This is a genomic window from Stappia sp., assembly GCF_048261845.1.
In the GTDB taxonomy this organism is placed as follows: Bacteria; Pseudomonadota; Alphaproteobacteria; order Rhizobiales; family Stappiaceae; genus Stappia.
In genome coordinates this window covers 223,191-274,736 of sequence record NZ_JBLXFR010000001.1, presented here as the reverse complement: position 1 = coordinate 274,736, position 51,546 = coordinate 223,191, and the positions used below count along the sequence as shown (strand labels likewise).

Sequence of the window (51,546 nt, the reverse complement as noted above, 5' to 3'; positions counted from 1 at the left end):
GGCGCTGTCGCGCGCGCAATCCGCGAGCGAGACGACCGAGACTGCACGGGCCGCGCTCGTGGCCGGCCTGCCCGAAGCCTTGCGCGATGCCGACCTGCCGGCCCTTGCCGGACGCCTTGCGGAACGCGATACGCTTGGCCGCGCCCTTGCCGAGGGCCTCGCGCTCTTCGACGAGACGGCGGAAGGCGAGGCGCGCGCGGATGTTGCCGCCGAACTGGAGGGCTTCGATCCGGAAGCGGCCCGCGCCGAGCTTGCCCTGCTCGACAGCGAGGGCGAGAGCCGCACGGGTGCGCTGAAGGAGGCGCATGGCCGCGCCCAGCAGGCGCTTGCCGACCGCCGGGCGGCGGAGGCCGGGGAGGGGGCGGAGAGCGCCGCCTTCGAGCGCCTGTCCGCCGAGGCCGAGCTGGTCGAGCTCGGCCGCCAGTGGTTCGTCACCCGCCTTGCCTCGCTGCTGCTGTCAGGCGCGCTGGAGCATCACCGCGCCCGTCAGGGAGACCCGTTGCTCGCGAGCGCCGGGCAGCTCTTCGGCTCGCTGACGCAGGGCGCCTTCGGGGGGGTGCTGCGCGAGTTCGGCGAAGACGACCGGCCACGGCTTCTTGCCCGTCGCGCCACCGGCGAGACGGTTGGTCTTGACGGCCTCAGTGAAGGCACCCGCGACCAGCTCTATCTCGCCCTGCGTCTTGCCTTCCTCGCCGACTATTCGGCGCGGGCGGAGACCGCGCCCTTCATCGGCGACGATCTCTTCCAGAGCTTCGACGATGCCCGCACCGCCGCCGGCCTGCGCACGCTCGCCGGCCAGTCGGAGGTGATCCAGCCGATCCTCTTCACCCATCATGCGAGCGTCGTCGACATCGCCCGCCGCGAGCTCGGCGACCGGCTCGACCTGCTGGAATTCTGAAGGACCGCCCGATGCCGGAGCCCCGCCATGCGTAGCGAGACATTGCGCAACGAGACGGTCGACACGCTGATCCTCGGCGCGGGGGCGGCCGGCATGATGTGCGCGATCCATGCCGCCGCGCGCGGCGACCGCGTGCTTGTCGTCGACCATGCGAAGGCGCCGGGCGAGAAGATCCGCATTTCCGGCGGCGGGCGCTGCAATTTCACCAATACCGGCGCGACGGCGCGCAATTTTATCTCCGCCAACCCGCATTTCGCCAAGTCTGCGCTTGGCCGCTACACGCCGCGCGACTTCATCGCCATGGTCGACCGGCACGGGATCCCCTGGCACGAGAAGACCCTCGGCCAGCTCTTTTGCGACAATTCCGCCAAGGACATCATCGCCATGCTGGTCGGCGAGATGCGCAAGGCCGGCGCCGAATTGCGCCTCGGCACGGTGCTGGAGAGCATTGCGCGCAAGGAAGACGGTTTCGCGGTGACGCTTGGCGGCGAGGGGGCGGCAAGCGTCGCCTGCCGCCGGTTCGTCGTCGCCTGCGGCGGCAAGTCGATCCCCAAGATGGGCGCCACCGGCCTCGGCTACCGGATCGCCGAACAGTTCGGCCTCGCGGTGACCGAGACCCGCGCCGGCCTCGTGCCGCTCACCTTCGGCGAGGACGTTCTGGCCGGCTTCCGCGAGATTGCCGGCGTCGCCGCCGACGCGCGTGTTTCCTGCGGCAAGACCTCTTTCGACGAGGCGCTGCTCTTCACCCATCGCGGCCTGTCGGGGCCGGCCATCCTGCAGATCTCCTCCTATTGGCGCGAGCGCCAGCCGGTGCGCGTCGCCTTCCTTCCCGGCCGCGACCTGCTTGCCGAGTTGAAGGCCTCGAAGCGGGAAAACGGCCGCCGCACCATCGTCAACGCGCTGGGCGAGATCCTGCCGAAGCGGCTCGCCGCCCATCTCGCCGCGCTTCACGGCTGGTCGGGAACCATGGGCGAGGCGAGCGATCGGCGGCTTTCCGCCATTGCCGCCGTCCTGCAGGGTTGGGACCTCTTCCCCATCGGCACGGAAGGTTACCGCACGGCCGAGGTGACACTGGGCGGCGTCGACACCGCTGGCCTCGATTCAAGGACGATGGAAGCGAAATCGGTGGCCGGCCTCTATTTCATCGGCGAGGTCGTCGATGTCACCGGCTGGCTCGGCGGCTACAATTTCCAGTGGGCCTGGTCGTCCGGCTGGGCTGCCGGCACCGCCATTGCCGAAAGGACGGGGAGATGAGCGGGCAGGAGGCAAGCGGAACGGAACCCTGCATCTGGCTGGTGCAGGGATCTACCGCGCTGGAGAACATGCGTGGTTGGCGGTCCCGTGAAACATTTGAAAATGGCGGAAGAACGCCGGAGCCGATCCTGAAAGCGATGCGGCAGACCGGTGTCGGCTGGTTCCTGCCGCAGGAGAGCTTTCCCACGGACAATTATCCGCTCCCGAACAGCCATCCGTCGGCGCACGAAGAACGCGTGCCGCAGATCTTTTCCAACGGCTTCATTTTCCTGACAGGCGAAAGCGCCGAGGTGGTGCGGAGCTTCGACATGGGCAAGGGCACGCTCTATCCGGTGCGCCTGTGGCATCCGGACGGCAAGACGCCCCTGCCGGGCGCGTTCTTCTATCTCAGCCAGGGCAACAAGAAGGACGCCCTCCTGCTGGAGAAGAGCGTGAACCTGCGGCAACAACCTGGTACAGGTCGCTGGCACGTATCGATGGCACGTCCCCAAAAGCCCCTGGCTGTTTTCTCAAGAGCCGCGCTCGAAGGCCCAGATCTTTGGTGGGACGAGTGCATTGCCAGCGATTTCTTCATCAGCGACCGTTTGAAGCGCGCCCTCGATCAGCGACGCCTGTCGAAGGACTGGCACCTCGTTCGTTGTCCGGTCGTGACGGCCTGAGGACGAGGTGGCGGCACAGCCCCGACTGCGCCAGGTGTTGCAGGAGCGCGGGCATCGCCACCTACACCCCTCTCCCCCCTTGAGGGGGAGATGTCCCCGGCAGGGGACAGAGGGGGGGGGGCGGTGCCGGCCAATCCCGCCGCATGGTGCTGGTTGCAGGCCTTGCCACTCTCCCGGCCATCGCCCCTCCGTTCTGCCACTGACACGCCGGCCCCTGCCTCCCCCGACAGGCTTTCGATGCCACTTTGGCGGCAGGCATCCGGGCGGTCACTTCCCCTCCGCCGTCATCCCGGCCAAGCGTCAGCGCAGAGCCGGGACCCATTGGCAACCCCGGCGGATGCGACAGTCCTCGGCGGTCGCGGCAGGCGCAGGCCCCTTCGCCATCGGTCGGGAACGCGGCTGCCGCCGGCAGCAGGCCGGACCGGCAGGCGAGCGCCGCGACCCCATCGCCGCCGCTCTGGAAATGAATGGATCCCGGCTCTCCGGCTTCGCCTGCGGCCGGGATGACGGCCTGAGGACGAGGTGACGGCCGAGCGCCGTCGGTAGGAGCGAACTGGCGCTCCGAGGACAGGATAGTGATCGAGTGTCGGTCGCGCCGCAATCTGTACGGAATGACAGGGATGCGGACATCTCCGCAGGCGCCCCTCTCCCCCTTTGAGGGGGAGATGTCCCCGGCAGGGGACAGAGGGGGCGGCACCGGCCAATCCCGCCGGCATGGTGCTGGTTGCCGGCCTTGCCACTCTCCGCCGTCATCCCTCCGTTCTGCCACTGACACGCCGGCCCCTGCCTCCCCCTCCGCTGTCATCCCGGACCTGATCCGGGCGCCATTGGCAACCCCGGCGGCTGTGGTGATCCCAGCCGTTGGCGGCAGGCGCTGAGTTCTTCTCCTCCACCACCCGGGACTTGCCGTTTTCGCCCCGCCCGTCCGCATCCGCCCTATGCCTGTCACGGGGTCCCGGGACGTGCCCTTGAATTACGTGAGCAATCACGTATATAGACTGCAATAATCGCGTATCAGGAAAGGATGCGATCATGAATACCCTTGTGTTCTCGCTGCTTGATATCGCCGGACTGATCGAGAAGCGGTTCGACCGGCCCCTTGCCGGTGCGCGCGGCGTCAGCTTCCGCGAGTACCGCCTGCTGAAGAGCCTTTCGGAGTTTCCGCAAGGGCGTGCCATGCGGGTGGAGCTTGCCCAGGCGGTCGGGCTGACGCCCTCGGCCGTGACCCGCGCGCTGAAGCCGCTGGAGAAGATCGGTTACGTCACCACCGAAAAAGGCGAGCGCGATGCCCGCCAGAGTCTCGCCTGCCTGACCGGGGCGGGCGAGGTGCTGGTATCGGATGCCGATGCCATCGTCAGTGACGTGGTCGCGGGCCTGCCGGCCACCTCGATCAGCGAGGCCCAGTTGGCCGAGCTCCATCGCGGTCTCGCCGGTCCGCCGGCAAGCCGCGCCCGGCCCTTTGCCGTGGCGCAGTCCTAGGGCCCTGATCGATCCCCGCGCTTACCTGAAAAGCGCGGGGGACTTGTCCGGCGCCGCCGTTGCTGGTCCTCGCGCCGCCCGCTCGCGTATAAACCGGAACGAGACACCCGCCACCAACCTGCCTGCCGGTTCCCATGCCCCTTGCCGTTGTCCATCATCCTGCCTATTGCGCCGAGATCCCGGCGGATCACCGGTTCCCGATGAACAAGTTCCGCCGCCTTGCCGAGGTGCTGGTGGAGGAGGGGATTGTCGCTGCCGGCTCCTATCGCCAGCCGGCTCCCGCCCCGGCCGAATGGGTCTCGCGCGCCCATGAGCGCGCCTATGTCGACCAGGTTTTCGCCGCCGCCGTGCCGTCGGGGATCGCGCGCGAGATCGGCCTGCCGATGAGCGAGGCGGTCGGCTTCAGGGCGCGCTGCGCCCCGGCCGGCACGGTGCTGACGGCCATGCTGGCGCTGGAGAACGGCATCGCCTGCAACACGGCGGGCGGCAGCCATCATGCCCGCCGCGCCCATGGTGCGGGCTTTTGCGTCTTCAACGATGTCGCCGTTGCGATCCGTGTGTTGATGGCCGATGGCGCGATCCGCCGGGCGATGGTGGTCGACCTCGATGTGCACCAGGGCGACGGCACGGCCGAAATCCTCGCCGGCACGCCCTCGGTCTTCACGCTCTCCATGCATGCAAGGCGCAACTATCCGGTGCGCAAGGTGGCATCGACCCTCGACATCGCGCTGGAGGACGGGCTTGGCGATGCCGCCTATCTGGACGAACTCCGCCGCGCGCTGCCGCAGGCGCTGCAATCGTTCCGCCCCGACATCGTCTTCTACAATGCAGGCGTCGACCCGCATGGCGACGACAGGCTCGGCCGTCTGGCCTTGTCGGACGAAGGACTGGAGGCGCGCGAACGCTTCGTCATTGCCACGGTGCGGCGCGCCGGCATTCCGCTCGCGGGCGTGATCGGCGGCGGCTATCTGGAGGATATCAACCGGTTGGCGCGCCGCCACGCGATCCTGCATCGGGTGGCGGCGGAATTCGCCTGACGGCGGGCCGTCAGTCCCTGCGCCCCAGGCTCATCAGGCGGATGACGATCCACACCGGCACCACGACCACGGCGCCGAGCACGAAATAGCCGCCGAGCTGGCCGAGCGCCTCGAAGCCAAGGTTCCACAGCCGGCGGACGAAATGCACCATTCCGTCGAAGACGTCGAGCGGATGCAGGTCGAGCGCCGACAGCAGCACGCCGACGACGAAGGACAGCACCAGGAGCTTGAGGATCACGCGGCCGGGCGTGTCTCCCAGAAAGCGGCTGAGCGGGCGGTTGGTCATCGGCGGTTCCTGACGTGTCGCTGCTTCGGGTCCCGGCTGTCCGCCCGGTCGGTCATCCCGAAGATGTAGGCGGGCGGCCCCTTGCGATCAAACCGAAAATGCGGTGACCGGCCGGTGCGGGGGCGGTTTCGGTGCATTGACACGGATCCTTGGGAAAAACGTCAAGATGATGCCACAATGGAGCGGGAAAGCTCGCCTGCGTCCGGATGACGGCACGGGGCGTGTCCTGCCCGGCAACGGGCACCGGTCCGGGAGGCGGCGGACCGCGTCGCGCAGCGCCTGCAAGGCGATTGCCCCTGCGCAGGACCACGGGAACGGAGCCGGCCCGCGAACGACCGCGACAGACGGGGCGGCGGGCCAAACCAAGGACAGTTCAGCCATGATCACGATTGCCCGCAACCCCCTTGCATGCCTGGCCGCCGCCATCGCCCTTGCGTTTTCCGCCTCGACCGGCAGCGCCGGCGCGCAGCAGGGTCCCTCTATCACGGGAACCTGGCGCATCGCGGCGCTTGCGGCACCGGGCGGCGCGCTGGTCGATCTCGACGGCGCGCTTGCCGGCCGCACCGAGGTCACCGTCGACCGGCACGGATTGTGGCTCGCCTCGGCCGGCTGCAACCGCCTGCGCGGCACGCTGGAGCAGGACGGACAGGCGCTTGCCGTCTCCCACAAGGTGATGGCCACCAAGATGGCCTGCCAGGGCCCCGCCGGCGACCTGGAACGCCGCTTCATGCATTTCTTCCCCGCCGCCGTCAGGGTCGACGGCATGCCCGACCGGGTGCTTTTGCGCGATCAGTCCGGCGCCGCCGTGGTCCTGCTCGTCGGCAAATAGGGCGGGCCGGACGCCGCTTGCGGCCCGGTTCCCACGAAAAAGGGCGGCCACCGGCCGCCCTTTTCATCCGCGCAGGTCCGGGCCTCGTTCCGCCTCAGGCCGCCTCCCGCTCCTCGCCCTTGTCCGGGGCAAAACGCTCGTAGAAGCGTTCGTCGGTCTTGGCCATCTCCTTCAGCAGCCGGTTGGCCTTGAAACGCGGGCCCCACTTGCGGGTGAACTTGCGGCACAGGTCCGCGAAGGCCGCCGTGCCCATTCCGTCGATATAGGAGATCGTGCCGCCGGTGAACGGCGCGAAGCCGAAGCCGAGGATCGAGCCGACATCGGCCTCGCGCACATCCGTCAGGCATTTCTCCTCGAAGATCCGCGCCGTCTCCAGCGCCTGCATGACCAGGAAGCGCTGCTTCAGTTCCTCGACATTGAAGGCCTCGGCCGGCTTCGGCTTGCCGACGACGTCCGGAATGCCCGGCCACAGCTTCTTCTCCCGGCCCTCGTAGTCGTAGAAGCCCTTGCCGTTCTTGCGCCCGAACCGCTCGCGCTTCACCACCATCTCTTCCAGGATGTTGTCGAGCGGCCCCTCGACATATTTCACGCCGAGGTCCTTGCGTGTCGCCGAGACGATCTTCCAGGCAAGGTCGAGCGCCACCTCGTCGCCCAGCGACAGCGGGCCGACCGGCATGCCGGCCATCCGCCCGCAATTCTCGATCATCGCCGCCGGCACCCCGTCGGCAAGCATCATCAGCCCCTCGCGGATATAGGTCATGACGACGCGCGAGGTGTAGAAGCCGCGTGAATCGTTGACCACGATCGGCGTCTTCCTGATCGCCTTGATGTAGTCGAGCGCCATCGCCAGCGCCTTGTCGCCGGTCTTCTTGCCGACGATCACCTCGACCAGCATCATCTTGTCGACGGGCGAGAAGAAGTGGATGCCGATGAAGTTCTTCGGCCGCTTCGAGGCTTCCGCCAGCGAGGTGATCGGCAGCGTCGAGGTGTTGGAGGCGTAGATCGCCCGCGACTTCAGGACGGCCTCGGCCTTCTCCGTGACGACACGCTTGATCTCGCGGTCCTCGAACACGGCCTCGATGACGAGGTCGCAATCGGCGAGCGCCTCGTAGTCGGGGGTCGCCGTGATGTGGGAAAGCAGCGCCTCCCGGTCGGCTTCGGTGGCCCGTCCGCGCTTCATCGCCTTGGAGACCAGCGCGTCGGAATGCGCCTTGCCCTTGTCGGCCGCCTCCTGGTCGCGGTCGATCAGCACCACGTCGATGCCGGCCTTGGCGGTGACATAGGCAATGCCTGCGCCCATGAAACCCGCGCCGATAATGCCGACCTTGCGGATGCGGTTCGCCTTGACGTCCGCCGGCCGCCGCGCGCCCTTGTTGAGCTCCTGCATGGAGACGAAAAGCGAGCGGATCATGCTCGCCGCCTCCGGCGTCTGCAGCACATGGGCAAAATGCCGGCTTTCCACCGTCAGCGCCTGGTCCATCGGCATCAAGAGGCCCTCATAGACCGACTGCATGATGCCGCGCGCGCCCGGATAATTGTCATGCGTCTCGCGCCGGTAGATGGCGTTGGCCGCCGGCCAGAACTGGAAGCCGGCCGGCGAGTAGACCGGCCCGTTCGGCAGCTTGAAGCCCTTCTTGTCCCAGGGCTTGACCGGATCGACACCGGCCTTGAGCAGCTTGACGGCCGCCGCCACCAGCTTCTTTCCCGGCGCGATCTCGTCGACGAGCTTCATCGCCAGCGCCTGCTTGGCGTTCAGCGTCTTGCCCTGCAGCAGGAACTGCATGCCCTGCTGTCCGTCGGCCATGCGCATCACCCGCTGGGTGCCGCCGGCGCCCGGGAAGAGACCCACCTTGACCTCGGGAAGCGCCATCTTGAAGACGTCTTCCTCGGCGGCGATCCGTGCATGGCAGGCCAGCGCCAGTTCGGTCGCGCCGCCCATGCAGGTGCCGTTCAGCGCGGCGACGAAAGGCTTGCCGCAGGTTTCCAGCTTGCGGAAGATCTGCGACAGCCGCCGCGATCCGTCGAACAGGAGCTTTGCCGCGCCCTCCGGGTCCTTCGCCCGCTTGGCGTGGAAGTCGCGCAGCAGGCCCTCCAGCATGGTGAGGTCCGCGCCGCCGGAAAAGGCCGCCTTGCCGGAGGTGATCACCGCGCCCTTCAGCGTTGCGTCGCCGGCAACCGTGTCGATGATCGCGTCCAACTCGTCCATCACCGAAATGTCGATGACGTTCATGCTTTTGCCCGGCATGTCCCAGACGATGTGGGCAATACCGGCATCGATGGTCAGGGAGAAATTGCTGTAAGCCATGTCGGCCTCCTGAGGTCAGTAGGGCGTGCCGTCCTTGCGGTGGAAATGGTGGCCGGTCTCGTCCCGCCGATAGCTGAGATCGTCGTCCGGATAATGCGCCTGTTCGCGCGGCGCCCGCGTTCCGACCTCCAGATAGACGACGTCCGCATCCGAGCGGTTGGCGATCTGGTGGGCAATGCGCTCGCCCGCCTTGAACCCGGCGGCCTCGCCTGCGGCAAGCCGCGTCTCCGTCTCGTCCTCGATGAGCGTTGCTTCGCCCTCGAGGATGAAGACGAACTCGTCCTCGTTCTCGTGCCAGTGCTTCAGCGCCGAAACCGCGCCCGGCGCCAGCCGTGTCAGGTTGACGCCGAACTGGGTGAGCCCGGCGGCATTGCCGAGTGCCTGTTTGGAGCGGCCTTGCATCAGGGTTGCAAAGGCGGCCGGGTAGATGCTGCTCGTGCGCGGCGCGATGGCGGCAATGTCGATCTTCGGCATGCGTTATCCTTCCGGTTCCAGGTTCCGGTCCTAGACGCGCTCGATGATGGTCGCGGTGCCCATGCCGGCACCGATGCACAGCGTCACCAGGGCGATGTTGAGGTCGCGCCGCTCCAGTTCGTCGAGCACCGTGCCGAGGATCATCGCGCCGGTCGCGCCGAGCGGATGGCCCATGGCGATGGCGCCGCCATTGACGTTGACCACGTCCGGGTCGAGGTCGAATGCCTGCCGGTAGCGCAGGACGACGGACGCGAACGCCTCGTTGATTTCGAACAGGTCGATGTCCTTCAGCGACATTTTCGCGTTCGCCAGCAGTTTCTCGGTGACGTCGACGGGCCCGGTCAGCATCAGGGCCGGCTCGGACCCGATATTGGCGAAGGCCCGGATCTTCGCCCGCGGCGTCAGCCCGGCGCTGCGCCCGGCCTTTCGGCTGCCGATCAGCACGGCCGCCGCGCCGTCGACGATGCCGGACGAATTGCCGGCGTGATGCACGTGCCGGATCGTCTCCAGTTCCGGATGCGCCTGGATCGCCACCGCGTCGAAGCCGCCCATCTGCCCCATCATCTCGAACGAGGCGTTGAGCGCGGCGAGCGACTGCATGTCCGTCTCGGGCCGCATGTGCTCGTCGCGGTCGAGAATGGTCAGCCCGTTGACGTCGCGCACCGGGACCACCGACTTGCCGAAATAGCCCTTCTTCCAGGCGGTGTCGGCGCGCTTCTGGCTCTCCACCGCATAGGCATCGACATCGTCGCGGCTGAAGCCGTACTTGCTGGCGATCAGGTCGGCGGAGACGCCCTGCGGCATGAAATAGGAGGGCAGGGCGACCTGCGGATCGACCGGCCAGGCGCCGCCCGAGGCGCCGATGCCGATGCGGCTCATCGATTCCGCGCCGCCCGCGACCACCAGGGAGTGCTGACCGCTCATCACCTGGGCGGCGGCGAAATTCACCGCGTCGAGGCCCGAGGCACAGAACCGGTTGAGCTGCACGCCGGGCACCGAATTGTCGTAGCCCGCGGCAAACACCGCTGCCCGGGCGATATCGCCGCCCGCTTCGCCGACCGGATCGACGCAGCCGAGCACCACGTCGTCGACCTGGCTGGTGTCCAGGTCGTTGCGCTGCTGCAGCGCCTTCAGCGGTTCGGCCGCCAGTCGCACCGCCGGCACCTCGTAGAGCGCGCCGTCCTTCTTGCCGCGTCCGCGCGGGGTGCGCACATGGTCGAAAATCAATGCGTCGGCCATTGGAGCCTCCTTGGCTTGTCGTCTCGTTGCCGTTCGCCGGCGGCAGGCCGCCAGACACGCTGGCAGACGCGCTGCCAGACGCGCTGCATGGCGCGCCTCACAGGCTGCGGGCGATCAGGACCTTCATGATCTCGTTGGTTCCGGCATAGATCCGCTGGACGCGGGCATCCGCGTAAAGACGGGAAATCGGGTACTCGTTCATGTAGCCATAACCGCCGAAGAACTGCAGGCATTGGTCCATCACCTTGGACTGCAGGTCGGTGGTCCAGTATTTCGCCATCGAGGCGGTGGTGCTGTCGAGCTCGCCGGCGACGTGGCGGGCAATGCACTCGTTGACGAAGACCTGGCCGATGGTCGCCTCGGTCTTCAGCTCCGCCAGCTTGAACTGGGTGTTCTGGAAATCGAGGATGCGCTTGCCGAAGGCCTGACGCTCCTTGACGTAGTCGAGCGTCAGGGCAAGGCCGCGTTCGATCGCGGCCATCGCCTGCACGGCGACGACCAGGCGCTCCTGCGGCAGCTGCTCCATCAACTGGTAGAAACCGCGCCCCTCCTCGGCGCCGATCAGCGCGTCGGCGGGAACCCTGACATCGTCGAAGAACAGCTCCGACGTGTCGTTGCCCTTGAAACCCAGCTTGTCGAGATTGCGGCCGCGCCGGAAACCCTCGACCTTGTCCGTCTCCACGGCGAAGAGCGAAGTGCCCTTCGACCCGGCCGAGGGGTCGGTCTTGGCGACGACGATGATCAGGTTGGCGAGCTGGCCATTGGTGATGAACGTCTTGGCACCGGAGATCCGGTAGTGATTGCCGTCGCGCACCGCCGTCGTGCGGATCGCCTGCAGGTCGGAGCCGGTGCCCGGTTCCGTCATCGCGATGGCAGCGATCAGGTCTCCCGACGCCAACCCCGGCAACCAGCGCTGCCGCTGCTCGTCCGAGCCGTAATGCAGGATGTAGGGCACGGCGATCGCCGAGTGCAGGGCAATGCCGAAATGGTCGAAGCCGGCGAGGCCGAGCCTGCGGATGATCACCGCCTCATGGGCAAAATTGCCGCCTGCCGCGCCGTATTCCTCAGGCATGCCGGCGCACAGGAAACCGCCGGCCCCGGTTTTGGCCCAGGCCTCGCGGGTAACGCAGCCGGCCTCCACCCAGTTCTCGTAGTTCGGGGCGACCTCGCGCTCCAGGAAACGCGCGAAGGCGTCGTCGAGAAGCCCGAGCTCCTCGGTCATCCATGACGGTGTGGCGGCGATGCTTGCAGTCAATCCGGTGTCCCTCCCTTGGCGCCGGAGGCCGCCGGGCGGCGGCCTTGGTCTGTGCGTAGTCATGTCCGGCGGCGGCAGGTCGCCGCCCGCCGGCGATCGTGGGGTCAGAACGCGTCCGCGTCGAGGCCCATCATCGTGTCGGCGCCGGCCGAGATGCGGGAAAGGCGCAGGCCCGTCTCCGGCATGTGCCGCTCCATGAAGTAGCGGGCCAGCGTCAGCTTGGTTTCGTGGAAGCGGTCGTCGCCGCTTGAGCCGGAGGCAAGGGCGGCGGCCGAGGCCTTGGCCATCCGCGCCCACATGTAGCCGAGCGCCACCGTGCCGAAGAGATGCATGTAGTCGGTCGAGCCCGCGCCGGCGTTGTCCGGTTTGGCCATGGCGTTGTTCATGAACCACATGGTCGCCTTCTGCAGGTCGTCGAGACCTGCTTTCAGCGGCCCGAGCAGGGACGCGATCGCCTCCTCGCCGGCGTTGTCCTTGAGGCCGGTGTTGTCCTTGATGAATGAGCCGACCTCGTTGAAGAAGGCCATCACCGCCCGGCCGCCGTCGCGCGGCAGCTTGCGGCCGACAAGGTCCAGCGCCTGGATGCCGTTGGCGCCTTCGTAGATCATGGTGATGCGGGCATCGCGCACGAACTGCGACATGCCCCATTCCTCGATATAGCCGTGACCGCCGAGCATCTGCTGGGCCGCCACCGCGTTGTCGAACCCCTTGTCGGTGAGCACGCCCTTGATGACCGGCGTCATCAGGCCCATGTGGTCGTCCGCCGCCTGCGCCGCCTCCTTGTCGTCGGAACGGTGCGAGATGTCGGACTGAAGCGCGGTCCACAACACCAGCGCGCGGGCCGCCTCGTTGAAGGCGCGGATCGACAGCAGGGTGCGGCGCACGTCCGGATGGACGATGATCGGGTCGGCCTTGCCGTCCGGGTTCTTCGGGCCGGTGAGGGAGCGTCCCTGCAACCGGTCGCGCGCATAGGCCAGCGCGTTCTGGTAGGCGACCTCCGACTGGCCGAGGCCCTGGATGCCGACGGCGAGCCGCGCCTCGTTCATCATCACGAACATGGCGTTGAGGCCGCGGTTCTCCTCGCCGATCAGCCAGCCGGTCGCCCCGTCATAGTTCATGACACAGGTGGCATTGCCGTGAATGCCCATCTTCTCCTCCAGCGAGCCGCAGGAGACCGGGTTGCGCGCACCCGGATTGCCGTCGCCGTCGGGCAGGAATTTCGGCACGATGAAGAGCGAGATGCCCTTGGTGCCTTCCGGCGCGCCCTCGATGCGGGCCAGCACCAGATGCACGATGTTTTCCGTCAGGTCGTGCTCGCCGGCGGAAATGAAGATCTTCTGGCCCGAGATCTTGTAGCTGCCGTCGCCCTGCGGCACGGCCTTCGACTTGATCAGGCCGAGATCGGTGCCGCAATGCGGTTCCGTCAGGTTCATCGTGCCCGACCAGGCGCCGGAGGCGAGCTTGCTCAGGTAGAGCGACTTCTGCTCTTTCGAGCCGTGCACGGCGAGCGCGGCGGCCGCGCCCTGCGACAGGCCCGGATACATGCCCCAGGCAAGGTTTGCCGCCGACATGAATTCCTGGATGATCGAGTTGAGCGTCGTCGGCAGGCCCTGGCCGCCGAATTCCTCCGGCATGGAAAGCGCGATCCAGCCATTCTCTCGATAGGTCTCGTAGGCCTCCTTGAAGCCTTTCGGCGTGGTGACGTTGCCTTCGCCGTCGCGCGTGCAGCCCTCGCGGTCGCCGACCGGGTTGAGCGGCGCCAGAACCTCCTCGCAGAACTTCGCCCCCTCGCTCAGGATCGCCTCGACCAGGTCGGGCGTCGCCTCCGCGAATCCCGGCAGGGTGCCGTGGTTCTGATAGCCAAGGACGTCGTTCAGCAGGAACATCACGTCCTGCACAGGCGCTTTGTAGCTCGGCATGAAATTGTCCTCCCCGGATCTGGGCCGGCCTTGTTTCAAGGCTCGTTCGGCAGGATCACACTGCCGGGTGAACCTGACGTTTCCGTAAACGTCACCTTGAGCACGTTATATGGCGGCGTGCCGGCTCTCGCAAGACGTATCCTTGCGGAAAGGCGCTCGGTTTGTCGTGCTTTGAGTCAGTTTCGATTGATTTTTGGACAAAATTTCGAAATTTCTTGTCCGAAATTGTCGAGATTGCACAAAATGCGCGCCGGATTTTCACATCCGCACGAGCCCGCCCGGGAGGTCGGCGCGAGGCCGGAACGAGGGCAGGTGCGGGGACAGGCGCGGTCCGGGAGGCCGCGCGCGACTCACCCGCCGGTTTTTCGCGAGGCGGGGATTACTCCGCCGCCTCGGTCTCCTTTTCCTTCAGCATGCCGGAGACGATCTCGACGGTGCGGCCGAGCTCCTCGACCGCCTGGTCGATGTCTCGGCGCTGCTCGACGAGCACGTCGATCTGGCTCTGGAAGCGCGACAGTGCGACCCGCAACTGTGTCACCTGGCCATCGCGCAGGTCGTAGAGATCGAGCATGTCGAGGATCTCCGCCAGCGAGAAGCCGACCCTCTTGCCCATCAGCACCAGCTTCAGGCGGGCACGGTCACGGCGTGTGTAGACGCGGTTAATGCCGTCGCGGCGCGGGTTGATCAGGCCTTTATCCTCATAGAACCGAAGAGTTCTCAAGGTTACGCCGAATTCCTTGGCCAGATCACCGATGGTGAAAAGCGTCTTCTTGGTGGATTCATCCTTGGCGGCGACCGCCTCGACGATGTCGTTGTTGACCGAGAGCGCTTCGCTCATGGGGTGTTCCTTGTCTTTATTGACGTGTCGGCGGCGGGCGCGGTTCGGATCGGGACCAATCTCGACCGGTATCGCGAACGCGCGGACCTGCATCCGCACCCGGTACCTGACACAACGTCACCTGCCTTCGGAATACATTCCGTGTACGTAAGCGTCAAGCGCCTTGGCAAACATGACAGGTCGGCCGTTGCGTTCCGCATCGCCCGTTCACGTCTGCTTAACCATGTAAATGCGCCGCTTAACGGCCTGTTTACCATAAGCAGCGACAGTTTAGCCGAAGGTCGTCCGGATCCTGTGTAGCCGTCTTTGATCCGGAAGAAGAACAAGTCTTGCGCCACGCGGCGCGCCCAACCGGGTTGAAGAGGCCATTTATATGTCCTGGAACGCGCGACACCGCACTCAAGGCGGCACGGATCCCGAGGCGGCACATGGCCGTGACCCGGCCGGCGATGCGGATAGCTGGTATGAGCCGCGCCGGCGTGCGCCCGCCTGGAGCGGCGAGCGTGCAGCCCCGCTGCCGACCGATCCGCGCGGTTCCCAGGCGCGTGCTCCCGAAAGGGCGCGGGCCCGCGAGCAGCTCAACGATGTTGCCGACGCGCTCGGCCGGCTGATGGATGCGCCGTCCGCGGCGCCGCGCCGCACGATGAGCGAGGCTCCGGTCGCCGCGCAGGCCGAACCCAATCGCCATGCCCGCCGGGCCGCTGCGGCGCGGGCCCGCTCCGAGCGTCCCGCCCAGCCCGTCGATGCCCGCACCAGCCGCATCGAGGCGGTGCTCGGCGCACTCGACCGGCTCGATCGTCGTGTCGAGGATCTTTCGCAGACGTCGGCTGACCGTCGCTCGCCGCGGTCCTCCCGTGCCGTTCCGGTCGAGGAGGCGCACGCCTACACGCCGGACGAGCAGGACGTGGCCGGCTATGAGTATGACGACTATCCGGCCCTCGAGGATAGCTACACCAACACCTATGATGTCGCCGACGCTTACGATGCCTATGTCGAGGACTACGCGCCGCCGCGTCGCCCGCGCCGCGAGGATTCGCGTCCGGCGGGCCGTCCCGATGCGAAGGTCGACGACGACCTGAGGCCGATGATCCGCGACCTCGCCCACAGGGTCGAGCGCGCCCACGGGACGCGGGACGAGCGCCTTGACGTGATGCGCCGGGAGATCGGCGAGCTGCGCGCGGTGCTGATGGAATCCCTGCGCGCCGAGCGCACGCGGCCCGCCAGCCGGGACACCGGCGAGATGCGGCGCCTGTCGGAAGCGGTCGAGCGCCTGCGGGCCGACCGCACCGATACCCGCTTCGTGCACGAGGTGCGCGCCGAGATCTCCGACCTGCGCGCCATGATCGGCCAGTCGAATGTCGACGGCATGTTGCAGTCGCTGGAGAGCGGCTACGCGCACCTGGTCCAGCGCCTCGACGAACTGGCCCGCGACCGCCTCGAACCGCGCCTCGTCAGCGAGCTCGGACAGCGCCTGTCCGACATCGAGGACGCGTTCCGGATCGTGCCCCGCGCCGACCAGCTCGTCGCCCTCGACGACCGGGTGGCCGATATCGGCCATCGTGTCGAGGAACTCGTGCGCCGCAATGGCGGTCAGGACATGGCCGTGCTGCGCGGCGAGATCCGCGCCGTGCGCGATCTCGTCGAGCGGTTTGACGCCAACGACCTGATCGCCGGTATCGACGAGCGCCTGTCGTCGCTTTCGGTTCGCTTCGACGCGATCGACCGTCTGGTCGAGGGCCAGCGTGAGCTTGCCGGCCGGGTCGGCGCCATCGAGCATCGTCTTCCGCAGGCCGGAGCCGTCGATCGCCTGAACGACCGGCTGGAGCAGATCGCCGGCATGTTGGCGGATGACCGCGCGGAGCGCCGCGATCCCCAGATCGACGAGAAACTTGGCGAGATCGCCGGTCGTCTGAAGCGGATCGAGAGCGCCCGGCAGATGCCGCCGAGCTATGACGCCGCCTTCACGCTGCTTGAAAAACGTCTCGCCGCGATCGACGGCAAGATCAATGCGCTGGACCGCCCCGAAGGCGTGACCCTGGTGGCCGAGGGCCAGCAGGGGGCCATCGAAGCCGACCTGATCGCCCGTCTGGAAAGCGGCATCGCCCGCCTCAACGAGCGGTTCGAGGCGGGACGCGATGCGACGGCAAGCGGCGATCTGGATGCGCTGCATCGCGAGATTGCGGGCTTGCGCGAAAGCGTGTCCCGTCCGGTTGTCACCGCTGAGCTCGAGGCGCAGCTGCGCGATCTCGCGGAAGCGGTGAACCGGGGAGCCTCCAGCGACGACAATGCCGTCCTGGCGCAGGTCGAGGACAAGATCGCGGCGCTGGCAAGCAAGCTCGACGCGGCCGAAACCGGCTTCGCCCGCTTGGGTGAAATCCAGTCGGCGCTTCAGTCGGGCGCGTCAAGCGACGGCGGCGAGGTCGCGCAGGCCCTGCGCGGCGACCTGCATCGCCTGATGGAAGCGGCAACCAGCTCCGAGCGTCGCGCCCGCGATTCCATGGACAGCGTCCAGGATGTGCTCGCCTCGATCAATGCGCGGCTGATGTCGCTGGAGCATGAAGCCCGTGCGGCCGGCATGCCGACGCCGAGCGTTGAAGACGACCGGCCGCTGGAGCCGGGATCCGGCAAGCCGCGTGTCCGCCAGCCGGCCCAGGCTGCGCAGGCCCAGGTTCATGGCAGTGCCCGCGCGGCGGACGCGGCCCCGCAGGCATCCGCCCGCCCGGCCGGACCCGCTCAAAGGCGGGCCCAGCCCCAGGGGCAGAACCCCGCCGCAGCCCGCACCGGCGGACAGCCGCAGGACGGCCGCGACCGCAAGGCCGACTTCATCGCGGCAGCGCGCCGCGCCGCCCAGGCCGCTGCCGAGGAGGCTGGCCAGCAGAAGTCGCCGCTCGGCTTCATGGGCAATGTCCAGGTCGAGGAAAAGGCCGCCTCCGCGAAAGGGTGGCTGCGCTCCCGTCTCGGCCGCAAGCGCAAGGATGCGCAGGCCGACGCTGCGGACATGCCACTCGATACTTCGGCCGACATGCCGCTTGCCGGCGACCGCCGGGACGGTCCGCGCGCCGACAGCGCCCGCAAGCGGGCCGAGGCGGCGACCGCAGAACTGCGCGCGGACACGCGCCTGGCTGCGGAAGGTGTCGACGATCTGGCCGGGCCAGAGGAAAAGGGCGGCCGCAGGCTGTTCTCGACCGGAGGCCGCCGGGCCGTGATGCTCGCTGCTGCTGCTGTCGTCATCGCCGTGGGCGCGTTGCAGATTTTCAAGCAGGTTTCGCTCTCGCAGACCGACATGGCGTCGCTGGGGACGCCTCCTGCCATAGAGACCAGCGTTGACGGCGGTGCGCCTGTCGCCGCCGGCATGGACGAGACGCGGACACCGGCCGGGGCTTCCGGCGATGTCGCACGGCCGGCCGGAGATGCCGCCGAGCGCCAGCCGGGGAGTATGGCCGAGGCGCCGGCCGCCGTGGCATCCGCCGGCCATGCGCCGGATGAGGCGCAGGGGGGGGATCATGTCCCGCCGGCCGGTGAAGCCGCGGCCGAACCCGGTCCCGACGTCGCCTTCGGACCGCAGACGCCGTTCGATGGCGGGTTCTCCTCGAACCCGGCCAGCATTCCCGGCAGCCAGTTCCAGACACCCGGCGACGCCGCGGCCAGCACGCCGACAAGTGCTCCTGCCTTCGGGCTGCCGCAGCAAGGCGCCTCGCCGGCCGCCGAGGCATCGCTGGCACCGGACATGTCGATCGGCGGCATTCCCCAGGCGGCCGGTCCGATCGCGCTGCGCCAGGCAGCGGCCACCGGCGATCCGGCGGCCTATTTCGCCATCGCCGTCAACTACACCGAAGGCACCGGCTCGACCCCGGATCTCGCCGAGGCAGCGAAATATTACGCCAAGGCGGCGGAGGCAGGTCTGGCACCCGCCCAATATCGTCTCGGCAGCCTCTACGAGAAGGGGCGCGGGGTGGAGAAGAACCTGGAGACGGCGCGCGACTGGTATCGCCGTGCCGCCGAGCAGGGCAACGCCAAGGCCTCGCACAATCTTGCCGTGCTCTATGCCGAGGGCTTTTCCGGCAGCCCCGAATTTGCCGATGCCGCCTACTGGTTCAAGAAGGCTGCGAATTTCGGTCTTGCCGACAGCCAGTACAATCTCGGCATCCTCTACGCCCGAGGTCTCGGCCTGGAGAAGAACCTCGTCGAGAGCTACAAGTGGTTCGCGCTTGCCGCCCGTCAGGGCGACCGGGATGCGGGCAACAAGCGCGACGAGCTGGCCAACATGCTGTCCAAGGAAGAATTGGCGGAGGCCCGGATCGCGGTCGAGACCTGGAAGGAAGCGCCTCGCCTGGTCTCGGCAAACGAGGTCGAACTGAGCCCGGCCTGGACCGTGCAGCCGGAAACGGCTCCGCGCGCGAATGTCTCGGTCGAGCCGCAGGACATCGTGATGAGCGTGCAGCGCCTGCTCGCCAAGCGCGGTTTCGATCCCGGCACGCCCGACGGCCAGGTCGGCCCGCGCACACGGGAGGCCGTACGCGCCTTCCAGGAAGCGAACGGTCTTCCTGTTACCGGCGCGATTTCGAAAGACCTGGTCAAGGTGCTTATCGGCCAGTCGATCTGACAGGCGGCCGGCGGGACGCGCCGGACGTCGCCTGGAGAGCGGAAAAAGCCGCTCTCCGTGCGTTGACATGACAGCATTCCCCGCGCTTTATCGGGGAAACGCGCGGGCTTCCGGGGACCGCCGTAAAGCGGCGCAAGCCGTGGAACCGGCGGATGCGCGCCACCTGATCAACATCCACCCCGCTTGACGAGCGCAAGCGGCCAATCCGCCGGTGTGCCGTGCAAATCTACCTGCCCATCGCCGAGTTGCCCGTCAACATGTTCATGGTGTTCGGGATGGGTGGCGCCGTGGGCTTTCTCTCGGGCCTGTTCGGCATTGGCGGCGGATTTCTGCTGACCCCGCTCCTGATTTTTTCCGGCATTCCCCCGGCCGTCTCGGTGGCGACCGTGACGACGCAGGTTGTCGCCTCGTCCGCCTCCGGTGTCGTTGCCTACTGGCGACGCAAGATGATCGACTTCAAGCTCGCCTGGGTACTGCTTGTCGGCGGTGTGATCGGCTCGGCTGTCGGCGTCTGGCTCTTCGGCCTGCTGCAGAAGCTCGGTCAGCTCGATCTCGTCATCTCGCTTTCCTATGTCACGTTCCTCAGTGCGATCGGCGGCCTCATGCTGTTCGAGTCGGTGCGGGCGATGGCGCGCCGACGTGCCGGCGCGCGGGTGCCTTCCCGCCAACCAGGCAAGCACAACTGGGTGCACGGCCTGCCGCTGAAGATGCGGTTCTACCGTTCGCGCCTCTATGTGAGCGTGATACCGATTGTCGGCCTCGGTGCGATCATCGGTTTCCTCGGCACGATCCTGGGCATCGGCGGCGGTTTCATGATGGTGCCGGCGCTGATCTACCTGTTGCGGGTGCCGACCAACATCGTCATTGGCACGTCGCTCCTGCAGATCCTGTTCACGATGGCGGCGGCGACCTTCCTGCATGCGATGTCGACCCAGTCGGTCGATATAGTGCTGGCGCTTACGCTGATGATTGGCGGCGTGATCGGCGCCCAGTTCGGCGCGCGCATGGGCCAGAAACTGCGCGGCGACCAGTTGCGCCTGCTGCTGGCGCTGCTGGTGCTCTCCGTGGGCGTGCGCTTCGCCGTAAACCTCTTGGTGCAGCCTGACGAGCTGTTTTCCGTTGCCGTTTCGCCTCTGGTGGAGGCGACACGATGAGCCCGTCCTGCCGTTCCTCCGTTTGCGGTCGTGTTTTGGCTGCGGCACTGGCCGGCGGCCTTGCCATGCTGCTCGCACCCGCCATCGCCAAGGCGGAGAGCCTTGTCGCCGACATTTCCTCCGACGAAGTCAGGATCGAGTCGAATTTCACCGGCACCCGCATCGTTGTTTTCGGCGAGATTGCCCGGGACGCGTTGACGGTCGGACGGCCGGACCCTTATGACATCGCCGTCGTGGTCGCCGGCCCGGAAGTCGATGTCACCACCAGACGCAAGGGCCGGTTCCTCGGTATCTGGGTCAACCGCGATGCCGAGACCTTCTCCGGCGTGCCGAGCTTTCTGGCCGTTCACACCTCGCGCCCGCCGCATGAAATGGCCTCCCGCTCGGTGCTGGAGCGCCACCGCATCGGCCTGCATTTCCTCAACCTTCCCATTGCCCATGCGTCGGACGTGCCGATCACCGATCGCGCCAATTTCCGCGCGGCGCTGCTGCGCCTGAGGGTGGCCAGCGGCCTGTTTGCCGAGCGCAGCGGGGCGGTCACCTTCCTCAGCGACTCCCTGTTCCGCACGACCGTGCCGCTGCCCGCCAATGTTCCGGTCGGCGACTACACGGTCTCGACATACCTGCTGCGGGGGGGAACGCTTCTGGCCCAGGACGAGCAGCAACTGCGTATCGCCAAGACCGGTTTCGAGCAGTTCACCTTCTGGCTGGCGCATCAGTATTCCGCCGCCTACGGGCTGATCGCGATCCTGCTGGCGATCTTCACGGGCTGGCTGGCCGGCGTGATCTTCCGCCGAGACTGAGGCTGAGGCAGCGCGCGGGCCCGCTGTCCGGGGCGCCGGGCGGGTGTTTTTTCAAGGATTTGACGAGATGTCAGTCGCCGACGAGGCGGCTTGCCGTGAACGGATAAAGCCGGCCGTCGCCGAGCAGGAACACCGAGAAGGCACGGGGCGTGAAGAACGGCTTCCAGGCCTGGTCGAGCACGTTGAGCCCGCCCGTCAGCACGCCGAAGGCCGGCATCACGAGCCGGTGGCCGTCGGTGGCAAAGCAGGGCCGCCGGACGCTGCGGCCGTAGCGGCGGATGCGGGCCGCCGGATGCAGGTGCCCGGCGATCTCGCCGGGATCGGCCCCCGTGCGGGGCTCGTGCCGGAAGACGAGACGGCCGAGCGCGACCTCGTCGACGGTTTCTCCGCACAGGCCGACCGGGGCGACCGGGTCGTGATTGCCGGTGACCCAGATCCATTCACGGCCAAGCTGCAGCGTGGTGAGCATCGCCCGGTAGGCGGCCGGCAGCCGGTCCGATCCTTCTCCGTCATGGAAGCTGTCGCCGAGCGCGACGACGCGCGAGGGCTGGAAGGCGTCGATCGCCTCGGCAAGCTTTTCAAGGGTCGCGGCGGTGTCGTAGGGAGGCAGCATCACGCCCTTGCGGGCGAAGGACGAGCCTTTCTCGAAATGCAGGTCGGCGACGACAAGCGTGTTCTCGTCCGGCCACCAGAGCGCGCCGCTGTCATGCAGGCCGACAAGTTCTCCGGCAATGGAGATGTCGTGGCAGACCGGTGCGTATCGGCGCGTTTCGACGCGGGCTGTGAATGGCCTCACTCCATGGCCTCCCTGACCAGATCGTCGGCGGCATCCGCGAGCAGCGCTTCCTGCGCTTCTCCGTACACGGGCTCCTTGCCGATCTCCAGCATCACCGGAACGGCAAGCGGCGACACCCGTGCGAGCGGAGTATGCGTGATTCGCTCACGAATTCGGCGGAGAAGTTCACCCAATCTGGAGATATCCAGAAGTCCTGTGGCCGCATCCTGCCAGGTCGCCTGGAGCAGGATGTGGTCCGGCTCGTGCCGGTGCAGGACGTCATAGATCAGGTCGGAGGAGATTGTCACCTGCCGTCCGCTCTTTTCCTGTCCCGGATGGCGGCGCTCGATCAGGCCGGCAATCACCGCGCAGTTCCGGAAAGTGCGTTTCATCAGGCTGGATTCCGCCAGCCAGGCGTCGAGGTCGTCGCCCAGCATGTCCTCGTCGAAGAGCTCGGCCAGCGACAACCGGCCGCAGCCGATCATGTCGCCGAGGTCGGCCAGGCACCACACGGCGAGGGCGTAGTCGTTGGCGACGAAGCCCATCGGCCGTGCGCCCAGCCGCTCCAGCCGGCGGGTGAGCAGCATGCCGAGTGTCTGGTGGGCGAGGCGGCCGTCGAAAGGGTAGCAGACGAGATAATGCTTGTTGGCCCTGGGGAACGTCTCGACCAGCAGGCCGTCGGGCGCGGGCAGGGCGGAGCGCAGGCGCTGGATCTCCAGCCATTCGCGCACCTGGTCGGGCAGCGCCGTCCAGCTTCGCGGGTCGGCGACCATCGCCCTGACGCTTGCCGCGAGATAGGTGGACAGGGGAAACTTGCCGCCCTGATAGGAGGGGATCTTCGGCGCGTCCGCCCGCCCGCGCGAGACATAGGCCTCGTTCTCCCGCAGGCCTTCGAAGCGCAGGATCTCGCCGGCGAAGAGAAACGTGTCGCCGGGCGAGAGCTGTTCGACGAACCATTCCTCGATTTCGCCAAGCCAGCGTCCGCCGCGGCCGATGGGGGAGCGGCGTCCGTCGGCCTTCGAGCGAACCAGTCGCACCTTCAGCATCGGGGCCTCGACGATGGTCCCCACATTGAGCCGGTATTGCTGCGCGATCTTCGGGTGCGACAGGCGGAAACGGCCATCCTCCTCGCGCTTCAGGCGGGCATAGCGCTCGTAGGTGCGCAGCGCGTAGCCGCCGGTGGCGACGAAGTCGACAACCTGCTCGAACTGCTCGAAGGCAAGGCCGCGATAGGGCTCGGCCGAACGGATCTCGCGATAAAGCTCCAGCGGATCGAACGGCCCGGCGCAGGCACAGCCGAGCACATGCTGGGCGAGCACGTCGAGCCCACCGGTGCGCAAGGGGGGCGTGTCCTGATGACCGGCGCGCGAGGCGGCGAGCGCCGCCTGGCACTCCAGCACCTCGAACCGGTTGGCCGGCACCAGGATCGCGCGCGAGGGCTCGTCCATGCGGGGGTTGGCCCGGCCGATGCGCTGGGCCAGCCGGCTGGCGCCCTTCGGCGCACCGACATTGACGACGAGATCGACGTCGCCCCAGTCGATGCCAAGGTCCAGCGAGGAGGTGCAGACGATGGCGCGCAGGGCGCCGGCCGCCATCGCCGCCTCGACCTTGCGCCGCTGGCCGACATCGAGCGAACCGTGGTGAAGAGCGATCGGCAGGTTCTCGTCATTGGCGTGCCACAGCGCCTGGAACAGGGCCTCGGCCTGCGAGCGGGTGTTGACGAAGACGAGGCTGGTGCGGTGATCCTTGATGATCCGGTAGATCTCGCCGACGGCATGGCGGGCGGAATGACCGGACCAGGGCAGCCGTTCGGCCGTGTCGAGGATGGAGATGTCCGGTTCCGCCCCGCCGGCCACCGTCACCAGCCCGGCCAGCGCGCGTTCCGTTTCCGGCGCCTCGCCAGGTGTCTCACCCGGTGTCTCATCCGGCGTTTGGCCGACGAGATAGGCGCGCAGGTCGTCCGGTTCGGCAACCGTTGCCGAAAGTCCGATGCTGCGCAGGCCCGGCGACAGGCGGCGCAGGGCCGCGAGCCCGAGCGACAGCAGGTCGCCGCGCTTGGAGGTGACGAGCGCGTGCAGCTCGTCGAGGATGATCGTGTCGACCCCGCTCAGCATCTGCCGTCCTTGCGCGTCCGACAGGAGCAGGGCGATCTGTTCGGGCGTCGTCAGCAGGATGTCGGGCGGGACGTGTTTCTGTCGCTGGCGCTTGTGCGAGGGCGTGTCGCCGGTGCGTGTCTCGATGCGGATGTCGAGGCCGATGCCCTCGACGGGGGCGTCGAGGTTTCGGGCGATATCGACGGCCAGCGCCTTCAGCGGCGAAATGTAGAGCGTGTGCACCCCGCGCCGCCCGGCCGAGCCGGGTTTGCGCTTTCCTCGCGCGGCGAGCGCCACGAGGCTCGGCAGGAAACCGGCCAGCGTCTTGCCGGCGCCGGTCGGGGCGACAAGCAGCACGGAATCGCGCTGTCTTGCCATCTCGAGCAATTCGATCTGGTGGGCGCGCGGGCGCCAGCCGCGGCTCTCGAACCAGCGGGCAAAGCTTTCCGGCAGCAGGGGCGAAGCAGCGGCATCCATTGCCTGCCAGAGATAAGGCCTCCCGAGCCAAGCGTCGAGGCGCGGATCGGAAACCATGGGCCGACACATGCATTTCCAATCTCTCGCCGCATGCCTACATTCGCAGTCATGACGAGGCCGACAACCACAACGCCGAGCACGACATTCACCACGGGCGGCGACATCCTGACGCTGACGCCGGCCGGGCTTTATTGCCCGCGCGGCGATTTTCACGTCGACCCGGTACGGCCCGTTGCCCGGGCGCTGATCACGCATGGCCACGCCGACCATGCCCGCGCCGGCCACGGTGCGGTTCTGGCCTCGCGCGAGACGCTCGACATCATGGCGATCCGCTACGGCGAGGATTTCTCGGGCAGCACGCAGGTGGCCGGACCCGGCGAGCGGATCCGGCTGGGCGAGGTCGCGGTCTCCTTCCATCCGGCCGGCCACGTGCTCGGGTCGATGCAGGTGCTGATCGAGGCGGCGGGACGGCGCATTGTCGTTTCGGGGGATTACAAGCGCCAGGCGGACCCGACCTGCGCGCCCTTCGAGCTGATCCCCTGCGACGTCTTCATCACCGAGGCGACCTTCGGCCTTCCGGTGTTCCGGTACCCGCCGGCCGCCGGCGAGCTCGACAAGCTGCTGGCAAGCCTCGCGCTGTTCGGCGAGCGCACGCATCTGGTCGGTGCCTATTCGCTCGGCAAGGCACAGCGGGTGGTCGCCGAGCTCAGGGCGCGCGGTTATGAGCGGACGATCTATCTGCACGGTGCGCTGGTGCGGCTGTGCGCCTATTATGCCGAGCAGGGAATAGATCTCGGCCCGCTGGAGCCGGTGGGCGAGCGGGCGAAGGACCTGGCTGGCGAAATCGTGCTCTGCCCGCCGGGCCAGCTTGCCGACCGCTGGGCCCGCCGCTTTGGCGATCCTGTCACGGCGATTGCCAGCGGCTGGGTGCGGGTCAGGGCCAGGGCGCGTCAGCGTGGCGCGGAATTGCCGCTGGTGATATCGGATCACGCCGACTGGGATGACCTCAGGCGGACGATTGTCGAGACGGGCGCAAGCGAGATATGGGTGACGCACGGAGCCGAGGAGGCCCTGGTGCACTGGTGCAGGAGCCAGGGCCTGGAAGCCTGGCCGCTCAACCTGATCGGCTATGGCGACGAGGGCGACACGACGGATACCGTCGAGAAAAAGGCCGGAACCTTGGCCGAAACACGGGCGGATGCGACCGCCGGGACCGGGAGTGCGAGATGAGCGACGAGATTTCGGGGCGCGAGGGCCTGCAGAAGCCTGACGAGGGGGCGGACGACGGGCTGCTCGACCTGTTCGACGACTACCTCGAGGCGTTCGAGGATTTCGACGCGGAAAGCGTTGCCGACTGTTTCGCCTATCCGGCGGTGATCTGGCAGTTCGGCAAGGGAAATGTCTTCCAGGACGATGAGGAGTTGCTGGAAAACATCGAGAAACTGTTCGCCGCGCTCGACAAGGAAGGCGTGGTGAGCTCGGCCTTCGACGTGCTGTCGACCCATGTCGAGGGAGACGCGGGCATGGCAACGCTTGCCTGGGTGCAGTCGGATGCCGATGGCGAACCGGTGATCGAGTTCACCTGTCACTATCACCTGATCTACGATGGCGACACCTGGCGCATCGCGATGATCGTCAACGAGCCCTGACAGGCCCGCCCGGATGCGCGGTTTCGCCAGGTTGCTGGACAGGTTGTCCTTCGAGCCGCGCCGCTCGGCGAAGCTGGCGCTGCTGGCGGATTATTTCGCGCAAGAGAGCGATCCGGCACGCGGCTACGCGCTTGCCGCGCTGACAGGCAATCTGAGGTTCCGCAACGCGAAGCCGGCGATGCTGCGCGCGCTCGCCGCCGAACGTGTCGATCCGCATCTCTTCGCGCTGTCCTATGATTTCGTCGGCGACCTGTCGGAGACGATCGCGCTGATCTGGCCCGTCGAGGAGACGGCTTCGGCCGGCGAGCCGCCGCTGCTCGGGGAGGTGGTGGAACAACTGGAGCGCGCCGGGCGGAGCGAGGTGCCAGGACTGGTCGCGGCCTGGCTCGACACGCTCGACGAGACCGGACGCTGGGCGCTGCTGAAGCTGGTCACCGGCGGACTGCGTGTTGGTGCCTCCGCGCGGCTCGCCAAGACCGCCGTGGCGGGCCTCGGTTCGCTCACGCCCGACGATGTGGAGGAAGTCTGGCACGGACTTGCCCCGCCCTACGAGGCCCTTTTCTCCTGGGCAGCCGGCAAGGGCGGCCGGCCGGAAACCGACGATCCGGTGCCGTTTCGCCCGGCGATGCTTGCTCATCCGCTGGAGGAGCGGGACATGGCGGCGCTCGATGCGCGCGAATTCGCCGCCGAGTGGAAATGGGACGGCATCCGCGTGCAGGCGGCCGCCGGGCGAGACCGGACGGGGGCGCTGCGTCGCCGGCTCTACACGCGCACCGGCGAGGACATCTCCGCAGCGTTTCCCGATCTTGTCGAAACGCTCGACTTCGATGCGGCCATCGACGGCGAATTGCTCGTCGTGACAGACGGACTGGCGCAGAGCTTCAACACCTTGCAGAAACGGCTCAACCGGAAGACGGTGACGGCAAAGATGATGCGGGACCATCCGGCCGCGATCCGCGCCTACGATCTTCTCTCGCTTGATGGCGAGGATCTGCGCGAGCGCCCGTTCCGAGAGCGGCGGGCGATGCTGGAACGCTTTCTCGAGGCGCTGGATCACCCACGGATCGACCTCTCGCCGCTGGTCGCGGCCGATGACTGGGAGGCCCTGGGCCAGGCGCGAGCCGACCCGTCCGCGTTTCATGCCGGCGGCGATGCCGCGGCGATCGAGGGCATCATGCTGAAGCGCCGGGAAGCGCCCTACCTGCCCGGCCGGCCCAAGGGGCAGTGGTTCAAGTGGAAGCGCGATCCCTTCCGGGTCGATGCCGTGCTGATGTATGCGCAGCGCGGTCACGGCAAGCGCTCCTCCTATTATTCCGACTACACGTTCGGTGTCTGGCGACCGTGCGAGGGGGGCGGGGAGGAACTGGTGCCCGTCGGCAAGGCCTATTTCGGCTTCACCGACGAGGAGCTCCTGGAGATCGACCGCTTCGTGCGCAACAACACGCTCAACCGCTTCGGTCCGGTGCGCGAGGTCCGGCACGAGGCGCAGGCCGGACTGGTGCTGGAGGTCGCGTTCGAAGGGCTGAACCGCTCCGCTCGCCACAAGTCGGGTCTGGCAATGCGGTTTCCGCGCATTTCGCGCCTGCGCTGGGACAAACCGCCGGCCGAAGCCGACCGGATCGACACCTTGCTGGATCTGATTGCGGACGAGGTCACAGACGGCGCTTGATCGCGGGCGCAACCCGTCGCAGGGTGCCGGCTGAAAAAGCGGAGCAAGGAACAGCCTGCATGCAGCGCGTCATCGACTATTTCTATACTCACGCCTCGCCCTGGGCCTATCTCGGCCACTCGGCGTTTCTCGCCATGGCCGACAAGCAAGGCTACGCGGTGCGTTTCCGCCCCGTGTCGCTGACCACGGTCTTTGCCGAAACCGGGGGGCTGCCGCTGGCCAAGCGCCACCCGGTGCGCCAGGCCTACCGCCTGGTGGAACTGCAGCGCTGGCGCGAGTTCCGAAACCTGCCGCTGACCCTGCAGCCGGCCTATTTTCCGGTCAATCCGGACCTTGCCGACCGCATCGCGCTCGCGATTGCCGTCGATGGCGGGCCGGTCGCGGCCTATACGCAGGCCGTGTTCGAGGCCCTGTGGGTGGCGGAGCAGAACATCGCAGAGGAAGACACGCACAAGTCGATCCTCGGCAAGCTGGGTCTGGATGCGGCCGCGGTGATCTCCCATGCCGGCGAAAAGCAGATCGTCGAACGCTACATGGAGAACCAGTCCGAGGCGATCGCCGAGGGGGTTTTCGGATCGCCCAGCTACGTGCTCAATGGCGAGGTTTTCTGGGGGCAGGACCGGCTGGAACTGCTTGAGGCGGCGCTGTCCAGCGGACGCGGCCCTTACGGGCAGCCCTGATCAGACATTCGAAGGCGCCTGGCCGTGCTTTTGCCACGGCAAGGCGCCATGATCGCGTGACGGCAAGTGGCAGGAGTGCCCTGCCGGACAGACGAGGGAACACAGGTCATGCGGATTGCAACTCCTGTGCTTTGTGCCGTGCTCGCCGTGATTGCCTGGCCTGCCGCGGCACAAACGGCGGACCGGCCGCAGGCTGACGACCGCTACGTGCTGGCGCCTGCCGGCGAGGGCTATCTTCGGCTCGACCGGCAGAACGGCAGGGTGGCGGAATGCAGCCGGCGCAACGACACCTGGCGCTGCGTTCCGGTTCCCGACGCGCAACTCGCGCTGGAGGCGGAGATCGCACGTCTCGCCGGGGAAGTGACATCGCTGCGCGCGGAAAACGCCAGGCTCTCGGGAGGGGCGGACAGCGCCCGGCCCGGAACGTCTCCGCGCACGTCGCCGGAGACCGCACCCGGCCTCCCGCCGCGCGAGGACAGCGAACGCCCGCGTTTCAGCCCCGAGGAGGAAGCCGAGTTGGACAAGGCGCTCGATTTCACCGAGCAGGCGATGCGTCGCTTCTTCGGATTGATGAAGACCCTGCGCGACGAATACGACGGGCTGGGCAAGTAGCGCTCAGCGCTTCAGTAGGTTCTTGAGAATTGCCGACCGGATTTCTTCCTGCAGGGGCACCGCCTTGCGGGTCTCCAGGTGCATGGTGAGCGCGACCACGTCGCAGATCGCCGCGAGACGGTGGGTGCGCGCTTCGTAGAGATAGTGGCGAAAGGTGAAGGTCGTCCGGCTTGCACCCGTCAGGCCGCTCAGCGTCAGCACCGGTTCTCCCTGTTTCAGCGGGCTTGCCCAGACGAGCTTCATTTCCACCGCGACACGGCCCAGCCCGCGCTTGGTCAGCCATGCGTCGGTCATCGGCGTGCGGTTCCACACATGCGGCGCGCCTTCGGTGAAACAGGAGAGCGCGAAGGCATCGTCAGCCCGGCCGTCCGGTCCGGTGTTGCGCGGCAGCACCGTCGCCCGGTGGACGACAGTGGCACCAGCGGCCTCCACCTGCCGGGTGGTGACGCCGGTTGCCTCGGGCGCCGAGGACAGGCTGCGCGGCTGTGCCTTGTCGGGCATCGGAGCGCTTGCCTCCTGGAACCGGCGGCGCAGCTCCCGCGCCATGCCGTCGGAGGGCGCATATCCGTCGGTGGCGGTGGCGGCCAGAACGCCGTCGACCGTGCGTCGCAACTCATGGACCACGGTCAGCATGTAGGGCCCGTCGAAGGCGATGTGGCTGGTCGCCATCAGCGTGTCGCCGGCATAGAGTTCGGCGTGATAGCGGATATGGCGGGCACGCCGGGCACCGGCGACCGCGTCGCTGAGGCCGGTCATCAGCCGGAATTGCCGATCGGCCTCCTCGAAGCGGGCGAGGTAGAACTGCACGTTGAGATGATCGTTCTCGTCGCACTCCCAGCAATTCACGAAGGAAAACAATGTTTCGAAGGCAGGCATGGTCGGCTCCCCGGGAGCGTGTCGAATGGTTTGGAGGGTGAAGTCAGGCGGGAGAAAGCGTTGCGTTCAGGAACCGGTCGATGGCCAGGTTGCTTTCACGGGCGATCTCGAGGTCGAAATGCTGGAAGACGTGGCAGCCGCCCGGATGAACGGCCAGATCGGTACTGTTGCCGGCGGCACGCCAGCGGGCTTCCATGAAAAGCGTGTCGTCAAGAAGCGGGTCTTCGCTGCCGACAACGAAATGCGCCGGCATCAGCCCGGCAAGGTCGGCCAGCAAGGGCGAGACGTCGGGTGTCGCCGGGTCGTGGCCGTGGGCAAGGTAGTGGCGGGCGAACATGGTCAGGTCGCGGGTGTTGAGGACCAGTTTGGCATTGCCCCAGTTGCGGGCGCTTGGCGTCAGGCGCAGGTCGTAGCAGCCGCAGACGAGCACAGCTGCGCCGAACAGGCCGGAAATGTTGTGCCTGTCGCGCAGCCGCAGCACCGTCGCGACGGCGAGATTGGCGCCGGCGGATTCGCCGCCAATGGCAAAGCGGGTGCCGCCGAAAAGCGCCGGTCCCTCCCGCTGCAGCCAGAGGGCGGTTGCCTCGCAATCGTCGGGGCCTTGCGGATAGGGGTGCTCGGGCGCCAGCCGGTAGTCGCAGGAAACCGCCGTGAGCCCCGTGGCCTCGGCAAGTTCGCCAAGGCGCGGATCCTGTTCGTCGGCGGCCCCGAGTGTCCAGCCGCCCCCGTGGATGTGCAGGTAGGCACCGGTGGACGGGCGGGTTTTCGGAGCCAGAAGGCGAAGACGCACCTTGCCGTGCGGGCCGTCGATCTCGATGTCGCGGGCATCCGGCGAGCGTGGGGGCCGCGGGAACGGGCCAAGCCCCTCCGCCCGTCGCTCGCGGATCACGGACGGCGGATAGGACCACTGGTCCGGCAGCAGCGTCAGGCGTCGCAGCAGGTCGCGATTGAAGTCGCGTGTCTCTTCGGTGGCCTCACCGAAGGACGTGTTGGTGAAATCGTATGCAGCCATGCGGCCACCGCCCCGTTGCCTTGCACGAATAAGGGATATGCGTGTGCAGGCTAATGGCTGCGGGGGGCGATGCCAAGCCCTGCAATCCAAGTTAACCGATTGACGTTGCAGGCCGGACCCGGCACGCAGCGATCCCCGCCCTCCGCCTGCCCGGCGGCTTGCGCTGGCGTGCCTGCAATCGCATACTCTGCCTCCTCCAGGAGGCACGCCGAACCATGCGCCAGACCCGCTATCCGCAACCTTACGAGTGCTGGACTTTCGAGGATGACGGGCTTGACCTGCGCCAGCGCATGGGCCGGCTGATGGTGGCGACCAAAGGCCAGCGCTTCTACGGCATCGGCCGGGGGCTCGATGCCTGGCTTGCCGAGCAGGGCGCGCGCGACGGGGAGCTGTCGATCTTCCTGCGTCACACCTCCGCATCGCTGACGATCCAGGAAAACGCCGACCCCGACGTCCAGGCCGATCTGGCCGACGCCCTGTCGCGGCTCGCTCCCGAAGACGCGGCCTGGCGACACGTGACCGAGGGTCCGGACGACATGCCGGCCCACGTCAAGAGCGTGCTGACCGGCGTGACCCTGCAGGTGCCCGTGGTGGCCGGACGGCTCGACCTGGGCACCTGGCAGGAAGTCTACCTGATCGAACACCGGCGCGAACCGCATCAGCGCAGCCTGACGCTGCGCTATCTGGGCACCTGACAGCGCGTCGCGTCAGCCCCGGGCGAAGGCCTTGGTGGCGCCGACCAGCGCCGAGACGATGCCCGGTTCGCTTGCCGCGTGGCCGGCATCCTCGATGATGCGCAGTTCCGCTTCCGGCCAGGCATTGGCGAGATCGATCGCGTTCTTCATCGGCGTGATCGCGTCGTGGCGACCATGGACGATCACGGCGGGGATGTCGCGGATCGCCGAGACGCCGCGCAGCAGCTGGTCGTCATGGGTGAAAAAGCCGCCATTGACGAAATAATGCGCCTCGATCCGGGCGAAGGCATGGGCGTAACGCGCCTCTGCGAATGCAGCTTCGCGGGCCGGGTCGCGCAGCACCGAAAGCGTCGACCCTTCCCACACCGCCCAGCGTTGCGCTGCCGCCACCTGCATCGCCTCGTCGGTTCCGGTCAGTCGGCGGTGGTAGGCGGCGATCAGGTCGTCGCGCTCGGCCTGCGGGATGAAATCCCGGTACGGCGCGAAGAGATCCGGATAGAGCCAGCTTGCGCCCTCCTGGTAGAACCACAGGAGTTCGGCGCGGCGCAGCAGGAAGATGCCGCGCAGCACCAGCGCTGTCACCCGGCCGGGATGGGTCTGCGCATAGGCGAGCGCCAGCGTCGACCCCCAGGAGCCGCCGAAGACCTGCCAGCGGTCGATGCGAAGGTGTTCCCGCAGCCGTTCGATGTCGGCAACCAGGTCCCAGGTGGTGTTCTCGCGCAGTTCCGAATGCGGCGTCGAGCGGCCGCAACCGCGCTGGTCGAAGAGAATGATCCGGTAGCGGTCGGGATCGTGGAAGCGGCGCATGATCTCGCCCGCCCCGCCGCCAGGCCCGCCATGCAGCAGCACCGCCGGGATGCCTTGCGGGTTGCCGCATTCCTCGTAGTAGAGCGTGTGCAACTCGCTGACGGGCAGGTGGCCGGTGGCATAGGGTTGCAGCGGGGGAAACAGCGCTTCGGTCATCGGATGCGTTCCTTGGGGCGGCCCGTTACGGCCTTTGGCGGGACAGGATTCAACTAACGCAAAAGCAGCCTGCCGACCATTGCGATTGCCGGCAGGCTGAGCACCGCGGTCGCGCAAAGCCAGACCAGAGCCGTGCCGCGGTCGCCGGGCTGCCTGCCGAGTGCGCGTTCGTAAAGGGCCGCCGGAACACCGCCGGCGACGAGCGTCAGCAGGGCGCCGAGGACGATGGCGAGAAACATCAGCGCCTGCGGCAGAGCGGCGACGGGCTGCGGCGCGAGCAGAATGACCGCCGCCATCGCCTGGGGCGCGAGCAGGGGATTGAAAAATCCGTTGGCAAGCGCCAGCAGCGCTGTTGCGGCAAGAAATCCGTGATCGCGCGCCATCCTGTCAGCCCCCCGTGCCGGCGCGGGCCAGAAGGCCGGCCTTGGAAAGGCTGACGGCCAGTACGACCCGCAGGACGATGAGCCAGACGGCTGCAAACAGAAGCAGCAACGTGTCGGGCACGCGCCGGGGCGTGACCAGGCGAACGGCGACGATGACGGGGTCCGTGCCACGCGCGAAGGCGTTCTGGACGATGCCGCTTTCCCGCGATCCGAGCAGCAGGCGCAGCACCAGCCGCCCGAGCATGAGATACATGAGCGTGGCTAGCAGGAAATTGACGACCATGAAGACCGACAGGCTCATCCGGCCTCAGCTCCCGTTCCCGGGGGGTGTCACGAAGCGCGGTCGTGCAGGACCGGCTCGCCCGACGGCTTGCGGATTTCCAGAACCAGCGCCTGCACATGGCGCGACGGTGCCGGGGTGACCAGGCTGACAAGTATCGCGACTGCAAAGCCGAGCGGGATGCCGAACAGGCCCGCCGAGACGTTCTTGACCCCGTACCACTCTTCCATGCCGCCGAACTGGGTCATCGCCAGATAGTAGAGGGCGACGCCGAAGCCGGCGATCATGCCGCAGACGGCGCCCGCCGCCGTGCAGCGTCGCCACCAGATGCCGAGCACCAGTGCCGGAAACAGGCCGGCTCCGGCGAGAGAAAAGGCCCATGCGACCATCGAGAGAATGTCGGAAGGACGCAACGACGCGACGAAGGCGGCCAGGAGCGCGGCGCCCAGCAGCAGCAGGCGGGCGATGAACAACCGCCGGCTCGCCGGCGCGCGCGTGTCGACCATGCGATAATAGACATCGTGGCTGAGCGCGTTTGCGATCGCAAGCAGCAACCCGTCGGCGGTGGAGAGGGACGCGGCAAGGCCTCCGGCTGCGACGAGCCCGGCGATCACGTAGGGCAGTCCGGCTATTTCCGGCATCGCGATGACGATGACGTCGCGATCTATCACCAGATCGGGAAGGCGCAGCACGCCGGTATTGCCGGGTTGCGCCGCGCAAGCCTCGCGCACCGCGTCGGCAGAGGCCGCGGTCTGCCCGCAAATGTCGACAAGCCCGAGTTTGCCATAGGTGTAGATCCACTGCGGCAATGCATCGAGGCCGGCGCCAATGACGTTCTGGTAGACTTCCAGCTTGGCAAAGGCGGCATAGGCCGGCGCGGTAACATACAGAATGCCAACGAAGAGCAGGGTCCAGGCGACCGAACGGCGGGCATCGCGCACGCTGGCCGCCGTGAAGTAGCGCATCAGGACGTGCGGCAGGGAGGCGGTGCCGATCATCAGGCAACCGATCAGCGCGAAGAAATTGAGCGGATCGAGCGTGGTGAAAGGCTGAAGATGTGGCACCAGCGTCGCCGGGTCGGCAAGGCCGGAGGAGAGCATTTGCTGCTCGAGTTCCGTGATCCGCTGGAGAATGCCGCCATAGGTGGCCTGGGCCAGGGGAAAGCCGAATTCCTGCGCGGACAGGATGGCGACCGGCAGCAGATAGGCAACGATCAGCACCAGATACTGCGCAACCTGTGTCCAGGTGACTGCGCGCATGCCGCCAAGCATCGAGCACAGCAGGATGCAGCCAAGCCCGACATAGACTGCGGTTTCGAACGCGAAGCCGAGGAAGCGCGAGGCGATCAGGCCGGTGGCGTAGATCTGCGCCACCACATAGGTGAAGGAACAGGCGAAGAGGATGAGGATGCCGATAGTTCGCGCCAGGTTTCCGCCGAAGCGCGCGCCAAGAAAGTCCGGCACCGTGAAGGCGCCGAACTTGCGCAGGAACGGCGCGATCAGGACGGCGACGAGGACGAAACCGCCGGTCCAGCCGATCACATAGGCCAGGCCGTCATAGCCGAGCAGGTAGAGCGTACCGGCCATGCCGACGAAGGATGCACCCGACATCCAGTCGGCGGCGGTTGCCATGCCGTTGTAGACAGCCGGAACCTGACGTCCCGCGACGTAGTATTGCGAGACGCGCATGGTGCGGGTCGCGATCCCGATACCGGCATAGATGGCAAGTGTCACGAAAACGAAGACATAGCCGATGATCTGGTCGGGAAGGCCGAGCTGCTCCAGGATCGCCAGTGTCCCGACGATGGCGACGAGACCGCCGACGAACGTCCCGTAGATGCGGCCGAGATTGTCGAGGAACGGATCCGGTGCGCCGGGCGGGGTCACAGGCTGTCCTCCGGGTCGCGGGGAGCAGGCTCCGCCAGGCCTGCGTTCCGGTCGATCCGCTCCTGCCGATCGACGAACCAGAACGCAAGGACGACAAAGGCGATGACCGAGCCTTGTGCGGCCATGTAGTAGCCGAGCGGAAAGCCGAAGAAGACCAATGTGTCGAGGTCGCCGACAAAGGCATGGACCGCGAATGCGAAAATGGCCAGGACAGCCAGGGTCAGCAAGGCCAGCTGAATCGTGTGCGGCCACCATCGCTTCGCGTTCGCGGGCTGCTGTCCCGAAAGCTGCGTCATTCGTCAGAATCTCCGGACGGATGCCATCCTGCCATGGCAATAGGTGATTCGCACCGCAACCAGTATGGCCCAGCATTCGGCACATCTACGACTGTGCCGCCGTGGAAAATTGTGCAAGGACATGCCCGGGACAGGAGAACGCTGCCGCCCTCGAGTACGCTGGCGGTCCGCTGCCGCTTGAAGCCGTCGGGGCCAGTGGCGATAATGCGGTGCGAAACTGATCAGAACGGTGGGGGAGCCGGAAAGATCGGTTCTGGGGGGAGACCGGTGCCGGCCTTCGCGGGCGAGCCAGTCCGCAGGCGCGCCGGTCAAGGAAAGGTACGAGGGGGCGGCGCGACAACTCGCGCGCGGCGTGTCTCGGCCGACGTCGATGGAGGAAGCCGGCGTGTCGGACAACGCAAGCTATCATTTCGTGATTGCCGACGATCATCCGCTGTTTCGCGGCGCGCTGCGTCAGGCGCTCGAGACGCTTTATCCGGGGGCGGGAATATCCGAGGTGGGAACGCTTGAGGATGCGGCCGCGCAACTCGAGAAGCATGAAGAGGTGGACCTCGTCCTGCTCGACCTGTCGATGCCGGGCATGCGGGGGTTTTCCGGGCTGATGTATCTTCGCGCCCAGTACCAGAGCGTGCCGGTCGTCATCGTCTCGGCGACCGAGGACGTCTCGACGATCCGCCGCTGCATGGAACTCGGCTCGTCCGGCTTCATTCCCAAGTCGCTCGGCATCGAGGTGATTCGCGATGCCGTTCTCAGCGTCATGGCGGGCGGGGTCTGGACGCCGCCCGACGTCGATCTCGGTGAGGATGACGACGAGCTTCTCGACATGGTCCACCGCCTCGCGACGCTGACGCCGCAGCAGGTGCGGGTGCTGATGATGCTGTCGGAGGGACTACTCAACAAGCAGATCGCCTACGAGCTCAGCGTCTCGGAGGCGACCGTCAAGGCGCATGTCTCGGCGATTCTGCAGAAGCTCGGCGTCGAAAGCCGGACCCAGGCGGTGATCGCGGCCTCCAGGATCGAGCTGGGCCAGTGGCAGGCGGCGGTGGCCCGCTGAGCGCGAGCCTGTCCTCCGCCAGACACGGCAGGGGCGGGGATCAGCGTGTGATCCGCGCCTCGGGAACCGGGTAACCGAGGCCGCCCTGCGCGCCGAAGTTCTGCTGATGACACTCGCTGCAGGCGGAAATCACGTCCATGGCCATCGGCGACCCGTTCGGCGCAACCGCCATGTAGAACCAGTCGTCGGTCTGGGGAGATCTGCCGGCCGCGACTTTTTCCATGATGAAAAGCGGACCGGGTTGTACCTTGCCCTGGTCGTCAACCGCGAAACTTTCCTTGGCGATCACCGTGCCGGCGGGAACGACGACGTTCTCTTCCTTGTACTCAAGATAGGTGTTGGCGCCGATCTCGTTGACATAGGTCATCAGGAACCGTGCGCCATGGAAGCCGGGCGCCGCCGGAAAGGCGCTGGCGGGTGTCCAAGAGCGGTAGGAGGTGACGTATTCGGCCGGGATCCAGCGCTTGTCGCCCTGCCGGTAACCGTCATGAAGGTCGGCCTTGAGACAGTCGTAGACTGCGGTCACCTCGGACGGTGTCAGGTCGTCGCCCGCCTTGTCGACGTCGCAGGCCGCATGTGCGACCTGGCCGGACACGGCGAGCGCCAGGCCGGACACAACCAGTTGCAGACATCGTTTCATGTGTAGGTCCCCGCGGCGGTCAGAGGTGTTCGCGCGGCAGGATGCGACCGCGCATCAATATCTTCCGTGTTTCGTTGGTCACGGACAAGGCAAGCCTTTACACGGTCGCTTGAAGGGAATTGTGACCTGCGTCACTCGGCGGCGGTCGCGGTGCCGCGAAGCCGCGAAAGATAGGCGCGAAGGGCGGCAGGCTTGAGCGGCTTGTTGAGCATGTCCATGCCCTTCGACGCAGCCTCGGCCCGGACCGTCTGGCTTCGGTCGGCGGTGACCAGCATCGCCGGGATCTCGACGCCGAAGCGCCAGCGCAGCTGGACGACGGCTTCAACTCCGGTGCCTTCGTCGAGATGGTAGTCGACGACGAGGACATCCGGCCGGTCGCCATTCTCGCTCGCCTTTCGCGCCGCTTCACGGGGATCCAGCGCGGTTGTCACCCGGCACCCCCAGCCGCTGAGCAGCACCCGCATGCCGTCGAGGATCTGCGGCTCGTTGTCGATGACAAGCACATGCAGGCCGCGCAGCGCGGAGGCGTTTGGCAGCGGCGCCGGCGCTTCCATGACCACCGGCACCGATGCAGCGACCGGGAGCTCTATGGAGAAGCGCGAGCCGTGGCCCGCGCGCGAAACGAGTTCGACCGGGTGGTCGAGGACGCGGGCGATGCGCTCGACGATCGACAGGCCGAGGCCAAGGCCGCGCGCCTCGCGGGCGCCGTCATCAAGGCGGTGGAATTCCAGGAAGATCAGTTTCTGTTTCGATTCGGGAATGCCGATGCCCGTATCGAACACCTCGACGACGACCTTGCCGCGTCGCCGCCGGACACCCACCAGGACGCGACCCGAACGGGTGTACTTGATGGCGTTGGACACAAGGTTCTGAAGCAGGCGGCGCAGCAGCCGCCGGTCCGAGCGTACGCTGATGCGAGTCGGCAGGATGCGCAGGTCGAGTGCCTTTTCGCGCGCAACCGGCTCGAACTCGGTGCGTAGCGGATTGAGGATTTCCTCCAGCCGGAACACCGTGACCTCGGGCTTCAACGCGCCGGTGTCGAGTCGCGAGATGTCGAGGACCGCCCCGATGATTTCCTCCACCGATTCCAGCGACGCGCCGACATTCTGCACCAGATGCTTGAGCTCGCCTTCGGAGAAGCGCTCGATCAGGCTGGAGGCATAGAGACGCGCCGCGTTCAGCGGTTGCAGGATGTCGTGGCCGGCAGCGGCGAGGAAACGCGTCTTGCCGAGGTTGGCCTCGTCTGCGAGCGCGGTTGCCTCCGTCAGTTCCTCGTTGACGCGCGTGAGTTCCAGCGTTCGCTCGCGCACCCTTCGCTCCAGCGTTTCGTTGGCGCGCGCGAGCGCCTCCTCGCCGAGCACGCGTTCGGTGATGTCGGTATAGGTGGTGACGATGCCGCCATCGGGCATCGGGCTGGTGCGCACCTCCAGGACGAGGCCGCCATTGATCATGTGTTCCTGGAACGTTTCGTGGCGCACGGCGAGCTTGTCGATGCGGTCGCCGACCGTCGCTTCGACGGAATCGTTGCCGAATTCGCCGCGCTTGGCGTTGTAGCGCAGGATCGCGTCGAGCGGCGTTCCGACCTGGCCGTATTCCGCCGGCAATCCGAGCAGTTCGCGGAACTGGCGGTTCCAGCAGATCAGCCGCAGGTCGCGGTCGAACACGGAAATGCCCTGCCGGACCTGATCGAGCGCGGTTTGCAGGAGGTCGCGATTGTACTGGATCGCGACGGTTGCATCGTCGAGCAGCTTCAGCGCGCCCTTGCTGGAAGCATCCCGCCGCTTGACCAGAAGCGACAGGACGAGCCGCGAGGAGGCGGCGCCGATGGCGCTGGCGAGCAGTTGCTCGGAAAACCGCAGGATCTGGGCGTCGGCGAGCGCTGCCGGATCGGAATCGCGCCCCCGCTCACGGGCGAAGCGCCGGAACGAGCGTTCGGTGCGCTCCTCGCCGAGATAACGGGCAATGGTCGCCTGCAGATCGCCGACGGTGACCGATGTCCGCCACAAGCGCAGCCCTGGCGTGGGCGACAGTTCCGCCGGCACGAAGATGTTGGCCTGCAGGCGCTCGATCGGCTCCGGCGCGCGCGACAGCGAGACCAGCACATAGGCGCCGACATTGATCGCCAGGCTCCAGAAGACGCCGTGGGTGAGGGGGTCGGAGGCGAGCGTGAACAGCGCCTGCGGTCGCAACAGCCAGATGCCGAAGGGACCGTTCTCCATGAAGCCGTCCGACATCAGGCCCGACTGGGCAAAGGTCGGCAGCAGCAGCGTGTAGACCCAGATTGCGAAGCCGGAGAGCATGCCGGCGATGGCCCCGCGCGCCGTGCCTCGCCGCCAGACGAGACCGCCGAAGAAGGCGGGCGCGAATTGCGCGATGGCGGCGAAGGACAGGAGGCCGATGGAGGTCAGTGCGGCGGTGTCGCCGGCGGCACGGTAGTAGGCATAGGCCAGCAGCAGGGTAACGAAGATCGCCGCCCGCCGCGTCAGCAGCAGGAGGCGGCTCATGTCCTCGCCCTTGGACGAGATGATGGCGTCCTCGCTGGAGCGGCGGAGCACCAGCGGCATGACGAGATCGTTGGAAATCATGATCGCCAGCGCGACGCTGGCAACGATCACCATGGCGGTTGCCGCCGAAAGACCGCCGACGAAGGCGACCATTGCCAGCCACGGGTTGTCGGCGGCGATCGGCAGCGCCAGCACATAGGTGTCCGGATTGGTGGAGGGGCCGAGAATGATCATTCCGGCCGCGGCGATCGGCACGACGAAAAGGTTGATGGCGACCAGGTAGAGCGGAAACAGCCACGTGGCGCGGCGCAGTTCCGCGCTGGAATTGTTCTCGGTCACCGTGACATGGAACTGGCGCGGCAGCAGGATGACGGCGATGCCCGACAGCAGTGTCATCACCACCCAGTTGCCGCCGGACAACTCGCCCGCCATCGCGTCGACGACCCGGGCATCGGCGGCCATCGCGGTGAACAGCTCGCCCGGTCCGTCATAGAGGAAATAGGTGACCCAGATGCCGATCGCCAGGAAGGCGAAGAGCTTGACCACCGCTTCCGCCGCGATGGCCAGCATCAGTCCTTCCTGGTGCTCCGTCGCGTCGATGTGACGGGTGCCGAACAGCCAGGCGAAGACGACCATGCCCATGGCAATCATCAAGGTGATGTCGTCGAGATAGGGCAGGCCCGGAGATCCCCCGGACAGGTCGACGCGGCCGATCATCGTGGTCACGGACAGCGACACGGCCTTCAGCTGCAGGGCGATATAGGGAACGATGCCGACAACGGCGATGATCGCCACGACGGCCGCGACCGGCTGGCTCTTGCCGTAGCGTGCGCCGATGAAGTCGGCCACCGATGTGATCCGCTCGCTCTTGGCAAGGCGGATGATCCGGCGCAGCAAGGGATAGCCGAGCGCGAAAACCAGGATCGGGCCGATATAGATCGTCAGGAATTCCAGGCCGCTGCGTGTTGCAGTGCCAACCGAGCCGAAGAATGTCCAGGAGGTGCAGTAGACGGAAATGGAGAGAGCATAGATCAGCGGGCGGCCGTGCCCGGAGGTCGTCCAGCGCGCGGTCCTGTCGCCGTAGCTGGCGATGGCGAACAACAACAAGACATAGCCGAGCGCCGCGACGACGACGACCCATCCCTCCAGCATCCGTGCCGTTCCTCCCGCATCACCCGCCGGCCCCTCCTTGCCAGCTTTCGTCGATCGGAGCACAGTTGTCCGGTGCTGTCCATTGGCCGGACGGCGATAGGAGACACGGGGTGCTGCAACGAATTCGGCGCTGGCTGCACGGGAAACGCGCGGCAGCGCTTGCCGAGCCTGGCGATCTTGCCGGCGCGCTCGCCCTGGAGGCCGGCTACCTGTGCAACCGCGTGATGCAGGACTATGCGAGGATGCGGACCGGGCGCGGCTGGCCATCCCTTTTCTCTTCGTCCGTCTTTCAGGAACGGCTCGATGCCGCGCGGCATCGGGCGGCGCCCCTGTGCCTCGTTTGGGTGACGCGGGCGGCGCGTCTGGCGGCCCATGACATGTTGGCGGCCGATGACATGCGGGCGGATCGCGACCTGCCTGTCGGCGGCGCCTTGGCGACATGGGAGAGGGCCGCGCATTTCGACGCGACCCTGCAGCGCGAGGCGCTGGCCGCGCTGGACCGATTGAAGATGGTGGACGGCACAGCGCAGGACGACGCCCGGGCAGCGATCGAGCGGCTCGCGGAGCGACCGCCGACGGATCTGCGCTCGATGGTCTCGCGGCCCGGGGCTGCCCGGTTTCACGCAATGCTGCCGCTCGACCCGATCGACAAACCGGACCGCAGGCAGGGCGAGGAAGAGGTCCTGCGCAACCTGCTGCGGCTGGTGCTCGCCGGTACCCATGCACGGTTCGTCCGGGACATGGACGCCGCGCAGATCGCGGGGGTCTCCGGGAACTCTCCAATTTCAGGAACGCCGGCGCCGTGCTAAACGACAAATGGCACGACCGGCCTGTCGCGCGCGGCACCGGCCACCATCCCGAACAGCAACGGACGGAACCATCATGTTGAAAGAATTCAAGGCGTTTGCCGTCAAGGGCAACATGGTCGACATGGCCGTGGGCATCATCATCGGCGCGGCGTTCGGCGCCATCGTCTCGTCGCTGGTCGACGACGTGATCATGCCGCCGATCGGCCTGATCATCGGCGGCATCGATTTTTCCCAGCTTTTCGTGATTCTCAGCGAAGGCGCGACGCCCGGTCCCTACCTCACCATCGAGGCGGCAAAGGAAGCCGGCGCGGTGACATGGAACATCGGGCTGTTCGTCAACGCCGTCATCAAGTTCGTCATCGTCGCTTTTGCCCTGTTCGTCGTGGTCAAGGGCGTCAATCGCCTGCGCGAAAAGGAAAAGGCGGCCCCCTCCGCGCCGCCGGCACCGACCAAGGACCAGGAACTTCTGGCCGAGATCCGCGACCTGTTGAAGTCCCGCTGATAGCGGCTTGTGCCCGGCGACGGCAACGCGAGGCCGCGTTCCGACCGCCGGGTGCCCGGCCCAACCCCGCCAAGAGCTGACCCATGCCTGATGTGATTGCGGCCCTGCGGCCGGAGGCGCGTTCCGCGCCTGAAAGCGGTATTGTCGAAGTGGTGAACTTCGCCCGGGAGCGTGAGGACCTGATCCCGCTCTGGGTTGGCGAGGGCGACCTTCCCACGCCCGGGTTCATTCGCCGGGCTGCGGAGGAATCGCTCGAACGGGGCGAGACCTTCTACACCTATCAGAGGGGCGTCCCGGCGCTGCGCGAGGCGCTTGCCGATTATCACCTGCGTCACTTCGGCCGGGACTGGGGCAGTGAACGCTTTTTCGTTACGGGATCCGGCATGCAGGCGATCCAGATCGCCGTTCAGGCGGTCGCCGGCGCCGGCGACGAGGTGGTCTATCCATCGCCGGCGTGGCCGAATTTCCCTGCCGCGATCGGTGTGATGGGCGCGCGAGCCGTCGCCGTACCGCTGGAATTTTCGCCGGACGGCTGGACGCTTGACGTGCAGCGCCTGTTCGCCGCGGTGACGCCGCGCACGCGCGCCATCTACCTCAACTCGCCCTCCAACCCGACCGGCTGGATGGCCGACCGCGAGACCCTGGCGGCCATTTTGGAAGAGGCACGCCGCCGAGGCTTGTGGATCATTTCGGACGAGGTCTACAGCCGCTTCGTTCCGGGAGGGGAAGCGCGCGCACCCTCGTTTCTCGATGTGTCGGAGCCGGACGATCTGATCCTTTACGTGAACACGTTCTCCAAGAACTGGGCCATGACCGGCTGGCGTATCGGCTGGCTGGCAGCGCCGCCGGCCATGGGGCAGGTCGTCGAGAACCTCATCCAGTATTCGACGTCCGGCGTGGCGGAGTTCATGCAGCGTGCGGCGGTGGCCGCGTTGGGTGAGGGAGAAGCCTTCGTTGCCGAGCAGGTTCGTCGCGCCGACGAGGGCCTCGCCGTCATCCGCGAGGCGCTCGGGGGGAGCAACCGGGTGCGTTTCGCCCGGCCGCAAGGTGCCTTCTATGTCTTTTTCGGCATAGACGGTCATCCCGATTGCCGCGAGACGGCAAAGCGCATCGTCGCGGAAACGGGTGTCGGCCTTGCTCCCGGAAGCGCGTTCGGCGAGGGCGGCGAGGGCTTTCTGCGCCTGTGTTTCGCCCGCTCCCGGACCGATCTGGAGCGGGCCTCGCAGCGGCTTTCCGCGTGGCTCGCGCGTTGACGGCACACACGTATCTGCGCTACGGATTTTTGCGTACACGTGAAAATAATCTTCTGACTGTAGAAGACATTTCCGGAAGCGGCGCCATGGTGGCCGGGTGACGGAACCGGTTTGGATTGGGTCGGGCATGCGTGAGGACAACAGTCAGGGCTCACCGGTTCCTCCGAGCGTGTCGGAGGCGCGTCTTGAGAGCGTGCTGGAAACGGCTGTCGACGGGATCGTCGTGATGGACGACCGGGCCCGGATCATCCTTTTCAACAAGGCCTGTGAAACGCTGTTCGGATATTCTGCAGAAGAGGTGCGGGGGCAGAACGTCAAGCTCCTGATGCCTTCGGACTATGCCCAAGCGCATGACGGGTATGTACGGCATTATCTCGACACCGGAGAAAAGCGCATCATCGGTATCGGCCGCGAGGTTCGCGGTCGTCACCGTGACGGGACCGAGTTTCCCCTCGAGCTGTCGGTTGGTGAGGCGGCAACGCCGGAAGGGCGCCAGTTCATCGGCATCTTGCGGGATCTGCGCCAGCGCAAGGTCGTCGAACGGCGCCTTGCCGAAGTGCAGGGGCAACTCGTCAGCATGACCCGCATCAGCGCGCTCGACGAGTTGGGCGCCGCGATCGCGCACGAACTCAACCAGCCGCTCACCGCAATCATGCTGTACCTGCAGGCCGCCAAGCGGAAGGTCGGCGACGATCACTCTGACGGCAAGCTGGTCGAGATCGTCGACAAGGGTGTGCGCGAGGCCGAGCGGGCGAGCAACATCATCCAGCGCATGCGCCGTTTCGTCGAGAAGCGCGATCCCGAGCGCCGTCCGGTCGACATCGCCCAGCTTGTGCGCGAATGCCTCGAACTGGTGACGCTTGGGACGGATTGCAGCGGCATCGACATCACGAACTCCGTTGCCGACGGATTGCCGCCCATCAGCGTCGATCCGGTCCAGATACAGCAGATCCTGATCAACCTGGTCAGGAACGCGCTGGAAGCGGTGCGCAGCACACCGGTCAAGCGTGTGGGCGTGTCGGCCACGATCCTGGGTGAAGATCTGTTCATCCGCATCACCGATTCAGGCGGCGGTGTACCCGCCGAGGTGGTTCCGACCCTTTTCAGCGCCTTCTCAAGCGTCAAGAAGGGCGGCCTCGGCCTTGGCCTCACGATCTCCCGTTCCATCGCGCAAAATCACGGCGGTGATCTCGCCGTCGAACCAAACGGGGGCGAGGGAGGGGCCGCGTTCGTGCTGCGACTGCCGCTCGGCAGGCCGGCGCAGAACGGCGCATCCGCCGACACCGTTCCAACCATGAAAGGACCGACCGCATGAGCGAGCGCGCGCAGACAATCCACATTGTCGATGATGATCCTGCGATCCGCGACGCCCTGACGGTGGTGCTCGACCTTGAAGGTTACGTCGTTGCCTCGTTCGAGACCGGCGAGGCCTTTCTCGATTTTGTGGGAACTGGCGGTGCTCCCGGTGACTGTGTCATTCTCGACGTTCACATGCCGGGCCAGTCCGGCATCGAGATCCTGCGCAAGCTGCAGCAGGACGGGTTCAGGACACCGGTGTTTGTCATTTCTGGTCAGGGCGACATCCCGATGGCCGTGGAGGCAATCAAGCAGGGGGCTCACGATTTCATCGAGAAACCCTTTGATGCCGAGACGGTGGTGACGCGCGTTCGCGATGCCATTGCCGCAACGCAGAAGACGGCCGCCGAGGAATTGCCGGAACGGACATTCCCGGGAGCGGACACGCTGACGCCGCGCGAGCGAGAGGTGCTTGAGGAAATTACCGCTGGCGCCTCCAACAAGGAAGCGGGCCGCACGCTCGGCATCAGTCCGCGCACGATCGAGGTCCATCGTGCCCGCATCATGGAGAAGCTGGGCGCGCGCAATGCCGCCGATCTGGTTCGGATCGTCCTTTCCCGCGAGTGAACGCCACCCCGCAGTCGTTTTCGCGAAGTGTCCGCCTTGCGTGTTCCTCCTGATTTTTGAGGGGGCACGAAAGGACTATATTCCCCGTCTGGCGACCGGATGAGTACACTGCCTCCGGTCCATTCCATTGAGTGGCTGGCGAGGCTTTCCCTCGCCTGCCGCCAGCTGGCAGGGACAAAGGTCGGTGATCATTCATATTGTCGAGGACGACCCTGGAGTGGGAGATTCCCTCGCGCTTCTGCTCGACCAGATCGGACACAAGTCCTTCATTTATCCCGACGCCGAAAGTTTCTTTGAGAGCAAGCCTCCGCAACAGGAGGATACGGTGATCGTGGATCTCGGTCTGCCCGGCGTCAGCGGCATGCAGCTTATTCGCTGGCTTGATTCGATGAAGCGTCCGCCCAAGGTCATCGCGATCACCGGACAATCGAGCCGTGCCATCGGCGAGTTGTTCGGCACGAATATGCCGGCGGTCCTGCTGCGCAAGCCGCTGACCGAAGAATCGCTCGTTGCCCATCTTTGACGAAAACGGATGTTTCAGGCGTATTGCCGACTGTGCGCAAATGTCGCTCTAGGTAATACGTCGTACGAAAACGACCGAATTACAGTCATGACGACATCCCACTAGGATTGAGACAGGTTAACGGAGCGCCGCTGTCGGACGGGACGCGCGGGCGGCACGAAGCAGGCGGACGGCCAGTCGTGTCGAAATACTTCCGGTAATCGCGCAGAACGATCCAAGGAGGATGACGATGGCTTATCTGGACCGCACCGACGAGGGCATCTCCCAGTTCACTGTCGTGCCGCCCGTTGTCGACCACAGGGCCGACGACGACACCGGAAGAGGCCTCGAGTCGCGTCCCCTGCGCCACGCACAGCACTCCATCATCTTCTACGAGGGGGACCAGGCCGAGCGGGTCTTTGAACTCGATGAAGGCCTTGTCATGCTCTACAAGCTGCTGCCGGACGGGCGCCGGCAGGTCGTGGAGATCGTCAATCCGGGCATGATCTTCGGCATCGCCGCCGGCACGCGCTATGATTGCTCCGCGGAAACGCTGACGCCGACGCGGGTCTCTGCGTTCGACCGGAAAGTGATCGACGGCTGCAACACATTGCAGCGGCATATCTCCAAATGCCTGATCGCGCAGATGGAGAAGATGCACGAGCACGCGATGCTGCTTGGCCGCAAGTCCGCCATGGAACGCGTCGCCAGTTACCTGTTGCGCATGGTGCCTGGCCGCGGCGGGGAGGACTGTATCGGTCCGCGGGACGCAGAGCATGACGACCATGACCTGGCGCTGAGCATGACACGACAGGAAATTGCCGACTATCTCGGTCTCACGATCGAGACGGTCAGCCGGGTGATCTCCGAACTGAAGCGGCGCGGTGTGATCCGTCTCGAGCGACAGGACCGCATTCATGTCAACCGCGTCTGCGGTCTGTGCCAGCTGACCGGCATTCACTGAAACACGGCCGGGATGCACTCTGCCTTGCCCGCACTCCGCTGCGGGTTGACCCGGATACTTCGGTATCCGGGTTTTTCTGTCGGCGTTTCGACATGTGGCCCTGCCTCACACGGCGAGCGAATGACGCGCGGTGCCCTGTTGCAGATAGGCGTCGAAGGCGGCCGCCGCCACGCGGGCGTAGCGCTGGCCCGGTTCGGTGATCGTCACCCGTGAGTTGCCGACCTCGACCAGGCCGTCGTCGATCATCTCCTCAAGCGCGGCAAGTTCCCTGGCGAAATGCCCTTCGGCCAACCCGTGGGCGCGGGCGATCTGTGCAAGGTCAGCCACATGCCCGGTCATCAGTTGCTCGATGATGGCGGCCCGCGCACGGTCTTCGTTCGAGAGCGCGAACCCTCGCGCCACCGGCAGAAGCCCGTCACGCACTGCCCGCGACCAGCCACCCGTGTCCGGCATGTTCTGCACATGGCCCTGCGGCAGCCTGCCGATGGAGGAACAGCCGAAGCCGATCAGGGTATAGGCGGTATCGGTGGTATAGCCCTGGAAATTGCGGCGCAGCGTGCCGGCGTGCAATGCGAGCGCCATGCTGTCGGAGGGCAGGGCGAAATGATCGAGCCCGATCGTCCGGTAACCTGCGTCCACAAGGGCCCGGCGGGCGAAGTCGGCCATCGCCAGGCGGGCGCGGGTGTCGGGCAGGGCCGTCTCGTCGATCAGACGCTGGTGTTTCTTCATCCAGGGCACGTGGGCATAGCCGAACAGCGAGATGCGGCCGGGCGCAAGTTCACGGGTCAGTCGAGCAGTCTCGGCGATCGTGTCGACGGTCTGATGCGGCAGGCCGTACATCAGGTCGAAATTGATCTCCGTGATACCGACGGCGCGCAACCGGTCGACGGCACGGGCCACCTGCGAGAAGGGTTGCACCCGACCGATCGCCTTCTGCACAGTCAGGTCGAAATCCTGCACGCCGAGGCTCGCCCGGGTGATGCCGGCATCGCGCAAGGTCTCGACGAGTTCTGGCGTTGCCGTTCGCGGATCCAGTTCGATGGCGTGTTCGCAGCTATCCCTGATGTCGAAATGCCGGCGAAGCGCGGCGGTGATCGCGAGGAAAGGTTCGCGCGGCATCAGGCTCGGCGTGCCGCCTCCCCAGTGAATGTGGGTGACCGGACGACGACCGCCGAACCGTGCGGCGACCAGGTCGATTTCCGACAGCAGCGTCTTTGCGTAGTCGTGGAGCGGTCCGTCCCGGCGCGCGGCCTTCGTGTGGCAACCGCAATAGGTACAGATGCTGCGACAGAAGGGAATGTGGACGTAGAGCGAGAGGCTGTCTGACGGCGCAAGCGCGGCGAGCCAGTCGCCATAGGTTGCGCCGGTCACGCCGGCATGAAAATGCGGCGCGGTCGGGTAGCTGGTGTAGCGCGGAACCGAGCGGGTCGCGTAGCGGTGGTCGAGATCTGTCATGGGGCGACAATTGTCCTGCCGCCGCCCCTCCGCCTTGATCTGGCTCAAGTGGGTCCACGGATCCGCCTTGCGCGCGGTGCAGGGGTCGGTTGCGGAATTCAGGCATGCGCCGACGGACAGATATTCGTAATATGCAGCACCTTTGATTCTTGTCAGCTTTCCGGATCACGATCATTTCGCCGCAAGCCTCTCTCGTTCTCAAGACTGCCACGACACTGGTGCTGGGTGCGCTGGGCGGCGCGATCTTTCATGTCCTCGGCCTTCCCGCGGCCTGGCTCTCCGGAGCCATGGTGCTGGTTGCCGTGGCCGTTCTGTCCGGCGTTCCCTGCGGAATGCCGAACGGTCTGCGCGATGCGCTGTTTGTCGTGCTGGGGCTGACGATGGGGTCCGGCGTGAAGCCGGAAACGATCGCGCGGATCGGCGAATGGCCCGTGACGATGGCGCTGCTGGTCGTGTCCGTCGTGGCGATCCTCGGGGCCACATATCTCTTCCAGCGCAGGATCGCGGGCTGGGACAAGCCGACCGCCTATTTCGCCGCGATCCCCGGAGCGCTGTCCTATGTGATGATCCTGACGCTTTCCTACCCGCGCGCGGACGCGATGCGGGTGGCGATGGCGCAGAGCTTTCGCGTCTTCGTGCTGGTCGCGATCCTGCCTGCGATCATCGTCGGTAGCGACACGCACGGGCTGGGGCTGCCGCCACAGGTCGATCCGCTCTCGCCCGAAATGCTGGCGCTGCTTGCCGCTGCCGGTCTTGCGGCAGGTTATGCCTTCACCCGTGCGGGCGTGCCCGCCGGCTGGCTCACCGGTCCGTTCTTCCTGAGCGCTATCGTCAACGCCGCCGGCTGGATGCAGGTGGAATTGCCGCAATGGCTCAGCCTGCCGGCCCTAGTCGGCCTCGGATGCGTCATCGGTTGCCGCTTCACCAATCTGGCGCCGCGCGAATTCGCGCGGATGCTGGGCGTGTCGCTTGGTGCGTTCATCGTCGGCATGAGCATCGCGACCGCGATTTCCGGCCTGATCTGGGCTGTCTTCGGTCTGCCGTTCGGCCAGCTTCTGCTCGCCTTCGCACCGGGCGGGCTGGAGGCGATGACGCTGCTTGCCTTCCTGCTCAATCTCGATCCCGCCTTCGTCGCCGCCCATCAGCTCGTGCGCTATGTCGGCATGGTGCTGCTGCTGCCTCTGATCACGCGGCGGCTGCTCGGACCGCCGGACGTGCGGAGCTGAAGCCAGGGCCGAGCCGGAACCGCTCCCTGGCTGCCCTCGATCAGCCGCGAGCCGCCTGCCATTCCCGTGCAAGCGTGGCATAGACGTACTCGTCGCCCCATGTGCCGTCGAAGCGGTCGTTCTCGATGAAATGCGCCTCGCGCCGGAGACCGAGCCGCTCGACGATCCTGACGGAGCCGTGGTTCAGCGTGTCGATGCGGGCAAAGATCCGGTGGAAGCCGAACACGCGAAAGCCGATGCCGATCATCGCCTCGACGGCTTCGGTCGCATAGCCTGATCCGCCGTGGCGCGGATTGAAGATATAGCCGACCTCTGCCTGCTTCGCGGCGCCATCGGCCAGTTTCAGCAAGACCTCGCCGATGACGGCTCCGTCTTCCAGGCGCTCGACCGCAAGGCGCAGCGTATCGCCGTCGCGGGCAAGCCCGGGCTGCATTGCCGCCTCGAAATTGGCCCGCAGCGCGTCTGCTTCCGGAGGTCTGCTGTACAGGAAACGATAGACGTCCTCACGCTGGTGATAGTCCCTGTAGGCGTCGAAATCCTCAGTCCTGAAGGGTCGAAGGACAAGACGAGCAGTGCCGCGCGTCAGTCGGGAGACGTCTGGTCGCATGGACGGGTGTTCCGATCTGTCCGGAGGGGCCTGGAGCGGGTGGCGCGCCCGGACCTGGATGTCTGGGCGCTTCCCGCCTGCGATGTGGTTGGCGCAGGACGATCGGTCAAGGGCCGCGCGGCCCTGCAGATGCGCCGTCCGCGGGCCACCGAAACCGCTACGTGAAAGTACCTAGCTCGTTGTTCAAAATGAAAAAATTCCAGAAACAATTCGTCGCACCCGGGCTTTTGCGGATGTAATCGCCGTGGAGTTGTCTCAGGGTCCCTTGACCTGGATCAAGGCGCAAATCGGTGTGCAGGTCATACCGTTCGCCTCGACCCGGTGGGGTTGGATCATCAAGAGACTCGGGGCGCAAAATGGCGCAAGCACAAGCCAAATACATCACGATGGAGGAAGGCTTTTTCGCCGCATTTCTCGTCGTGATTGCCTTCGCCTGCCTGATCATCGCGGGCAAGACCTACGATCAGGTCATGGCGTTTCACATGTCGATCGGCTCGCTGGCGGCGGCGGCCGCGGCGTTCGTCATCTTCAAGAACTATTTCGACGGTCGCGCCCCGGCGCCACAGGAAGTCGGCGGCAAGCCGAACTACAACCTCGGCCCGATCAAGTTCGGCGCCTGGGCGGCGGTGTTCTGGGGCGTTGCCGGTTTCACGGTCGGCCTCATCATCGCCCTGCAGCTTGCCTATCCGGCGCTGAACTTCGATCTTCCCTGGACGACTTTCGGCCGGCTGCGGCCCTTGCACACATCCGCGGTGATCTTTGCCTTCGGCGGCAACGTGCTGCTCGCGACCTCCTTCTACGTGGTCCAGCGGACCAGCCGCGCCCGCATGCCGGGCAGCATCGCTCCCTGGTTCGTGATCCTCGGCTACAACATCTTCATCGTCATTGCCGGAACGGGCTATCTGCTCGGCGCCACGCAGTCGAAGGAATATGCCGAGCCGGAATGGTATGCGGATCTCTGGCTGACCATCGTCTGGGTCGCCTACCTGCTCGTTTTCCTCGGCACGCTGTGGAAGCGCAAGGAACCGCACATCTACGTGGCGAACTGGTTCTACCTCGCCTTCATCATCACCATCGCGATGCTGCACATCATCAACAACCTGACGGTTCCGGTGTCGGTCTTCGGAACCAAGTCCTACATCCTGTGGGCGGGTGTTCAGGACGCCATGGTGCAGTGGTGGTACGGCCACAATGCGGTCGGTTTCTTCCTGACCGCCGGCTTCCTCGCCATCATGTATTATTTCGTGCCCAAGCGGGCGGAGCGGCCGGTCTATTCCTACCGTCTGTCCATCGTGCACTTCTGGGCGCTGATCTTTCTCTACATCTGGGCGGGCCCGCATCACCTCCACTACACCGCCTTGCCGCAATGGGCCTCGACGCTCGGCGCGACCTTCTCGATCATCCTGTGGATGCCCTCATGGGGCGGCATGATCAACGGCCTGATGACCCTGTCCGGGGCCTGGGACAAGCTGCGCACGGATCCGGTGCTGCGGATGATGGTGGTCTCGATCGCCTTCTACGGCATGTCGACCTTCGAAGGCCCGTTGATGAGCCTGCAGGCGGTCAACTCCCTGTCG

At 66.5% G+C, this 51,546-nt stretch carries 45 protein-coding genes (1 of these 45 cut by a window edge); 25 read left to right on the top strand and 20 right to left on the bottom strand.

Going from position 1 to position 51,546, the window contains the following annotated elements; genetic code table 11:
* The 5 genes from ACN0T5_RS01340 to ACN0T5_RS01320 form a co-directional block, all read left to right on the top strand.
* Nucleotides 1–898, top strand: an 898-nt coding sequence (locus ACN0T5_RS01340; protein WP_417766812.1) for an ATP-binding protein, incomplete at its 5' end; no start/stop codon positions are given.
* 27 nt (nt 899–925) lie between these two features.
* The gene (locus ACN0T5_RS01335) at nt 926–2,152 is read left to right on the top strand and encodes an NAD(P)/FAD-dependent oxidoreductase (RefSeq protein ID WP_417766811.1); all 1,227 of its coding nucleotides are present in this window, start codon (nt 926–928) and stop codon (nt 2,150–2,152) included.
* Nucleotides 2,149–2,811, top strand: a complete 663-nt coding sequence (locus ACN0T5_RS01330; RefSeq protein ID WP_417766810.1) for a hypothetical protein — start codon at nt 2,149–2,151, stop codon at nt 2,809–2,811. Before ACN0T5_RS01335 ends, ACN0T5_RS01330 begins: the two co-directional genes overlap by 4 nt.
* Before the next feature lie 1,032 nt (nt 2,812–3,843).
* Nucleotides 3,844–4,290, top strand: coding sequence for a MarR family winged helix-turn-helix transcriptional regulator (locus tag ACN0T5_RS01325; protein WP_417766809.1), 447 nt, complete (start codon nt 3,844–3,846; stop codon nt 4,288–4,290).
* Between the two features lie 134 nt (nt 4,291–4,424).
* Nucleotides 4,425–5,327: a histone deacetylase gene (locus tag ACN0T5_RS01320; protein WP_417766808.1), complete on the top strand. Its 903-nt coding sequence runs from the start codon at nt 4,425–4,427 to the stop codon at nt 5,325–5,327.
* 10 nt (nt 5,328–5,337) lie between these two features.
* Here the strand turns inward: ACN0T5_RS01320 and ACN0T5_RS01315 are convergent, their stop codons facing one another.
* Nucleotides 5,338–5,613 carry a DUF6460 domain-containing protein gene (locus tag ACN0T5_RS01315; RefSeq protein ID WP_417766807.1) on the bottom strand — a complete coding sequence of 92 codons (276 nt, stop codon included), beginning with the start codon at nt 5,611–5,613 and terminating at the stop codon, nt 5,338–5,340.
* Nucleotides 5,614–5,992: 379 nt separating this feature from the next.
* On the opposite strand from ACN0T5_RS01315, the gene ACN0T5_RS01310 reads away from it, so the two are divergent.
* Nucleotides 5,993–6,442, top strand: a complete 450-nt coding sequence (locus ACN0T5_RS01310; RefSeq protein ID WP_417766806.1) for an META domain-containing protein — start codon at nt 5,993–5,995, stop codon at nt 6,440–6,442.
* Between the two features lie 94 nt (nt 6,443–6,536).
* Here ACN0T5_RS01310 and ACN0T5_RS01305 read toward each other — a convergent pair whose 3' ends face one another.
* From ACN0T5_RS01305 to ACN0T5_RS01280, 6 genes are all read right to left on the bottom strand, one after another.
* On the bottom strand, nt 6,537–8,747 hold the full coding sequence (locus ACN0T5_RS01305; RefSeq protein WP_417766805.1) for an FAD-dependent oxidoreductase: 2,211 nt from the start codon (nt 8,745–8,747) through the stop codon (nt 6,537–6,539).
* A 15-nt stretch (nt 8,748–8,762) separates the two neighbouring features.
* Nucleotides 8,763–9,221: a cupin domain-containing protein gene (locus ACN0T5_RS01300; RefSeq protein ID WP_417766804.1), complete on the bottom strand. Its 459-nt coding sequence runs from the start codon at nt 9,219–9,221 to the stop codon at nt 8,763–8,765.
* A 30-nt stretch (nt 9,222–9,251) separates the two neighbouring features.
* The gene (locus tag ACN0T5_RS01295) at nt 9,252–10,460 is read right to left on the bottom strand and encodes an acetyl-CoA C-acetyltransferase (RefSeq protein WP_417766803.1); all 1,209 of its coding nucleotides are present in this window, start codon (nt 10,458–10,460) and stop codon (nt 9,252–9,254) included.
* Nucleotides 10,461–10,557: 97 nt separating this feature from the next.
* The gene (locus tag ACN0T5_RS01290; RefSeq protein WP_417766820.1) at nt 10,558–11,682 is read right to left on the bottom strand and encodes an acyl-CoA dehydrogenase family protein; all 1,125 of its coding nucleotides are present in this window, start codon (nt 11,680–11,682) and stop codon (nt 10,558–10,560) included.
* 137 nt (nt 11,683–11,819) lie between these two features.
* Nucleotides 11,820–13,634 carry an acyl-CoA dehydrogenase C-terminal domain-containing protein gene (locus tag ACN0T5_RS01285; RefSeq protein ID WP_417766802.1) on the bottom strand — a complete coding sequence of 605 codons (1,815 nt, stop codon included), beginning with the start codon at nt 13,632–13,634 and terminating at the stop codon, nt 11,820–11,822.
* 379 nt (nt 13,635–14,013) lie between these two features.
* Nucleotides 14,014–14,472 (bottom strand): MerR family transcriptional regulator, encoded by a 459-nt coding sequence (locus ACN0T5_RS01280; RefSeq protein WP_417766801.1) that lies wholly within the window; start codon nt 14,470–14,472, stop codon nt 14,014–14,016.
* 373 nt (nt 14,473–14,845) lie between these two features.
* Here ACN0T5_RS01280 and ACN0T5_RS01275 point away from each other — a divergent pair, with 373 nt between their 5' ends.
* The 3 genes from ACN0T5_RS01275 to ACN0T5_RS01265 all read left to right on the top strand — a co-directional run bounded on the left by ACN0T5_RS01275 (nt 14,846) and on the right by ACN0T5_RS01265 (nt 21,032).
* Nucleotides 14,846–19,075, top strand: coding sequence for a peptidoglycan-binding protein (locus tag ACN0T5_RS01275; protein ID WP_417766800.1), 4,230 nt, complete (start codon nt 14,846–14,848; stop codon nt 19,073–19,075).
* Between the two features lie 218 nt (nt 19,076–19,293).
* Nucleotides 19,294–20,229 carry a sulfite exporter TauE/SafE family protein gene (locus tag ACN0T5_RS01270; protein ID WP_417766799.1) on the top strand — a complete coding sequence of 312 codons (936 nt, stop codon included), beginning with the start codon at nt 19,294–19,296 and terminating at the stop codon, nt 20,227–20,229.
* On the top strand, nt 20,226–21,032 hold the full coding sequence (locus ACN0T5_RS01265; RefSeq protein WP_417766798.1) for a TIGR02186 family protein: 807 nt from the start codon (nt 20,226–20,228) through the stop codon (nt 21,030–21,032). The genes ACN0T5_RS01270 and ACN0T5_RS01265 overlap by 4 nt, the downstream gene beginning before the upstream one ends.
* A gap of 70 nt (nt 21,033–21,102) precedes the next feature.
* Here ACN0T5_RS01265 and pdeM read toward each other — a convergent pair whose 3' ends face one another.
* Together pdeM and ACN0T5_RS01255 are read right to left on the bottom strand one after the other, a co-directional pair.
* A complete protein-coding gene (gene pdeM, locus ACN0T5_RS01260; RefSeq protein ID WP_417766797.1) occupies nt 21,103–21,828 on the bottom strand; it encodes a ligase-associated DNA damage response endonuclease PdeM in 726 nt (241 codons plus the stop codon).
* Nucleotides 21,825–24,377: a ligase-associated DNA damage response DEXH box helicase gene (locus ACN0T5_RS01255; RefSeq protein WP_417766819.1), complete on the bottom strand. Its 2,553-nt coding sequence runs from the start codon at nt 24,375–24,377 to the stop codon at nt 21,825–21,827. Before ACN0T5_RS01255 ends, pdeM begins: the two co-directional genes overlap by 4 nt.
* Before the next feature lie 108 nt (nt 24,378–24,485).
* Here ACN0T5_RS01255 and ACN0T5_RS01250 point away from each other — a divergent pair, with 108 nt between their 5' ends.
* The 5 genes from ACN0T5_RS01250 (at nt 24,486) to ACN0T5_RS01230 (ending at nt 28,987) form a co-directional block, all read left to right on the top strand.
* Nucleotides 24,486–25,607, top strand: a complete 1,122-nt coding sequence (locus ACN0T5_RS01250) for a ligase-associated DNA damage response exonuclease (RefSeq protein WP_417766796.1) — start codon at nt 24,486–24,488, stop codon at nt 25,605–25,607.
* Nucleotides 25,604–26,026, top strand: coding sequence for a DUF4440 domain-containing protein (locus tag ACN0T5_RS01245; protein WP_417766795.1), 423 nt, complete (start codon nt 25,604–25,606; stop codon nt 26,024–26,026). Before ACN0T5_RS01250 ends, ACN0T5_RS01245 begins: the two co-directional genes overlap by 4 nt.
* Before the next feature lie 13 nt (nt 26,027–26,039).
* Nucleotides 26,040–27,695 carry a cisplatin damage response ATP-dependent DNA ligase gene (locus tag ACN0T5_RS01240; protein WP_417766794.1) on the top strand — a complete coding sequence of 552 codons (1,656 nt, stop codon included), beginning with the start codon at nt 26,040–26,042 and terminating at the stop codon, nt 27,693–27,695.
* A 59-nt stretch (nt 27,696–27,754) separates the two neighbouring features.
* Nucleotides 27,755–28,375: a 2-hydroxychromene-2-carboxylate isomerase gene (locus tag ACN0T5_RS01235; protein WP_417766793.1), complete on the top strand. Its 621-nt coding sequence runs from the start codon at nt 27,755–27,757 to the stop codon at nt 28,373–28,375.
* Nucleotides 28,376–28,483: 108 nt separating this feature from the next.
* Nucleotides 28,484–28,987 carry a hypothetical protein gene (locus ACN0T5_RS01230; RefSeq protein WP_417766792.1) on the top strand — a complete coding sequence of 168 codons (504 nt, stop codon included), beginning with the start codon at nt 28,484–28,486 and terminating at the stop codon, nt 28,985–28,987.
* A 3-nt stretch (nt 28,988–28,990) separates the two neighbouring features.
* Here the strand turns inward: ACN0T5_RS01230 and ACN0T5_RS01225 are convergent, their stop codons facing one another.
* Nucleotides 28,991–29,863: an acyl-CoA thioesterase gene (locus ACN0T5_RS01225; RefSeq protein WP_417766791.1), complete on the bottom strand. Its 873-nt coding sequence runs from the start codon at nt 29,861–29,863 to the stop codon at nt 28,991–28,993.
* A 43-nt stretch (nt 29,864–29,906) separates the two neighbouring features.
* Nucleotides 29,907–30,875 carry an alpha/beta hydrolase gene (locus tag ACN0T5_RS01220; RefSeq protein WP_417766790.1) on the bottom strand — a complete coding sequence of 323 codons (969 nt, stop codon included), beginning with the start codon at nt 30,873–30,875 and terminating at the stop codon, nt 29,907–29,909.
* Between the two features lie 290 nt (nt 30,876–31,165).
* Here ACN0T5_RS01220 and ACN0T5_RS01215 point away from each other — a divergent pair, with 290 nt between their 5' ends.
* Nucleotides 31,166–31,570, top strand: coding sequence for a secondary thiamine-phosphate synthase enzyme YjbQ (locus ACN0T5_RS01215; protein WP_417766818.1), 405 nt, complete (start codon nt 31,166–31,168; stop codon nt 31,568–31,570).
* Nucleotides 31,571–31,582: 12 nt separating this feature from the next.
* Here ACN0T5_RS01215 and pip read toward each other — a convergent pair whose 3' ends face one another.
* Genes pip through ACN0T5_RS01190 form a run of 5 tightly spaced genes read right to left on the bottom strand, consistent with a single transcriptional unit; the run spans nt 31,583 to nt 35,378 of the window.
* Nucleotides 31,583–32,533: a prolyl aminopeptidase gene (gene pip, locus ACN0T5_RS01210; RefSeq protein ID WP_417766789.1), complete on the bottom strand. Its 951-nt coding sequence runs from the start codon at nt 32,531–32,533 to the stop codon at nt 31,583–31,585.
* Between the two features lie 53 nt (nt 32,534–32,586).
* A complete protein-coding gene (locus ACN0T5_RS01205) occupies nt 32,587–32,916 on the bottom strand; it encodes a hypothetical protein (protein ID WP_417766788.1) in 330 nt (109 codons plus the stop codon).
* A gap of 4 nt (nt 32,917–32,920) precedes the next feature.
* On the bottom strand, nt 32,921–33,217 hold the full coding sequence (locus ACN0T5_RS01200; protein WP_417766787.1) for a hypothetical protein: 297 nt from the start codon (nt 33,215–33,217) through the stop codon (nt 32,921–32,923).
* 29 nt (nt 33,218–33,246) lie between these two features.
* On the bottom strand, nt 33,247–35,082 hold the full coding sequence (locus tag ACN0T5_RS01195) for a sodium:solute symporter family protein (protein WP_417766786.1): 1,836 nt from the start codon (nt 35,080–35,082) through the stop codon (nt 33,247–33,249).
* Nucleotides 35,079–35,378, bottom strand: coding sequence for a DUF4212 domain-containing protein (locus ACN0T5_RS01190; protein ID WP_417766785.1), 300 nt, complete (start codon nt 35,376–35,378; stop codon nt 35,079–35,081). The genes ACN0T5_RS01195 and ACN0T5_RS01190 overlap by 4 nt, the downstream gene beginning before the upstream one ends.
* A gap of 370 nt (nt 35,379–35,748) precedes the next feature.
* Between ACN0T5_RS01190 and ACN0T5_RS01185 the strand changes: the two genes are divergently transcribed.
* Nucleotides 35,749–36,432: a response regulator transcription factor gene (locus tag ACN0T5_RS01185; RefSeq protein WP_417766817.1), complete on the top strand. Its 684-nt coding sequence runs from the start codon at nt 35,749–35,751 to the stop codon at nt 36,430–36,432.
* Nucleotides 36,433–36,472: 40 nt separating this feature from the next.
* On the opposite strand, the gene ACN0T5_RS01180 is transcribed toward ACN0T5_RS01185, so the two are convergent.
* Together ACN0T5_RS01180 and ACN0T5_RS01175 are read right to left on the bottom strand one after the other, a co-directional pair.
* Complete coding sequence (locus ACN0T5_RS01180; protein WP_417766784.1) at nt 36,473–37,072, bottom strand: cytochrome P460 family protein; 600 nt, start codon at nt 37,070–37,072, stop codon at nt 36,473–36,475.
* A gap of 131 nt (nt 37,073–37,203) precedes the next feature.
* Complete coding sequence (locus tag ACN0T5_RS01175; protein ID WP_417766783.1) at nt 37,204–40,728, bottom strand: NahK/ErcS family hybrid sensor histidine kinase/response regulator; 3,525 nt, start codon at nt 40,726–40,728, stop codon at nt 37,204–37,206.
* 110 nt (nt 40,729–40,838) lie between these two features.
* Here ACN0T5_RS01175 and ACN0T5_RS01170 point away from each other — a divergent pair, with 110 nt between their 5' ends.
* From ACN0T5_RS01170 to ACN0T5_RS01140, 7 genes are all read left to right on the top strand, one after another.
* A complete protein-coding gene (locus ACN0T5_RS01170) occupies nt 40,839–41,537 on the top strand; it encodes a hypothetical protein (RefSeq protein WP_417766782.1) in 699 nt (232 codons plus the stop codon).
* 73 nt (nt 41,538–41,610) lie between these two features.
* On the top strand, nt 41,611–42,039 hold the full coding sequence (gene mscL / locus ACN0T5_RS01165; protein WP_417766781.1) for a large-conductance mechanosensitive channel protein MscL: 429 nt from the start codon (nt 41,611–41,613) through the stop codon (nt 42,037–42,039).
* Nucleotides 42,040–42,122: 83 nt separating this feature from the next.
* On the top strand, nt 42,123–43,292 hold the full coding sequence (locus ACN0T5_RS01160; RefSeq protein ID WP_417766780.1) for a pyridoxal phosphate-dependent aminotransferase: 1,170 nt from the start codon (nt 42,123–42,125) through the stop codon (nt 43,290–43,292).
* A gap of 127 nt (nt 43,293–43,419) precedes the next feature.
* Nucleotides 43,420–44,607, top strand: coding sequence for a two-component system sensor histidine kinase NtrB (locus tag ACN0T5_RS01155; RefSeq protein ID WP_417766779.1), 1,188 nt, complete (start codon nt 43,420–43,422; stop codon nt 44,605–44,607).
* Nucleotides 44,604–45,215 carry a response regulator transcription factor gene (locus tag ACN0T5_RS01150; protein WP_417766778.1) on the top strand — a complete coding sequence of 204 codons (612 nt, stop codon included), beginning with the start codon at nt 44,604–44,606 and terminating at the stop codon, nt 45,213–45,215. The genes ACN0T5_RS01155 and ACN0T5_RS01150 overlap by 4 nt, the downstream gene beginning before the upstream one ends.
* A gap of 184 nt (nt 45,216–45,399) precedes the next feature.
* Nucleotides 45,400–45,738 (top strand): response regulator, encoded by a 339-nt coding sequence (locus ACN0T5_RS01145; RefSeq protein WP_417766777.1) that lies wholly within the window; start codon nt 45,400–45,402, stop codon nt 45,736–45,738.
* Nucleotides 45,739–45,967: 229 nt separating this feature from the next.
* Nucleotides 45,968–46,681, top strand: a complete 714-nt coding sequence (locus tag ACN0T5_RS01140) for a Crp/Fnr family transcriptional regulator (RefSeq protein WP_417766776.1) — start codon at nt 45,968–45,970, stop codon at nt 46,679–46,681.
* A 105-nt stretch (nt 46,682–46,786) separates the two neighbouring features.
* Here ACN0T5_RS01140 and hemN read toward each other — a convergent pair whose 3' ends face one another.
* Entirely contained in the window at nt 46,787–48,136 is a 1,350-nt protein-coding gene (gene hemN, locus ACN0T5_RS01135; RefSeq protein ID WP_417766775.1) for an oxygen-independent coproporphyrinogen III oxidase, read from the bottom strand.
* 149 nt (nt 48,137–48,285) lie between these two features.
* On the opposite strand from hemN, the gene ACN0T5_RS01130 reads away from it, so the two are divergent.
* Nucleotides 48,286–49,362 carry an AbrB family transcriptional regulator gene (locus tag ACN0T5_RS01130; protein WP_417766774.1) on the top strand — a complete coding sequence of 359 codons (1,077 nt, stop codon included), beginning with the start codon at nt 48,286–48,288 and terminating at the stop codon, nt 49,360–49,362.
* Nucleotides 49,363–49,402: 40 nt separating this feature from the next.
* Here the strand turns inward: ACN0T5_RS01130 and ACN0T5_RS01125 are convergent, their stop codons facing one another.
* On the bottom strand, nt 49,403–49,969 hold the full coding sequence (locus tag ACN0T5_RS01125; RefSeq protein ID WP_417766773.1) for a GNAT family N-acetyltransferase: 567 nt from the start codon (nt 49,967–49,969) through the stop codon (nt 49,403–49,405).
* 356 nt (nt 49,970–50,325) lie between these two features.
* Between ACN0T5_RS01125 and ccoN the strand changes: the two genes are divergently transcribed.
* Nucleotides 50,326–51,546, top strand: partial view of a cytochrome-c oxidase, cbb3-type subunit I gene (gene ccoN, locus ACN0T5_RS01120; RefSeq protein ID WP_417766772.1) — the 5' portion only. 432 nt of this gene lie beyond the right edge of the window; 1,221 of the gene's 1,653 nt are visible here — the first part of the coding sequence; the start codon lies at nt 50,326–50,328; the stop codon falls past the right edge of the window.

Excerpts from the sequence above, each read along its gene's own strand:
- ACN0T5_RS01325 (WP_417766809.1), top strand. The coding sequence starts at position 3,844 with ATGAATACCCTTGTGTTCTCGCTGCTTGATATCGCCGGACTGATCGAG.
- ACN0T5_RS01335 (WP_417766811.1), top strand. The coding sequence starts at position 926 with ATGCGTAGCGAGACATTGCGCAACGAGACGGTCGACACGCTGATCCTC.
- ACN0T5_RS01315 (WP_417766807.1), bottom strand. The coding sequence starts at position 5,613 with ATGACCAACCGCCCGCTCAGCCGCTTTCTGGGAGACACGCCCGGCCGC.
- ACN0T5_RS01180 (WP_417766784.1), bottom strand. The coding sequence starts at position 37,072 with ATGAAACGATGTCTGCAACTGGTTGTGTCCGGCCTGGCGCTCGCCGTG.
- ACN0T5_RS01300 (WP_417766804.1), bottom strand. The coding sequence starts at position 9,221 with ATGCCGAAGATCGACATTGCCGCCATCGCGCCGCGCACGAGCAGCATC.
- ACN0T5_RS01150 (WP_417766778.1), top strand. The coding sequence starts at position 44,604 with ATGAGCGAGCGCGCGCAGACAATCCACATTGTCGATGATGATCCTGCG.
- pip (WP_417766789.1), bottom strand. The coding sequence starts at position 32,533 with ATGACCGAAGCGCTGTTTCCCCCGCTGCAACCCTATGCCACCGGCCAC.
- ACN0T5_RS01125 (WP_417766773.1), bottom strand. The coding sequence starts at position 49,969 with ATGCGACCAGACGTCTCCCGACTGACGCGCGGCACTGCTCGTCTTGTC.
- ACN0T5_RS01220 (WP_417766790.1), bottom strand. The coding sequence starts at position 30,875 with ATGGCTGCATACGATTTCACCAACACGTCCTTCGGTGAGGCCACCGAA.
- ACN0T5_RS01310 (WP_417766806.1), top strand. The coding sequence starts at position 5,993 with ATGATCACGATTGCCCGCAACCCCCTTGCATGCCTGGCCGCCGCCATC.
- ACN0T5_RS01140 (WP_417766776.1), top strand. The coding sequence starts at position 45,968 with ATGGCTTATCTGGACCGCACCGACGAGGGCATCTCCCAGTTCACTGTC.
- ACN0T5_RS01225 (WP_417766791.1), bottom strand. The coding sequence starts at position 29,863 with ATGCCTGCCTTCGAAACATTGTTTTCCTTCGTGAATTGCTGGGAGTGC.
- ACN0T5_RS01235 (WP_417766793.1), top strand. The coding sequence starts at position 27,755 with ATGCAGCGCGTCATCGACTATTTCTATACTCACGCCTCGCCCTGGGCC.
- ACN0T5_RS01250 (WP_417766796.1), top strand. The coding sequence starts at position 24,486 with ATGACGAGGCCGACAACCACAACGCCGAGCACGACATTCACCACGGGC.
- hemN (WP_417766775.1), bottom strand. The coding sequence starts at position 48,136 with ATGACAGATCTCGACCACCGCTACGCGACCCGCTCGGTTCCGCGCTAC.
- mscL (WP_417766781.1), top strand. The coding sequence starts at position 41,611 with ATGTTGAAAGAATTCAAGGCGTTTGCCGTCAAGGGCAACATGGTCGAC.
- ACN0T5_RS01205 (WP_417766788.1), bottom strand. The coding sequence starts at position 32,916 with ATGGCGCGCGATCACGGATTTCTTGCCGCAACAGCGCTGCTGGCGCTT.
- ACN0T5_RS01240 (WP_417766794.1), top strand. The coding sequence starts at position 26,040 with ATGCGCGGTTTCGCCAGGTTGCTGGACAGGTTGTCCTTCGAGCCGCGC.
- ACN0T5_RS01290 (WP_417766820.1), bottom strand. The coding sequence starts at position 11,682 with ATGACCGAGGAGCTCGGGCTTCTCGACGACGCCTTCGCGCGTTTCCTG.
- ACN0T5_RS01275 (WP_417766800.1), top strand. The coding sequence starts at position 14,846 with ATGTCCTGGAACGCGCGACACCGCACTCAAGGCGGCACGGATCCCGAG.
- ACN0T5_RS01190 (WP_417766785.1), bottom strand. The coding sequence starts at position 35,378 with ATGACGCAGCTTTCGGGACAGCAGCCCGCGAACGCGAAGCGATGGTGG.
- ACN0T5_RS01200 (WP_417766787.1), bottom strand. The coding sequence starts at position 33,217 with ATGAGCCTGTCGGTCTTCATGGTCGTCAATTTCCTGCTAGCCACGCTC.
- ACN0T5_RS01295 (WP_417766803.1), bottom strand. The coding sequence starts at position 10,460 with ATGGCCGACGCATTGATTTTCGACCATGTGCGCACCCCGCGCGGACGC.
- ACN0T5_RS01330 (WP_417766810.1), top strand. The coding sequence starts at position 2,149 with ATGAGCGGGCAGGAGGCAAGCGGAACGGAACCCTGCATCTGGCTGGTG.
- ACN0T5_RS01305 (WP_417766805.1), bottom strand. The coding sequence starts at position 8,747 with ATGGCTTACAGCAATTTCTCCCTGACCATCGATGCCGGTATTGCCCAC.
- ACN0T5_RS01255 (WP_417766819.1), bottom strand. The coding sequence starts at position 24,377 with ATGGATGCCGCTGCTTCGCCCCTGCTGCCGGAAAGCTTTGCCCGCTGG.
- ACN0T5_RS01320 (WP_417766808.1), top strand. The coding sequence starts at position 4,425 with ATGCCCCTTGCCGTTGTCCATCATCCTGCCTATTGCGCCGAGATCCCG.
- ACN0T5_RS01160 (WP_417766780.1), top strand. The coding sequence starts at position 42,123 with ATGCCTGATGTGATTGCGGCCCTGCGGCCGGAGGCGCGTTCCGCGCCT.
- ACN0T5_RS01265 (WP_417766798.1), top strand. The coding sequence starts at position 20,226 with ATGAGCCCGTCCTGCCGTTCCTCCGTTTGCGGTCGTGTTTTGGCTGCG.
- ACN0T5_RS01285 (WP_417766802.1), bottom strand. The coding sequence starts at position 13,634 with ATGCCGAGCTACAAAGCGCCTGTGCAGGACGTGATGTTCCTGCTGAAC.
- ACN0T5_RS01155 (WP_417766779.1), top strand. The coding sequence starts at position 43,420 with ATGCGTGAGGACAACAGTCAGGGCTCACCGGTTCCTCCGAGCGTGTCG.
- ACN0T5_RS01280 (WP_417766801.1), bottom strand. The coding sequence starts at position 14,472 with ATGAGCGAAGCGCTCTCGGTCAACAACGACATCGTCGAGGCGGTCGCC.
- ACN0T5_RS01230 (WP_417766792.1), top strand. The coding sequence starts at position 28,484 with ATGCGGATTGCAACTCCTGTGCTTTGTGCCGTGCTCGCCGTGATTGCC.
- ACN0T5_RS01215 (WP_417766818.1), top strand. The coding sequence starts at position 31,166 with ATGGGCCGGCTGATGGTGGCGACCAAAGGCCAGCGCTTCTACGGCATC.
- ACN0T5_RS01185 (WP_417766817.1), top strand. The coding sequence starts at position 35,749 with ATGGAGGAAGCCGGCGTGTCGGACAACGCAAGCTATCATTTCGTGATT.
- ACN0T5_RS01175 (WP_417766783.1), bottom strand. The coding sequence starts at position 40,728 with ATGCTGGAGGGATGGGTCGTCGTCGTCGCGGCGCTCGGCTATGTCTTG.
- ACN0T5_RS01245 (WP_417766795.1), top strand. The coding sequence starts at position 25,604 with ATGAGCGACGAGATTTCGGGGCGCGAGGGCCTGCAGAAGCCTGACGAG.